The organism is Streptomyces sp. NPDC046716 (assembly GCF_040645755.1).
GTDB lineage: Bacteria > Actinomycetota > Actinomycetes > Streptomycetales > Streptomycetaceae > Streptomyces.
This window is the reverse complement of the sequence record NZ_JBEYYU010000019.1, coordinates 57,672-115,342: the sequence shown is the minus strand read 5'-3', so window position 1 is coordinate 115,342 and position 57,671 is coordinate 57,672. Positions and strand designations below refer to the sequence as shown.

Below are 57,671 nucleotides of genomic sequence, written 5' to 3'. Positions count from 1 at the left end.
CCGATGGTCGCGCCGCCGATGAGTCCGCCGAGCGCGCCCGCTCCGCCGTACGCCGCGGCGTCGGCGCCGCTGAGGTACACCGTGTTGCCGTTGGCGTCCTTCACGCCGAAGACGGCGGCGGTCGCGGCGCCGCTCGCGAAGGCGCCGACCGCGCCGCTGATCGAGCTGTTGGCGAAGTCGTAGACGCCGGCGCGCCAGCGCATCACCTTCTCGTTGCCGGCCCATTCGGAGCCCCAGCTGTCGTCGTTGGGGCGGAGGCCGTAGGGCTTGCCGGCGTCGACGTTGGAGAGGCCGTTCTTCCAGGCGCCGCCGCGCCCGGCGATCAGGTGTCCGGTGGTGAACACGCCCTTGCTGCCGGCGGCGATGGTCGCGCCGAACGCCGCCTTCGCCACGTCCATCGGCGTGAACGGCTGCCCGGTGGCGGCCGAGGCGATGCCGTAGACGGCGAGGTTGAGGACGAAGTCGACGATCCACTCCTGGCCCATCTCGACGGCCAGTTGCTGGAACGCCTTGCTGACGAACGGCGCGTAGGTGGACTCACCGGCGACCGCGGGGCCGAACTTCCACCGGTTGGGCTCGCGCAGCATGCGGCTGAAGCCCCGGTACTCGTTGGCGAGTCCGGTGAAGTTCGTCTCGCGGCCGACCGGTGTGTGGGCCCAGTCGGGTGTGACGCGGTCCAGCAGCGTCGTCCGGCCGAAGGCGTCGGTGTTCCAGACGTAGCCCGACAGGGAGCGCTCGTTGATGAGGGTGGTGCCGTCGGGGGCGTACTGGCGCCAGTGCTTGCCCCACTCCTCGCTCTCCAGGAAAGTGTTGTTGGTCAGCAGCTTCTTCTCGCGGACCACCACACCGGTGTCGAACTCCTTCCAGACGTGCGCGTTGAAGGCGTCGCCGGGGTTCGCGGTGTACTCGCGTACGCGGAAGGGCTGGTCGGTGAAGAAGGAGCGGACCGCGCCGGTGGTCTGCTTGACCGGGATCACCTGGATGTTCTGTCCCAGGCTGGGGACGCTGTCCTCCCAGCGGGCCCCCGGCTTCCACGAGGTCAGGGCCGTGTTGCCGTCGAACCAGGTGCGGACCCGGTCGCCCTGCCCGGTGCCGAACTCCTTGATGTTGCCGTGCCGGTCGATCTTGTTCCAGTTCCACACCTCGACGCCGTTCGCGTCCCGCGAGACGCGCCAGGCGTCCACGACGTCGCCGTCGGAGAGCATGCGGTGCTCGCGCACCAGCAGGTCGCCGTCGAAGTCCTGGTACGACTCCTTGTCCCAGCCCCAGCGGTCCACGTCCCGGCTCTGCGCGGTGTAGCGGGTGCCGGTGTTGCCGTTGCCGTCGCGCCAGGTGAAGTGGGTGCCGTCGGCGTGGCCCGTCGACGTGACCTGGACGGTCCCGCCGCCGTTCGGCGTCGGCCAGGTGTCGGACCGGGACAGGACGAAGCCCTGGTGGTCGAAGCGCGTCCAGTCGCCGGTGCCGGAGTGCACCTGCACGCGGAAGTCCCGGTCGCCGCTCCCGGCGGCGCCGTCGGGCCGCACCGCCGGACGGGGACGGAACTCCACCATCGAGCCGTCGTCCAGGCCGGTGCGCGCCACGTGCCAGCCACCGCCGCCCGAGGTGTACCAGTCGCCGTCCTGCCGGCCGGGGTGGAACTGGTCCTGCCACAGCGTGGTGCGGCCGCCGTTGCCCGGCGTCACCTGGAACTCGCCGTTGACGTAGGTGCGGGTGCCCTGGAGCTTGCCGTCGCCCTCCGACCACGGCAGGTGGTTCGGCTGCGCTGGGACGCCGCCCGCGTGGGCGGCGGTGGTGGGCAGCGCGACGTCGCCGGTCTTCAGGTCGTTGCCGCTGCCCAGCTTGCGCGTCTCGCGCACGACCTCGCCCACGCGGGCCGCGCCCGGCGTGGTGACGATGTCGGTGACGGTGTTGTCCATCGAGGTGAAGCGGATGCCGCTGAGGGGCGCTCCGCCGCCGGCCGGGGTCTGCGTCCACCGGGCGACCTGCAGCCTGCTGTCCCCGGCGAGCCAGGACGCGCCGTGCTCCAGCTGGCTCGTGCGGTAGTCGAAGGTCATGAAGCGGCGGAAGTTGACCGGCGGGCGCTGCTCGGCGAGGCGCTGCACCTCCAGCGTGGAGCCGTCCGCGAGGTCCTTGCCCGCGCCGGTCTCCTTGGCCTGCGGCGAGTGCGAGACCCAGCTGGTCTTCGGTGTGCCGTCGGCGTTCATCTCCAGCTGGAAGTAGCGGCGCACGTCGTGCGGGCTTGCCTGGAAGCGGCCGAACTTCTCGTGCACGACGATGGTCTGTCCCGCGTGGTTCGGGTCGGGCATCCGGTCGGTGAAGCCGCGGCCCGCGCCCCACTCGCGGGTGCCCTGCGCGAGGTGCTGGAAGTCCGCGTCGTAGCGGTGCCAGGTGCCGGTGGCCAGCGACTGGGTGGCGGGGCTGTTGTCGAGGGTGCCGAGGACGTGGCCGCCGTCGGGGTTGAGCTGGAAGTGCCGCACCCGGATGTCGAGTCCGTTGACGGTGCGCACGTCGAACCAGCTGCGGCCGCTCTCGCCCCAGTGCCGGGTGCCGTGCCGGACGACGGTGCCGCCCGCGTCGACCTCGGCCCAGGTGCCGCGCTGGCTGGTCCGCGCGAAGTCGCCGGCCCCGCCGGTTCCGTGGAAGGCGTACAGGGTGTTTCCGCCGTGCAGGGGCCGACGTTCGTACACGTCGTTGCCGGAGTGGCTGACGAGGCTGACGCGGCCGTTGTCCAGGCCCTTGGCGCCGATGGTGCCGCTCTCGAACCACGCGCGGTCGTTGTGGGGCAGGGCCGCGCCGCCCGGGCCCTGCTTGACCAGCTGCCAGGTGCCGGTCGTGCCGTCCGCGGGATAGGTGAGGTCGTAGTGCCGGGTCGGCTGCGCCGCGCCCTTGTGGATCGACACGATCCGCTCGCCGGAGAGGCGACCCCCTGCCTCGTAGGACCTGAACTCGCCGCCGCGCGCGCCGGGTCCGTCGGTGACGCGGAACTCGGTGCCGTGCGCGACGACCTGGACGCCGGGCACCTGCCGGAGGTTGCCGTCCACGACGCGCGGAGGTCCGTCGGTGGTGACCAGGTACCGGGAGGCGTTCGGGGTGCCGATGCGGACGTCGGAGAGCTGTGCGAGGTCGTAGGTGGTGCCGCGGACGCCGTCGGTGACGTGCGCTCCGAGGCCGGTGCCGTCCGCCGGGCGGATCGTGGCACGCAGGTCGCCGCCCGCGCCGAAGAGCCGTACGTCCCCGGCGGTCGCGGTGACGCGGAAGTCCCCGTTGGCCAGCGTCTGCACCGTGTGGCCGCCGAGCGGCCGGAGGTCGGCGTCGAGGAGGCGCGGCGCGGGGGTGCCGACGGTCTGGAGGTGCTCCGCGCCGCGGACGCCGGCTCCGTCGGCGAGCCGTACGGCGCTCAGGTTGGCGGTGCCGTCGGCGGCGTGGACGGTCACCGTGGTGGCGTCCGTGACGCGCAGTTCGCCGCCCGGGAGCGGGGCCAGCGTGGTGCCCGGCACAGGGGCGCCGTCGGGACCGCGCAGCACGTGGGGGCCTCCGGCGACGGTCGGGACCATCGCGAGCCGGTCGTCGCGGCCGAGGCGCACCACCTGGTGCGTCAGGTCGCCCGCCCCGTCGACGAGCACGTGGTGTCCGCCGTCCTGCACGCGGAAGCCGCCCGCCGGGTTCCCGGTCTGCGGCACCACCCGGCCGCCGGCGACGGGGACGAGCGCCCCGTCGAGCAGCTGCGGCCCGGCCGCGCCCGGCACCGTACCGACGAACCTGCCGCCGAGGCCGGGCGCGTGGAGCGCGGTGGCGTCGAAGGAGTACGCGCCGTTCGCGCCGTGGACGCGTATGTCGCCGCGGGCGTCGGCGACGTGGAAGGAGCCGTTGGGCGTGCGGACGACGCCGTGACCCATCAGGTCCGCTCCGAGCCCGGTCCTGGGGTGCGCCTCGAGCGTCCCGTCGGTCCGGACGAAGGCGAAGGTGTCGGCTCCCGCGCCGTGCGGGGCCCGGAGGGTGACCACCTGGTGGGTGACGTCGCCCCGGAGGCCGACCGCGAGGTGGGCCGCGCCGTCCTCGATGCGGAAGCCGCCGCCGGTCAGCGCGGTGACGCCCGCGCCGGGCACCGGGGTGCCGTCGGGGCGTACCAGGCCGGTGGGCAGGCCGTCGTCGCCGAACCGCACCAGGGCGGCGCCGAGTCCGCCGTCGCGCACCGGGAGGCCGGTGAAGAGCGGGGCGCCGCTGCGGACGTCGTGCACCGCGACCGTGGCGTCCGGCCGCGAGAGGTGCAGGGTGTCGCCGTGCCGGACGACGGTCGTGGCGGGCACGGGGGTGCCCGCGGCGGTGAACGGGTGCGCCACCGGGTTGTGCCCGCCGACCGGGATGTGGGCGAAGACCTGCTGTCCGTCCGCGCCGGTGAGCCGTACCGCGTCGTGGGTGTGGACGCCGCCCGCGTCGACGACGAGGTGCTGCCCGCCGTGCTCGAGGCGGAAGCCGCCGCCGTCGAGCGCGGTCACCGAGGCGCCGTCGAACGGCGTGCCGTCGGAGCGCACGAGCGTCGGCGCGGGCTGCGGCCCGCCGGCGGGCCGGACGAACGCGCCGCCGGTGACCCCGGGCACGGGCAGCGCCTGGTGGGAGAAGCCGCCGTCGGGGCGGTGGACGTCGACCAGGTTCCCGTGGCCGGTGCGGTTGACGTGGTAGACGCCGCCGCCGTCGGCCGGCGCGGTGACCGTGCCGGGGGCGGGCGCGCCCAGTTCGTCGGTCAGGGCCAGCGGGCCGGCGCCACCGTGCGGGCCGACGACGTGGAGGTCGGTGCCCATGGCGCCGGTGCCGTGCAGCCGCAGGCCGTCGTGGGTGGGCAGGCCGGTGACGGGGCTGTGCGTCTGGAAGCCGTTCGGTGTGGGCACGTTGAAGCCGTCCCGGCCGAGGTGGACGGGGCCGCCGCCGAGCGGCACGCCGCCGGCGTCGAGGTGCTGGACGGTCACCGGCGCGTTGTGCGCGTCGAGCCGCAGCACCACCGTCGAGTCGCCGTAGTGGCCGCCGCGCAGCGCGAACGTCTCCTCCCCGCCGGTGAAGTGGTAGCCGCTCCCGTCGAAGCCGAAGTCCGACCGGACGGTGCGCACCCCCTGAGTCCACTCGGCGTGCAGCCGGACGAGGCCACCTGTGCCGGTGTCCGTCCAGGCCCTGACGGGCGGTGCGCCGGCCGCGCCCGTCACGGTGACCGTGGGCTGGGCGGCGCCGCCCGCGTGGACCTGGAGCTGGACGCCCGTGAGGCCCGGCACGTGCACCGCGACGGGGGCGGTCGTGGCCACCACCGGGACGGCGACGCTCGCCGGGCTTCCCGTGCCGCCGGGCACCGTGGAACCGCCCGGCACCATCTCCATGGAGACCGTGGTCGAGCCGCCGGTCACGTGGACGTCGATGATCTCCTCGTTCACGAGGGGGTGGCCCGCAGCCGCGTCGAGCTGGTAGTCGAGCCGCCGGATGCCGGCGCCGTTCGGAAGGTCGTACTCCAGGCGCAGGGTCCGCTGGTCCCCGACGGTGAAGGACGAGGTCCGCACGTCGGTGGAGCCATTGCCGCGGACCGTTACGTCGACCAGGCGGCCGTCTCCCGAAGCGGAGGGCACGACGTCCACCCGTACGCCGGGCAGGTGCGGGATGTTGGTGAAGGTGTGCTGGAGGTCGTAGGAGACGTGGACCATGTTCACCCGGATGTCCTGGGTGAAGAACGACTTCGACGCGCCGTACCCGGCAAGGGAGTCGAGCGGCCCCATGGCCTTGTCCGTGAGACCGCCGGTCGGGACCACGCCGCCCGTGCCGGGGAGGTCGTCGCCGCGGAAGAGGGCGTTGAGGCCCGCGATGGAGACGCTGCTGCCCTCGAAGGCCGGCGGCGCCGCGTTGACGGAAGCGGTGCCGTTGCCCGGCGCGGGGACGGCGGGCGTCTCCACGGACGCGGCCGACGGGGTGGTGAGGGCGTTGGAGGCGGGGGCGGGAACCGGCGCCTGGGGCACGGACTGCGCGGTGACGGCCGGGAGCCCGGTGGGCTGCGGCAGGGCGGTCGGCGCGACGTTCGGCAGGGCGGCGGCCCCGGTCGGCGCCGCGCCCGCGAGCGGCGGAGTGTCGAGACTGCCCGTGACGGCGTTCACGCCGCTCGCACCGGGCGTGTCCACTCCGTTGGGCGGAGGGACGGACACGGCCGAGGAGTTGACGGTGGGCGCGGTGACTCCGCCCACCGAAGGCACGGACACAGCGGAGGCGTTGACGGTCGGAGCGGTGAGGCCGTTCGTCGGGGGAACGGAGACAGCCGAGGAGTTGACGGCCGGCGTGGTGACGGCCGGTGCGGTCACCCCGCTCGCCGGAGGCACCGACACCGTCGAGGCATTGACGGTCGGTACGTTGACACCCGCCCCGGACACCCCGCTCGCCGGAGGCACCGACACCGCCGACGCGTTGACCGTCGGCACGTTCACGGCCGCCCCGGACACCCCGCCCACCGAAGGCACCGACACCGCCGAGGAGTTGACGCCCGGCGCGGTGACGGCCGGTGCGGTCACCCCGCTCGCCGGAGGCACCGACACCGCCGACGCGTTGACCGTCGGCACGGTGACGGCCGCGCCAGTCACCCCGCTCGGCGGAGGTACCGACACCGCCGAAGCATTCACGGTCGGCACGTTCACGGCCGCCCCGGACACCCCGCCCACCGAAGGCACCGACACCGCCGAAGCATTCACGGTCGGCACATTCGATGCGCCGAGGGCCGTCGGCGGGGTCAGGCCGACGGTGTTCACCACGGGCGCCGCCGTCGGGGGCGCGAGGTTGACCGACGGCGCGCCGCCGAGGCCGCCCGTGGTGACGGCGGTGACCGGCGGCACGCTCAACTGGGCCGTGCCCGGGTTGAGATGGGAGAGCGCGGGCATGGTGATCGGGGTCGTGGCGGCGTTGAGGCCCCCGGTCGGCACGGTCAGGCTCTCCCGTCCCACGAGGCCCGTCGCGCCCGGCAGGTCCGTGATCTGCGCCCCCAGCGAGGGCAGGTTCACCTGGATCGCGTTCGGCGAACTCACCTGAAGCGCGGGGGCGTCCAGCGACGTGACCGCGGGCGCCACGTTCGGCACGTTCACCGAGAGGCCGCCGGGGACCACGCCGCCGCCGAACGCGACCGAGGGCGCCGTGACGGCGCCGAGCGCGGGCATCTGCACGCCGCCGGCCACGGCCCCGACGTGCGGGACCCCGCCGAGCTGCGGCATCGACACCCCCGGCACGCTCACCGCGCCGACACCCGGAGTCGCCGCCGAGCCGAGACCCGGCACGGACACGGCAGGCACACCCACCGCGCCGACGCCCGGAGACGCCACCGACCCCAAGCCCGGCATGGACACCGCGGGCGCACCCACCGCACCGACACCCGGAGTCGCCACCGACCCCAGCCCCGGCATCGAGACCGCGGGCACGCTCACCGCGCCGACACCCGGCGCCGTGGCCCCCGAGAGGCCGGAGACGTCCGGGGCGGCGCTGATGCTCTGCACCGGGCCGAGGGTCGGCATCGGCATGTTCAGCGCGCCGCCGGAGACGCCGAGCGCGCCCATCGAGGGGATGTCGACGATCTTCGTACCGACGGAGGGCGGAGCCAGGTCGAAGGAGACGCCGAACTCGGGCAGCGAACCGAAGTTGACCGCCACCGGCATCGACATGCCCGCGCCGCCGCCGAAGCCCGGCAGGCCCCCGCTCGGCACCAGGTTCATCGACGGCAGGTTCACGTTGCCCAGGCCGACGTTGCCGACGTTCACGCCGATGTCGGCCGCGGCGTGGGTGGGCGGGGTGCGCATGCCGCCCAGCCCGATGTGCGGGAGGTTGGTGAGCGCGGTGCCGGGCGTGAAGAGCGTGAACCCGGACGCCACGCCGCCGGAGACCTTGCTGGCCGCGCCGATGAACTCGCCGTTGACGAAGGCCCCGTAGCGGTACATGCCGAAGACACCGCGGTCGATGAAGCCGATCTTCATCGCCAGTGCCAGGCCGCCGCCCATCTCGTCCGCGGCCACCGGCAGGAAGAGCCGCAGGCCCTTCAGCCCGCTCAGCCCGTTGGCCATGCTGCTGCCGAAGCCCTTGATGCCGTTGATCCCGGTGGCCAGGGCCCGCAGTCCGAAGAAGGACTTGGCGCCCGCCATGTTGATGACCATCAGGTCCACGGCGGCGGGGAAGAACCCGATGCTCTTGCCGAGCGTCGCCGGGTCGAAGCGGATCCCGTTCAGCCCCTTGAGGCCGTTCAGTCCGAGGTTGGACGTGAAGTGCAGGTTGTTGAAGCTCTTGAACCCCTTGAGGCCGTTCAGCCAGACGCTGGTGGCCTTGAAGGAGTCGTCGAGGCCGAGGGTGAGCCGGCCGAAGAGACCGAGCGCGTTCGGCCCGCCGGTCAGGAGGTTCTTGCCGCCGGCGAAGCCCTTGGTGCCGAGGCCCTTCAGGCCGCTCCAGAGCGTGCCGATCTTCAGGCCCTTGGTGGTGGGCGCGATGACACCGAGGATCGACATGATCAGGTCGGTGACGCTGGCGTCGCCGTTGGCGAAGTCGACCGCCGTCTTGATCAGCAGCGCCACGTTGAGGGCGATGGCGAAGAGCGCGACCGGGCCGCCCACGAGGATCGCCGGGATCACCAGGATCAGCGCCAGCCAGCCGAGCGCCTTCCAGATCTCCTCGCACTCGTCGATGGGCGAGGCGATCGACTCCGCCGCCGTCTCCAGCGCGGACGCCGCCGTCTGCGCGGCCTGCTCCAGGATGTCCTTCGCGTCGTCCGCGGTGGCCTTGTGCGCGTTGCGGCCGTCTTCGTCGTCCTCGTCGAGCGCCGCCGCCTGCGACAGCGCGTCGTCGGCCCTGCGCTGCTGCTCGCGCATCACGCCCGCGTAGGTGCGCAGCGCGCTCCTGGCGTCCTCCTGGGCCTGCCGGAACGACGTGACGTACTTGCGCAGGTCGTCGTCGATGATCTTCCGCAGCGCGTCACCGGTCTTGCCGACGAACGCGCCGCCGGTGGTGTCGCGGACCTCGGTGAGTCCCTTGTCGATGACGTCGGCGAGCGTGACCAGTTCGCCTTGGGACGCGATCACCGCGTCGATGCTCTCCGCATCGCCGGGGGTCGGATCGGAGTCCATGCGGAGGGCGTTCCAGTCTCCGGGGCGGGGCATCGGCCGCTTCCTCCTGGGTCTCACCGGCACAGTCGCTTCAGTTCGCTGTCCCGTCCACGCACCACAAGGCCCGGCGGTTCACTCCCGACACCCGGAATTTTGCGGAGGCCACGAAATCCGTCGTGCCGGGAGGTGAACCGGTGGGGCCCGTGGTGCGTGGACGGGGCGGCACCAACCGGTGAGGCTCCGCGAGGGGAAGGCGAAAAGGTGGCGGACTTCTCGATCGACTACTCGCTTCTGCAGCAGGTCCAGCAGAAGATGCACTCCCTGGCCGACCAGGCCGACTCGGGCGGCGCCACGGGCGCGTTCAAGGAGATGGGCGAGGCGAGCGCCTCGGACCGGCGTGCCTCGCTCGGTCACGCCGGGCTCTCCACCTCCTTCAATCTCTTCTACCGCCGTTCCTCCAGTCGCACCAAGGACGCCAAGGACGGTCTGAACCAGCTGGCCGACATGTTCGCCTCGGTCGCGAACACCTTCTTCGACGCCGACGCGCAACTCGCCGGCTCGGCCGGGCTCATGGGCCAGAGCATCGGGCTCAGCGACTGGCGCAACGAGAAGGCGGCCCACGACGAGTGGGTGTCGGACAAGTCCGAGTGGGATTCCTACCTGGAGAAGATCGGCGCGACCGACTACTTCGCGGAACACCCCGACGACTCGATCCGCATGGTGTGCACCAGCCCGGACGCTCCCGACTTCTGCTCCGCGTGGAAGGCGGACGACGCGGCCGGTACGGCGCCCATCAATCCCGGGGCCGAGCCGACCAAGCCCTCGGAGACCCCGCCCACCTCGTACTCGTACGAGGACAGCAAGGGCAAGGTCGACGTGACGGTCGAACTCGATGACGACAACAACGTCATGAAGGAGACCCAGAAGATCACCAGCACGGACGGCCAGTCCTACACCTCGACCACCGTGTACGACAGCGCGCCGAAGATGGTCGGTCCCGAGGACGACCAGTTCGACGCCCGTGACTACACCATCACCACGGACTACGCCGACGGCTCCACGACCACCACCAAGGTCGTCATCGACGACGACGGCTCCGGAACGATGACGGAGACCGACGACGACGGGAAAACCACCGTCTCCACCCGCAGCGGCCCCGACGCCGACTGGGTGGAAGAGGACGGGGACGACGACTGACCATCCCCCGCACCCCGCTTCACCCACAGGAGAGGAAAACCCATGGCCGGCAACATCGCCCTGAGCTACCCCGAGATCGAGCGGGTCTCCGGCGTGCTCGACACCAGCGTCGACTCCACGCTGGTGCCGCGCATGGCCGAGGCCAAGCAGGAGGTGGAGACCCTCCTCACCAACGGCCTGGTGCTGAGCAAGTCCAGCCCCCAGCTCACCGACCAGTACAACGACTTCAACACCAAGCTCACCGAAGCGATGAACGCGATCAAGTCCTTCGCCGACCAGTTCCGTCAGATCAAGACTAGCTTCGAGTCGATGGACGCCGACATCGCGGAGAAGGTCGCCAGCAGCGGCAAGTAGGTCACGGCCGGCACCACCCACCCACCCACATCAGGACGGAGACCGAGCACGATGGCTAACACCGACATCTACGCCGATTACGACCAGGTGGCGACGACCGCCTCCACGATGAGCCACAAGCTCGCCGACATCTCGCACGAGCTGGCCAACCTGGAGACGACCGTGTCCGGTCTCCTCCAGGACGGCCTGGTCCTGGAGAAGGCCAGCAAGGCGCTCCAGGACTCCTACGACGACTTCAGCCGCCAGCTGAAGGAGTCCTCGCAGGGCATCCAGTCCTTCGCCGACACCTTCTCCAAGATCGCCGAAGGCCTCGCGCAGGCGGACTCCGACATCACGACCTCGGTGCAGAACGCCGGCAAGTGACCGCGAGCGGGAGGGCCGGCACCCCTGGGCGGGGTGCCGGCCCTCTCGTGCGGTCGGGCGCCGGGGTCCGCCCGTCAGTCGCTCAGCGTCGTGAGCGGCACCTGGACCGCGACGGCGCCGCCGGACTCGCCGGCCGTCCAGCCCCGGCCCACCGGCAGCGCCATCCGGACCTGTTCCGCGGAGAGCCGGGTGCCGATCAGATCGCCCTCGCCGATGCTCTTCGGGCCGAGCAGCACACCCTGTCGCGCCCGGCGTGCCACGCCGACCCAGCCCAGCGTCGACATCGACTCGGGCAGACCGGCCAGCAGCAGGCCGAGGCCGCGGTCGCGGCCCGAACTGGCCACGTCCCGCAGCACCTTGTCGGCCGCGCAGCTGAGCATCAGGTCGGCGTCGTCCACCACGACCACCGCGGGCCGGTCCCTGACCTCCTTCAGCGCGGCGCTCACCGCGTCCGCCGACGGGTCGGCGTCGGGCATCAGCTGGACCAGGTCGTGGTCGGCGAGCCCGCGCAGCGGTGAGGACCGCGGCGTGAGGATGATCAGCGCCGTGCCGGACAGCAGCAGCGACACGCTCATCGCGAGCAGCGTCGTGGAGCGCCCGGTCCGCGGCGGACCCGCCACCACGAACGAGCCGCCGCCCTCGGCGAAGTCCACGACCAGCGGCTCCGCCTCGTCGCCGCCCACGCCGAGCAGCGCGCGCAGCGGCTTGCGGCGTGCTTCCGGCACCCTGGCCATCGCTTCCTGGAAGGTGACGCCGCCGGGCAGTGCCGCCACCTGGAACGGGCGCCGGGCGGTGGCCACGGCCCGGTCCCGGTCGGTCGTCGCCTTGCCGATCGCCCGCAGCGCGGCGGCCTGGTCGGGGTCGGCCGACGTCCCGTCCTCGCCGGCCGCGCCGAGCAGCGCCACCTGGGTCTCGACGCCGCTGGGAGCGTGCCAGCCACGGCCCGGCGGCACATGGGTGGGCGCCTGGTTGCGGGGCATGCCCGCCATGTTGTAGTCGCTCGGGTCGGCCTGGCGGAGCAGCAGGCGCCGGTCGTTGTGCGCCGCGAGCCGGCCGCCGAGCAGCAGCCGCTCGGAGGTGGCGATCACGTGCATGCCGGCGGCGGCGCCCTCCCGGAGCAGCCGCACCACCTCGTCGTGGAGGCGGCCGCCGTCGTAGTCGTCGAGCATGCCGCTGAGGGCGTCCCAGCCGTCGATCATCAGCAGCAGGTGCGCGGGCCGCCGGTCGGCCGGTACCCGCTGCCGCACCTCGGTGATGTTCGCGCACCCCTCCTGGGCGATGAGGCGCTGCCGGGCGGTCAGTTGGGCGCCGAGACGCCCGATGAGACGTTCCAGGCGCTCCGCGTCGTGCCGGGAGACCACCGCGCCGCAGTGCGGGAGCGCCTCCAGCGCGGAGAGCCCGCCGCCGGCCGCGTCGATGCCGTAGAGGTGCAGGTCGGCGCTGGAGAGCACGGTCGCCGCGGAACCGGCGATGGTGCGCAGCACCTGGGTGCGGCCCGAGCGCGGCGAACCGATGACGTAGAGGTGTCCGAACGTGGCGAAGTCGATGGCGCCCAGGCGCCGTTCCTGTGAGGCCGGCAGGTCCAGCAGGCCGTAGGGCACCTGCGGCAGGTCACCGGCCTGTTCCCGGGAGGGCGGCAGGTCGTCGAGCCGCAGCCGGTCCTCCAGCGACGGCAGCCACGGGCTGGGCTGCTGCGCGAAGTCCTCGAGGCGGCCGGTCGCCTCGACGACGGCGTCGACCAGCGCCCGCAGGTCGGTGGGGCGTTCCTCGGCGACGAACAGCTCCTCGCCCTCGCCCTCCTCCTCCGCGCGCGGCGGACGTCCGAGGCGTCCCCAGCTCAACTCGGTGCCGCGCACCGTGCGGGAGCGTTCCTCGTCGGCCTCGCCGTCCTCCGAGCCGGGGCGCTCGGCGCCCACGAACGCGGTCTGGAACGGGGTCGGCGCGCCCGCTCCCCTGCGCACCAGGGCGCGGCCCGGGGTGTGGGCCGAGATGCCGGCGGCGTCGGGGGCGTTGATGATGTCCTGGCTCTCCGAGCGGTCGGTGACCCGCAGGGCGATCCGGAGGTTGGTGTTGGCCCTGATCTCGTTCGACACCGATCCGCTGGGCCGCTGGGTGGCGAGCACCAGGTGGATGCCGAGCGAGCGGCCGCGCTGGGCGAGGCTCACCAGACCGGGGATGAAGTCGGGCAGCTCCCGCACCAGCGTCGCGAACTCGTCGATGACCAGCAGCAGCCGGGGCAGCGGGGCGAGTTGCGGGTCGCGGGCGCGCTTGGCCCGGTACTCCGGGTGGTCCTTCGCCCCGACCTCCGCGAGGAGCCGCTCGCGGCGCTTGAGTTCGGCGTCCAGTGACGAGAGAGCGCGGCGGACCAGGTGGCCGTCCAGGTCGGTGATCATGCCGAGGGCGTGCGGCAGTTCCGCGCATTCCCTGAAGGCGCTGCCGCCCTTGTAGTCGACGAGGACGAAGGCCAGTTCGTCGGGGCGGTTGGCCGCGGCCAGCGAGGCGATCATCGTCTGGAGCAGTTCGGACTTGCCGGAGCCGGTGGTCCCGCCGATCAGCACGTGCGGGCCGTCGCGGACCAGGTCGACGCGGAGCGCCCCCTCGTAGCCGCTGCCCAGCGTGAACGTGGTCGACGCGGGGTGGCGGGCCCAGGCGCGCACCAGGCGGGGGGCCTCCGGCGGCTCCAGGTCGATCAGCGGCAGCAGGTTCACGCCGTCGGGGAGCCCGGAGTCGCTGTCGAGGGTCACGTCGCGGACCGGGGACAGCGCGCGGGCCACCTCCTCGCACCAGTCGGTGTCCACCAGGTCGGCGCGGACGTCGGTGACCGAGGGCACCCCGGAGGCGCGGACGCCGAGGCGGCTGCCGGAGGTGGTGACGACGACGTCGCACTCCTCGGGCAGCAGCCGCTCCCGCTCGTCGAGGCAGAGGCTGAAGATCCGCACCTGCGGCCCCTGGGTGAGGACCTGCACCACGCCGGGCACGTCGCGCAGCCGGCGGGCGCCGTCCATCACGACCAGGACGTCGGGTTCGCGGGAGAGCGCGCCGGCGAGCGGCGACGCGGCCGCGGCGAGCCGTGCCTGGATGTCGCCGACCAGTTCGCTGACGCGGTGGGCGGTGGACTCCGGGTCGCTGCCGAGCGCGATGACGGCCGCCTCGGTGCGCGCGGGGCGCAGATGGGGCAGCCAGCGGACCCAGTCCCAGTCCGCCGCGTGCGCGTCCGTGGTGAGCACGACGATGCGCAGGTCGCGCGGGCTGTGCAGGGTGGCCGCCTGGGCGACGGCCCAGCGCGCCACGGTGCGCGGGGTGCCCGAGCCGCCGCTGACGCCGACCACGCCGAAGTCGGCGAGTTCGACGCCGAAGGGCACGTCGGCCAGGCGCCAGTGCACCTCGCGATGGTTGGTGTCCCGTGCCTGGTCGTGGATGCGCTTGAGCGAGGGCCGGGTGACGGTGCCGAGGCGCAGCGTCAGCCAGTCGGGGTCGCGCCGCCTGCGCTGCCAGAGGCGGTGGCCCGGGCCGACGGCCGTCAGGAGCAGTCCGGCGGGGTCGGGGAAGGTCTCCCCGCGCACTTCGCGCTCGTCGACGGTGGAGCGCCGCATCTCCCGTTCGAGCGCGGCCCGGCGGAAGCGGAACACCCGCAGCGCGTCGGCCTGTTGGCGGCGTCCGGTGCGGCGGCCGATGACCCAGTTGCCGACCGCCATGACCGGGGTGAAGAGGATGAAGATCACGAAGTAGAAGGACCGGAACAGGCTCATCATGACGAGGCCCATCACCAGCGGCATCATCATCATGAGGAGCGGGAACGGCCGCGGTCCCTGTTTGCCGGGCGGGCCCGGCATCGTCAGCGACTCCTGGTCCAGGTGGGGCGCGATGCGCGGCGGCCGGTTGTACTCGACGCCCACGCCGTCCGGTGCCGGGTTGACGGCGGCGTCCGGCTCGAACGGCGTTCCCAGGCGCAGCAGGTGGTCGCCGAGGGAGAGGTCGGCGTACGCGGGCCAGGGCGCCGACTCGTCCTTCGGCGGCGGCAGTTGGGAGACCGGCGGGAGCGGCGGCTCCTTCGGGAGTCCGTCGGGTCCCGCGGGCTCCGGGTCGTCGGTGTGGCCGCCGGGGCCGCCGTCCTGTCGGCCCGCGGGCTCCTCCGCGGTCAGCGGCGTGCCCGTCTCGGGGTCCACGGGCGGGGGCGGGGTGAGGCTGCGCAGTCCGCAGGTGTCGGTGTCGGCGTCCTTCGGGAGCCGGAAGGTGGCGGTGCCGTCGGTGGCGACGGTGATCCACACGCCGTTCTCGGGGGCGTCACCGCCGAAGAGCCGCAGCGCGCAGCCGCGGTCGGTGCCGACCTCGTGGCTGCCGGGGCCGAGCCGCCACACCCGGCCGGCGCCGGGGCCGCCGACGTGGCGGATCTCGGCGATGACCGGTTCGGCGTCCGGCGGCTCCCAGGACCGGGTGGCGCTGGGCACGGGCACGGGCGCGCCGGCGCCCAGTACGGAGCCGTCGCGGACACCGCTGCCCGCGAGGGGCGTCTCGCGGGTCAGGCGCCGCCCGTCGAGGTACAGGTGGGGGGCGCCGAGCGCCTCACCGAGGTCGCCGACGGTGGCGCCGTCGGGCACGTCGAGCATGTGGTCCGCGCGTCTGCCGCTCGGGTCGGCGGTGGTGACTATGAGTTTCACATCGGTCCAACGGGGTCGCGGTTCGGATGGGAGAGCTCTGCGGGGTCAGGACACGGATTCTCAGCGGCCGGGGCTGTGGCGCGGCGGCGGAGGCGCGTTCAGCGGCGCGGACGCCGGCAGCGGGGAGTGCTGTGCGGCGCCCGCCTCCTGGGGCGCGGGGACGCCCGCGGGCGCCTCCCAGGGCAGGGGCGCGGCCGTGCCGGGCTCCGCCGTCCAGGCCGCCGTGGGCTCCTCCTCGAAGAGGTCGGTGCTCTGCCGCTCGGGCGAGCGCGAGCCCATCGGCGCGGGCGGCAGGACGGCCGGGAGCCGCCACAGCACCTTCGGCAGCGCCCGTCCCAGCGCCTTCGCCCGCACCAGCAGCGGCGTGCCGGTGAGCAGGACCTGGCCGTGCCGGTCGGTCAGCAGCGTCCGGGTGTGGCCGCGCCCGGCGCCCAGCAGCACGACACGGCACGGCGGGCGGGGTGAGGCGAGGCCGGCGGGCAGCGGATCGGGCAGTTCGGGGGCGATCAGGAACGGCGGGATGTTGAGCCGGGGCAGCGCCTCCTCGGCCGTGCGGTAGGCCTCCCGCACCGGCGGGCCGTCGAAGTCGCGATGGACGCCCTCGGCGACGACCACGAGCGAGGCGGGCAGGCGCGCGTCGAGCTGCGCCGCGATGGCCTGCATCAGCGGCGCCGCGGCCTGCGGATGGCCCTCGACGCAGAGGGTGGCCGGGCCGGCCGCCGCGTCCAGGAACGCCGCCTGCGTGTCGGTGGCGCCCAGCGCGATCAGCACCGGTGGCACGGCGTCGGCCTCCGGTGTCACCAGGGGCAGTTCGTCGCGGCTCGCCCGCCACTCCCCCGTCGTGTCCGGGGCCTCGTGCCAGCAGCCCGTGGGGTCCGGTGTCCGGCGTCCCGCGAGCAGCACCCTGACCGAGTCCGCCCCGACCAGGACGGCGTAGGGGCGGGCGGGCGCGGCGGCGAGGCGGGCCGCGGTCAGGGCGCGTTCCGCGTCCCGCCACGTCACCGGGTCGCCCAGCAGGCGGCGCAGCAGTTTGCGGTCCTTGTGGTGGACGTACCAGGTCCGCATCGGTGCCACGAAGGCGTAGGCGGTCACGGCGATCTCGCGCCGGGCCCGGCGCCCCGCGCGTCGCCAGCCGCCCAGGCGCCTCGCGACGATCCGCAGCAGCAGGAAGATCAGCAGCAGCACCCCGGCCACGCCGAGCCAGCGGAAGATCGTGTCCTGGTGCGCACGGAAGAACGCGAAGGGGTCGACGTTCCTCACGCGGCCAGGACCTCCCGCCGCAGGGCCCGCAGCGCGTAGTGGGTACGGGACTTGACGGTGCCCTTCGGCACGCCGAGCGCCCGCGCGGTGTCCTCGCCCGACTCGTCGACCAGATGCACCCGCGCCAGCACCTCGCGGTGTTCGAGCGAGAGCCGCGCCATGGCCTGGGCGATGAAGCGGCGGTTGACTACGTTGTCAGCCATGTCCGTGCCGCCGGGGCGGGTCAGCAGCGGTTCGGGCACGGCCCCGACCGGTATGCAGCGCTCGCGGCGGTGGGCGTCGACGGCGAGGTTGCGCGCGACGGTGAACAGCCAGGCCTGGCGGTGCTCGTCGTCCTGCTGGACGCCGCGGTCCCAGGACAGCCAGGCCCGCAGCATGGTCTCCTGCACGATGTCCTCGGCCCGGTGGGCGTCGCCCGACGTGAGCCGCAGCACGTACCGCAGCAGCCTGGCGCGGTGGGGCTCGGCGGGCGGCATGCCGCCGTCGGACGGGGCGGGCCCGGCGTGCGGGTGCGTCGACGTTCTTCGCGGGGTGGTGGTGGCCTCGCGCAGAGGTGAGGAGGTCCGAGCGGTGCGCATGCTTGCTCCTGAACTGCTCATGGGTGGGGGATGCATGCTTCGTGCAGACCAGGCCGTGCAGGGAGAAGGCCTGCCGAGAGCACGGGGCCATCCTAGGAATAGCAGACCGCGGGAAACCTCAGATGATGCGCAGATTTTACAAGTCGGCTTCAGGAAGACCTCTTTGAGCGCCCGGACCCCGCTTCCTACCAGGTCGGAGCGGTCCGTAAAAGCCCGGAATTCATCAGCAGTTCGCTTTGGACAGGGGCGGCCGACGGCTTAGGAATTCGGACGGGCGGGTGGGAGGGCAGGGCGATGTTCCGTGCCCGATATCGGGAGTTGGCGAAGCGCGCATGCCCGTTCGGGCATGCGCGCTTCGGCCGGGAAATTGCCTCATCCGTCCCGCTCGACGTCGACCGTGGTCAGTGACGCGTACCGCTCGGGCTCGCGGCGCCTGATGCGCAGCGCCACCGCGAATCCGGCGATCAGCACCACCGGGAGGGGCAGCAGCAGTACGGCGTTCACGGCGCCGGTGCGCCCGGTCAGCAGGTCGAAGTGGACGACGGCGAGGACCGTGAGGACGGCGAGTCCCGCGCACGCGAGCAGCGGTGACCAGACGACACGGGCGGCGCTCATGCCGCGCCGGTCCCGGCGGAAGTACGCCCAGACGGCGAGCGCGGCGAGGGCCTGCATGGCCATGATGCCGAGGACGCCGATGCCGTTGGTCCACAGGAACACCTCGCCGTACGGGTCGGCGGCGAGCAGGGCGCCGACGGCGATGAGCAGCAGGTTGAAGCCGCTCTGGGCGACGACGGCACCGCCCGGCGAGCCGTGCCGTGCGCTGACGGTGCCGAGGCGGCGCGGCAGCAGGCCCTCGCGGCCGAGGGCGTAGAGGTAGCGGGCGGCGGCGTTGTGGAAGGCGAGGGTCGCGGCGAACGCGCTGACGATGATCAGGCCGTGCATGGCGTCGGCGAGCCAGGCCCCGACGTGGAGTTCGGCGGCGCTGAAGGTCAGGTCGGGTCCGGCCGCGGCACCCGCGAGGTCGACGGCGCGCTCGGTGCCGAAGGCGCCCATGATGAGCCAGCAGCCCACCGCGTAGAACACGGCGAGGAATCCGATGGCGATGAACGTGGCGCGGGAGACGGTGCGGCGCGGGTCGCGGGCCTCCTCCGCGTAGATCGCCGTCGCCTCGAAGCCGGTGAAGGCGCCGATGATGAGGACGAACATGCCGGCGACGCCGCCGGTGGCGAGGGTGGACGGGTCGAAGGAGGCCGGGTCGAGGGCGGCGGTGCCGCGGTCGCCGAGGATGCCCGCGTCCATGACGAGGAGCGAGACCACTTCGAGGACGAGCGCGACGCCGAGCACCTTCGCGCTGAGCGTGACCTTCAGCCAGCCGAGGACGCCGACGGCGGCCACGCACACCCCGGACAGCGCCCACCACGGTATGTCCGTGCCGGTGGCGTCGTGCACCGAGTCGGCCGCGAAGTAGCCGAAGGCGGCGGCGACTCCGGGGGTGATGAGGTTGTAGGAGACGACGGCGACGTAGGCGGTGCCGACGCCGAGGACCCGGCCGAGGCCGTGGGCCACGTAGGCGTAGAAGGCGCCCGCGTTGCGCACGTACAGGCTCATCGCGGTGAACCCGGCGGCGAACAGGACGAGCAGGACGCCGGAGACGAGGTAGGCGAGCGGGGCGCCCGCGCCGCCGATGCCGATCGCGAACGGGGCGACACCGGCGAGCACGGTCAGCGGCGCGGCGGCCGCGACGACGAAGAAGACCAGGTCGGACGTGCCGATCCGGCCCGCGGCGAGACGTCCGCCGCCGGACCGCGGTTCCGGGGGCGTGACGCCCGCGCCGCTGCGCGGAGTTCTGGGATCGGTGGTCGTCATGGGTGCACTCCGTTGGGCAGGTGACGGGCAGGTCTGGCAGGCGGGGAGGGCGAGCGGTTCGGGCAGGCGCGGGCAGGGGTGACCGGGGCCGGGCGTCGCTCGGCCCGGCCCCCTTCACCGGCGGTGCCGGTGCGGTGGCGCCTCAGCTCCGGGGCGAGGGCTCCGTCGCGAAGGACGGGTAGGCCGCGTCCACGTCGGTGGGGCCCACGACCCGGCCCGCGTGCAGGACGAGGACGCGGCGGGGGTGGGCGGCGACGGCCTCGGGGACGCCGCCCGCGGCGACGGCGACGAGGTCCGCCCGGGCGCCCTCGCGCAGCCCGTAATCGGTCAGTCCGAGCGCGGCGGCGGCCTCGTCGGTGACGAGGGAGGCGGCGGCGCGCAGTTCCCCGTCGGTGCCGAATCCGCTCTGCAGACCGATGATGGTGGCGCGTTCGAGCATGTCGGCGGTGCCGAACGGCCACCAGGTGTCGCGGATGTTGTCCGAACCGGCGAAGACCCGCACGCCGTGCTCGCGCAGCCGCAGCACGGGCGGGATCGAGTGGCGCGGCCCGTTCGTCATGATGGCGACGCCGGCGGCGCTCAACACCGTTGCGGTGCGGTCGAGTTCGCCGTCGTCGACGTCGCCGAGGCAGTACGCGTGACTGACGGCGACCCGACCGGACAGGCCGAGCGCGGCGGTGCGGTCGGCGATCGCGCGCAGCTGCGCCGTGCCGACGGTGCCGCCGTCGTGGAGGTGGATGTCGACACCTGCGCCGTGGCGTTCGGCGAGGCGGAAGACGACGTCGAGCTGGCCGTCGACATCGCCGTCGAAGCCCGCCGGGTCGAGGCCGCCGATCAGGTCGGCGCCCTCGGCGAGGGCCGCGTCCAGCAGGTCGGCGACGCCGGGCGCGGTGACGACGCCGCTCTGCGGGAAGGCCACCAGCTGGATGCCGAGCCGGTCGGCGAACTGCTCGCGCACGGCGAGGAGTTGGTGCAGTCCGTCCAGCTTGACGTCGGGGTCGACGTCGACGTGGGAGCGGACGTGTCCGGTGCCGAGCGCGACCATCCGGTCGGCGAGGGCCGTGGCCCGTTCGGCGACCGGGACGGCGGGCTCGCGGCGGGCGGCGCGTTCGCTCGCGATCTGCTCGCGCAGATCGGCCGTGGCCCGGTGCGGCACCCACGGACCGCCGAGGAGGGTCTTGTCGAGGTGGGCGTGGCCGTCCACGAGGGCGGGCAGCAGCAGCGCCCCGCCCAGATCCACGGCGTCGGCCGGGAGCGGGGCGCCGCCCCGGTGGTCGCGGATCGCGTGCACGCGCCCGTCCCGCAGCTCGACGTCGGCGCGCCGGCCGTCGGGCAGCGTGACGTCGGCGAGGACGGCCGGGGCCTGGGGGGCGGTGGGTGTGCGCATGGTGCTCCTTCGTGCGTTGGTGCTGTGCTCCCGGGGGCAGGCATGGGGGAAGTGCCCTGTTCAGCGGGGTGCCGCGCCAAGCTAACTGGTATACCAAATACCAGGCAATGGCCTGGGGAAGATTTTTCGGCCGCGTCCCGGGTCTGCGAGGATGCCGGGTGCACCGCCCCGCCCCTCGACCCCGACCGGAGTCCCCTGTGCCGACCGTGCCGACCTCGCGCCCCACCGGGCCCCGCACCTCCGCCATCGGAGACACACACCTGTCCCTGCGCGACCGGGTCTACGTGGAGTTGCGCGAGCGGATCATCGAGGGCCGGTACCCGGCGGGCCTGCGCCTGGTGGAGCGCGAACTCGCCGAGGAGCTGGGGGTCTCGCGCGTCCCCGTGCGCGAGGCGATGCAGCGCCTGGAGGCGGAGCGGTTCCTCACGGTGCAGGCCCGGCGCGGGGCCGTGGTCACGGGCTTCGGACCCGACGACGCGGAGCATCTCTTCGACGTACGGGAGAACCTGGAGGAACTGGCGGCGGGGCTGGCCGCGCGCCGTCGCGACGCGGCGGGGCTGCGCACCCTGGCGCAGTTGCTCAAGCGCACCCGCAGGGCTTCCGGGGCGGGCCGGCTGCGTGACGTGGTGAACCTCAACGCGGACTTCCACCAGGCCGTCGCCGAGGCGTCGGGGAACCCGGTGCTCATCGATCTGATGGCACCGCTGGACTCCCGGCTCCGCCGCCTCTTCCACCTGACGTCGGCGCCGGACGACGCCGGGCCGATGTGCGGCGAGCACGAGCGCCTGTACGAGGCGATCGGCGCGGGGGACGAGGAGGCGGCCCGGGCCCTGGCGCGGGCCCATGTGGCCGGGACGCGCGCGGCGGCCCTCGCGCTGCTGGCCGCGCACGCTCGGGCGAACACCCAGGACGCCGCTTTTCAGTGACAGAGAGTCACGGAATGAATGCGTAAAGATTTGTGCGCGTGGCGCGGATGAACGGCATCAATTCCGCGTGTAAGGCCTCGTAGGATCTCGCCAACGCAAAAGGGAGTTCACCATCCGGAACTCGAACCCAACGGAGATGCCGTTTTGCAACAGCTTAGCAACACCCGACCGTCCGGTCCGGGACGAATGGTCCGTGCAGCGCGCCATTTTCGCGAATGGCGGCTGAAGAACGGACGGTCGGTCATCGACGAAATGGTGCGCGGCGCCGCCTACAGCGCCGGTTCCGCGGCGATGGGTTTGTTGGTCGTCTGGCTGCAGCACCACATCTGACGGTGCCGGGCGGCGGTCGGCGGTGCCGTCACCACGCGCCCGGGGCGGGCGGGGCGACGACGGCGGGACGGTCGTCGCAGGTGATGGTGTTGGGCAGTTCCCAGGGGGCGAGCCAGGGGCCGGTGGTGCCGCCGCCGTCGTTGCCTCCGAGGTCCTGGACGGAGAACTCCGATCCTGTCGAGGGGAAATTGAAGGAACCGCAGTTGTTGATCCCGACGGCGCCGACATTGCGGGCGTCGACGTTCTCGAAAGAGGCCGAACCGGCCGAGCGGGCGCTGAGCACCGAAGTGCCGGTGCCGTCCACGCGGATGTCCTTGAAATGGACGCCCTTGATCTTGTATTTGTCCTTCACCGGGAAGTCGGACACGAACATGATCGCGTTGTAGGTGTTGTCCAGGAAATGGTCGCCGCTCACCTGGATGTCCGCGTCGATGTCCTTCTCCAGCGCGTAGACCCAGAGGGCGCCGAGACCGATCCGCCAGTTCAGCTCGAACGTGCCGGCCCGCACGGTGGTGTTGTCGGTGATGTCGAGCCGGCCGGTGAACGGCTCGGCGCCGAAGCGTGAGCCGACCTGGATGGCGCTGCCCTCCCGGATCGGGTCGGCGACGAGGTTGCCGGTGACGGTGTTGTCCGTGCCGCCGTAGATCGCGATGCCGTTGGCGAGGACGGGGGTCTGGACGGTGTTGTGGGCGAAGACGTTGCGCGCGTTGCCGGTCTTCTCGGACCACATGGCGAGCGCGTCGTCGCCCGTGTTGCGGACGAAGTTCCCGGAGACCGTCGAATCGGTCACGCCCGTGTGGAAGTTGAGGCCGTCGGCGATCTGGTCGGCGATGACGTTGCCGGTGACGCGGAGCCCGCGCATCGGGCCGTCGAACCACAGGCCGACCTTGGTGTGGTGCAGGTAGAGCCCGGAGACGGTGGAGTCGTTGAGCGCGCCGCCGACGGCGTTCACCTGGTCGGTGTCGATCCGTGTCCGTACGTCGCCCTCGACGGCGAAGCCCGACAGGTGGACGTCGCTGCTACCGCCGTCCGCCGCGTCCTTGCCGTAGAAGCCGACGCCGGTGTGGACCGAGCCGTCCGGCGCCGGGGTGCTCAGGGCGACTTCGCGGCCCTTGAAGACCGTGTACCAGCTGCCCGCGCCGACGATCGTCACGTCGTCGACGACGATGTGCCGGTCGACCTTGTACGTGCCCGGCGGGACGTACACCTTCAGATGCTTGCGCTGGGCGAAGGCGATGACCTTGTCCAGGGCGCCGGCGGAGTCGCGGCGGCCCGAGGGATCGGCGCCGAAGGCCAGCACGTTCGCGGCGACGGGCGCCACGCGCGGCGGGGCCACCAGCTCGGAGTCGAGGAGGTCGATCACGGTCCAGGCGGCCGGGGTGCGGGCGGGCACGCTCAGGCGCACCGTGTCACCCGCGTGGTAGGTCCTGCCGAGCTTGAGGCGCTGCTCGTCGTAGAAGTGGCTCGGCCGGAACGGCTTGTCGACGGCCGGAGCGGGCGTGGTCGCGCTCGGCACGCACTGGCACTCGGTGATCCACCAGTCCGGGTGGAGCAGGTCCGCCCGCGGGTCGTCGCTGAACGGGTACTGGTTGTAGAGCCACGAGTACTGCGAGGTGAGCGTCATCGAGGCGCGGCGCGCACCGTTCACCGCGACGTCCAGCGGTGCGGTGATGCCGCCGCCGTGCGCGGAGTCGGGGATGCTGTAGCGCACCGTGATCGCGTTGGCCGTGCGCGGCAGGGTGAAGTCGACGTACTGGCCCGGCCGGAGCTTGACGGCGCTGCGTCCCGACGCCTCGGACGGGAGGGTGTAGGCGGTGCGGTCGGGGCCGATGACCGTGCCGTTCGTCGAGGCGTTCTCCGCCTCCTGTTCGGCGAAGGGCACGTCGGCGCCGCGGCCCGCGACGAGTGCCGGGTCGAGGCCCGCGCGCGTCACGGCGGGCCGGCCGCCGTCGCCCGGCCGGGCGACGGCGTCGGTGCCGACCAGCGTGAGGCCGAGGGCTGCCGACACCGCGACGAGCGCGGTGGCGATCCTGGCGGGTCTTCGGTGCGGGACGTCGAGCCGTCCCGCGGCCGCGCGGGTGCTGTACCACGACATCAGTTCCTCGTTTCTCTCACGGGTGCGGTGACAGTAGGGCGGCCGCGGCCGCTCCCACAAGAGAAGAGCGAGGAGTTTTCGTCGCTGAATCAGCAATCTACGTAGTTCTGTTGAGATTTTGCGTCGGCGGGAGCTCCACGGTGGAGACGACACGGGTCAGCGACGGCGCGCGCGGCGCGGAGCCGAATCCGAAGCGGACGGGGGGATGCACGGCGCGCAGCGGCCCGAGGTCCGTGCCGTCCCACGTGGCGTCGACGGCGGTGACCAGGTGGTGGTCGAGCGCCGCGTACCACTCGCGCCGTCCGCCCCCGGCGCTGCCGCGGGTCCGCACGCCCGGCATCAGCCAGCGGGCGGGCAGGTCGCACACGGCCGCCCAGGCCGGCTGGACCGCCACCCGGCGCGGGACGGCGCGCAGCACTCGGCCGAGCAGGTCCCGGCGCCCCGGCGTGACGCTCATCCGCAGGGGCCCGGCGGTCACCCGCCAGGCGGCGGCCCCCGGTACGACGGTCACGGGGCAGTGCGTGACGGCGTCGAAGGAGTAGGTCGCCGCCACGAAGTCGGCGACCTCGGGGGTGGGGGCGAGCAACTCGCGGTGTCCGTCGGGGTGTTCGACCATCACATCGGCGAAGGGGCCCCAGGGCGAGCCGGGCCAGTACCCGACGACCAGGCGGGTCCCGGAGGCCGTGCCGACGCCCGCGATCCAGCCGTCGAAGCGCAGCCTGCGGCCCCGCTGGTGACGCGCTCTCACACGCGGGGGCGCTTCACGGCGACGGCGATCTCCACGGCCTGGCCCGCGCCGAAGCTGGGAGCGATCGTGCTGAACGCCTCCCAGCCCTCTCCTCCGAGCTCATTGAGATCCTTCTCGATCTGCTCGTAGTCGAAGCCCTTCATCCTCAGCTTGTACTTCAGCACCTTGTACTCCCAGGCGGCCATCTGTCCCAGCTCCTTTCACGACGTGACTCATCTCCCCTACCCGGCGACGGCCCCTCGACGGCACGGAGGCCGTCCCGTTCACCCGGACACCTCCGGCCCGGATCCGGCTCAGAGCGCCCGCGCGGTGAAGGGCCCGACGGTGAAGGTGTCTCCGCACACCTCGAGCGCGCGGGGAGCGGCCGCGGTCAGCGACGCGGTGTTGTTCGGCGGATAGACCTTGATGCGCGAGGGCTTGGCCCAGCACTTGCCGTCCGTCACGCCCCGGTCGGGGGTCTGCACCACCGCGTGGGCGGCCTGCCCCGCCGTGAGCACCACCTTCGCCACGCTGCCGTTGTTCGATCGCGTGGCGGGCTTGCCGATCCGGTCGCCGGAGCCGTCGGTCAGCGAGAGGCCGGGGTAGCCCTTGAGCGCGCACGTACCGTCCGTGGTGTTGGTCAGGGTCAGGTCGAAGTACTTGCTGTTCATCTCCTGCCCCGTCGGCTTCAGCGCGGCCTTCAGGTCGCGGGTGGTGCAGTCGCTGCCCATCCTGGGCTGCGCCGCCACGGGCGTCGTCCGGCTCTGCGCACTCACGTGCGCCTGCTTCCCGCCGACCTCGGCACCGCACGCGGTCATGGCGGCCACACCGACGACGGTCATCAGCGCCGCCGCGCATTGGCCCGTTTTCCTGTTCGTCCTTGTCGCGTCCATAGGTATCGGCTGTCCGCCGGAGCCGGGTGCATGCGCGGGCGTCACGCATTCGGCCCGCATTCCCACGCCTTGCCCGCCCGCCTCACACGGTTCTCCCACCCTGGTGCGGCACGGTCGGAGCCCGGAGGAGTTGTTCCGTCACAGCGTCCAGGAGGCGAACCGTTGACCGTAAAAGACGTCCGCAGGAAACGCGGGAGGATGACGTTGTGGCTGGCCACCGCCGCTCTCGCGGCGGGCCTGGTCGCGTGCGACAGCAGCGCGCCGAGCAGTACGTCGAGCAGTGCGTCGAGCAGTACTTCGCCCCAGCGTCCCAACATCGTGTGGGTGCTGACCGACGACCTCTCCTCGGACCTGGTGAACCACATGCCGCACGTGAAGGACATGCAGAAGAACGGCCTGTCCTTCTCCGACTACACGGTGACGGACTCCCTGTGCTGCCCGTCGCGCTCGTCCATCTTCACGGGCAAATTCCCGCACAACACCGGAGTGTTCACCAACACGCCGCCGGACGGCGGATTCCAGACCTTCCACGGGAAGGGCAACGAGTCCGGGACGTTCGCCACCGGCCTTCAGCGGCAGGGCTATCGCACGGCGATGATGGGCAAGTACCTCAACGGATACGAGCCGGACATGACCGTGGACGGCGAGAAGAACTACGTACCGCCGGGCTGGGACGAGTGGGACGTGGCCGGAAACGGCTACAAGGAATACGACTACACCCTCAACGAGAACGGCAGGACCGTCGAGTACGGGCACGACCCGAAGGACTACCTGACCGATGTCGTGAGCGGAAAGGGCCAGGACTTCATCGAGAAATCCGTCCAGGACAAGAAGCCCTTCGTCCTCGACATCTCCACGTTCGCCCCGCACGGTCCGGCCACCCCGGCGCCGCAGGACGAGCACAGGTTCGGCGACCTGAAGCTGCCGCGGCCGGCCGCCTTCGACACGACGCCGACGGACGCCCCGCAGTGGCTGAAGGACAAGAAGTACTTTCACGCCCCAGCAGGTCAAGAAGATCACCAAGACGTACCGCAAGCGCGTGCGCTCCGTGCAGGCCGTCGACCGCATGATCGGTGACCTCCGGGAGAAGCTGAAGAAGGAGGGCGTCTACGAGAACACGGTCTTCGCGTTCGCCTCCGACAACGGCTTCCACATGGGCCAGTACCGCCTGATGCCGGGCAAGCAGACCGCCTTCGACACGGACGTGAACGTGCCCCTGGTCGTCACCGGCCCGGGTGTCGAGCGCGGCGCGACCACCGACGCCGTCGCGTCCAACATCGACATCTGCCCCACGTTCACGGAGCTGGGCGGCGGCGAGCCCGACCCGCGGGCCGACGGGCGCAGCCTGGTGCCACTGCTGAAGGGCGACACCCCGAAGGACTGGCCGCGAACCGCCCTGGTGGAGCACCACGGCCCCGACCACGCGGCCGGGGATCCCGACAAACCCCGTAAGGGCAGCGGCAATCCGCCCTCGTACGAGGCGCTGCGCACCGACCGGTACACGTACGTCCAGTACCGGAACGGGTCCCACGAGTACTACGACCGCGACAAGGACCCGGACATGCTGCACAACGTCTACGCGCGGCTGTCGTCGGAGACGAAGGCGCGGCTCACGTCGACGCTTCTGAAGATGCGGGACTGCGAGGGGTCGAAGGAGTGCGGGGCCGCTGCCGCCGGCTGAGACGCGCGCTTCAGTGCGCCTCCGGGAGCCGGACGGTGACCGTCGTCCCCTCCCCCGGCGCACCGGCGATGTCCACGGTGCCGTCGTGCGCGTGGGCCACCGCGGCGACGATGGCCAGGCCCAGGCCGCTGCCGTCGCCGCTGTGCGCGGGGTCGCCGCGGTAGAAGCGGTCGAAGACGCGCGGCAGCAACGCGTCCGGGATGCCCGGGCCGTCGTCGGCGACGGTGAGCGTCACCGGCGCCGCGGCCGGACCGTCGGCGCGCACGGACACCCGCGCGGGGGTTCCGGGCGATGTGTGGTTGCGTACGTTGGCCAGCAGATTGTCCACGACGCGGCGCAGATGCTCGGCGTCGCCGTGCACCGTCGTGCCGTCCTCGGTGTGCAGGGAGACGGAGCCGTGCGGGTCCACGACGCGGGCCGCCGAGACCGCGTCGCGCGCGATGGTGGGCAGGTCCACGGCGGACCGTCCGCGGGCCGGTGCGCCGTCGAGCCGGGCGAGCAGCAGCAGGTCGTCCACGAGGCGTTGCATGCGCAGCGCCTCGGTGGTGATGCCGTGCATCACGCGCTCCCGCTGTTCGGGCGTGCCGACGGCTCCCTGGTGGTGCAGATCGGCGTAACCGAGCACCGCGGTGACCGGGGTGCGCAGTTCGTGCGAGGCGTCCGCGACGAAGCGGCGCAGCCGGTCCTGCGTGGTGCGTTCGACGGCCAGCATCGTGTTGAGGGCCAGGCCGAGCCGCCCGACCTCGGTGTCGTCGTCGGCCGGGGCGACCTGCCCGGCGCGGTCGCCGGAGGCGATGGCGTCCGCGTCCCGCGCCATCGCCTCCAGGGGGCGCAGGCCTCGGCGCAGCACCCACAGGCCCGCCGCCCCGAGCAGCACCAGCACCCCGCCGGTCGCCGTCGCCTCGACGATCAGCACCTGGCGCAGGGTGCCCTGGACCTGGTCGAGCGGGGTGGCCGCGATCAGCGTGCCGCGCCCCGGCACCCGGTCCACCAGCAGTCGGTAGTCGGGGCCGCCGGCCGCCGCCGGGCCCACCGTGAGCACACCGGTGCCGCGGACCCGGGACAGCGGTGCCGGCATGCGCGGCGCGGCGTCGTCGGGGTCCCGCAGCTGGGGCACCAGATCCCGCACGGTGCCGTCGGTCCTGCGCAGTTGGAGATAGAACTCGGAGGCGCCGAGCAGCCGGACGTCGTTGCCGAGCCTGCCGTCCGGCGCCGCCTGCCGCAGTTGCTGCGTCACCCGCTGCCGCACCGCGCGCAGGGTGACGTCGGTGCGGTGCATGAGATCGCTGCTCAGGGCCGTGTACACGACGGCGTCCAGGGCGAGCAGGGCCACGGCGACCAGGGCGAGCAGCGCGATCAGGAGGCGGCCGCGCAGGGACCGGGGCCGGACCGGGCGGCGGCGGGGCGCGGGCGGTGTCACGCGGCGCCCCGGTCGCGCAGGATGTAGCCGACACCGCGCCGGGTCTCGATCAGGCCGGGGCCCGGCGCGTCGAGCTTGCGGCGCAGGTAGGAGATGTAGGTCTTCAGCACTCCGTGGTCGCCGTCGCCGAAGTCCCAGACGTGTTCCAGGAGTTGCTCGTGGGTCAGGACGCGGTTCCGGTTGAGCAGCAGGTGCCGCAGGAGCTTGTACTCGGTGGGCGAGAGGTCCACCGGCGTCCCGGCCCTGCGCACCTCGTACGTCTCCGTGTCCATCTCCACGTCCCCGCAGACGAGCAGCCGGTTCTCGGCGCGGCTCTCGCCGCGGCGCAGGACGGCGCGGACCCGGGCGGCGACCTCGGCGAGCCGGAACGGCTTGGTGATGTAGTCGTCGGCGCCCAGATCGAGCCCGCCCACGATGTCGCGTCCGCTCTCGCGCGCGGTCAGGAAGATCACCGGGGTCGCCGAGCCGGCCCGCCGCAGCCTTCGTACGACCTCGAAGCCGTCGATGTCGGGCAGCATCACGTCGAGCAGCACGAGGTGCGGGGCGTGGTCGCGGACCGCGGTGAGGGCGGCCAGGCCGGTCGCCGCCTGATCCACCTCGTAGCCGAGGAACTCCAGCGAGGTGACCAGGACGTCGAGGATGGCCGGTTCGTCGTCGACGACGAGGAGCCGGGTGCCGGGCGGGACCTCTGATGCGCTCATCCCGGCATCCTGACATCGCCCTCCGGGGAGGGGGAGGGCGCCCGGGCCTGCCGGTCGGCGGTGCGGCCTGCTCATGGCTCAACAGGCCGGGGGCAGTACGGCGAGCAGCGTCAGCACGCTCAGCAACGGGCCCGTGATCGTGAGGCCGGTGGCCATGCCCTGGCGTGCGGACTCCCAGGAGTTGTCGCCGGCGCGACGGCTCAACCAGCCCACCACGAGCCCGATGAGCACGCCGATCACCACGATCAACCACAGGTAGGGCACAAGAGCGAGCAACCGGTCGCCCGGAGAGAGCCGCATGCAGGCGGAGTCGGTACGACCGGCGGCGACCGCCGCTGTCGGGGAGTGGACCATGAGGACGACGAGAGTCGTCCAGAACGCGGTGCGGCGCGGCACGGTGGACATGACGGAGCTCCTTGAGGGAATCGACGGCGGGCGCCCTTCGGCGTCCGGGCCCTCATTGCGCGCAATCCGGTGGCATCCGGTGTCGGCTGATCCTCTGGGCGGCCCAACAGCCCAGCTCAGAGGGGTTTTACGGGCTTTCCGGCCGGATCCGGCACAGCGGAAGGGGCGACTGCGGTAGAAGGGATCCGCGAGCAACACGAACGAAGTGGAGCGATGGATGGCCGACGAGTTCGCCTCGGCGCTGACCAGACTGTGGGAACTCGCGGGCAGCCCGACGCTGGAGACGATCAGAGGAACCAGCCGGACCTCCTTCGGCGACTGGAAGAACGGCCGCGTCGTCCCCGACAGGAGCGACAAGCTGGAGGCGGTCGTACGGGACCTCCACATCAGGGCCAGGAACCGGGCGGGAGCGGGCAGGTCCACCGCCCGGGAAGCGGCCCTGCTCGACTCGTTGAGCGTCACCCACATGGAGACCCTGCGGACACAGGCACGGAAGAAGCTCCTGGCGACCCCCGGGGCCGGTGAACTGGCGAAGGTGCGCCGGCTCAGCGCCCAGGCCGTCGAGGACGCCGGGCTGCTGATGACGCCCAACAGCCGCTTTCCGCGCGGGATCTCGCTGAGCGACCTGCACGTGCCCCGCGGGCTGGAGGCCGTCGTCCTCGGCAGAGTGCCCGACCGGTGCGCCCAGTTGGTGGTCGCGGAGCCCGGATACGGCAAGACCACCGTGCTGTGGAGCCTGTTCCACCGGCTCGTGGAGCAGGAAGGCACGGAGCCCCTGTTCGTCAAGGCGTCGTTCCTGCTCGACGCGCTGCGTCCCGAAGACGAACGGTCCGCCACGGCGCTGACCGTCGCGGAGATCACCGAGGCCCTCAACCGCTGCGCCACGGAGGCGACTCCGGTACTGCTGGTCGACACACTGGACCTGCTCATGCACAGCCCGGAGGGAGCCGCGCTGGTCGCCCGGCTCATCGACGCCGCCCGCCACCACGCGGTGTCGGTGGTCATGTGCTGCCGTCCCGGCGAAGCCGAACTCCTCCCCTTCGCGGACACCGACGAGACCGAGGTGGACGCCCGGGACCTGTTCCTGCGGCCACCCCTGCGCCTCGGCACCTACAGCTCCGACGAACGGGCGACGGCGGTGGCCAGCCACAGCCGGATCTACTGCCCACGGGCCGTCCACGGACCGGACGCGGCACGGCAGTTGGAGCTCCGGATCATGGGAGCCGTCTACCAGGATCTGCCGCTGCGCGAGGTGTGCGACAACCCGCTGACCCTGCGCATGCTCTTCGACGTCTACGCACCCGACCCACCGGTCCGGGACATCGACGTCGCCTCCCTCTACGACCAGGTGCGCCGACAGCGCGTCGAGCAGGACAACAGAGCCGGGCACGGTGACGCGTCCCGGCCGGAACGAGCCGCCCGCAATCTGCGCGGCATCGCCCAGGCGCTGGCCCGCTACATGCTGGCCACCAACGAGCTGGAGATCGACCTGCCGGTCGCGGGGCATCACCTGGAGGAACTGCTCCCCGGCCGCACGTGGGACGACATCACGGACGAACTCGACGAGCTGGAACGCCGCGGAGTCGTCTCGACGATCGCGGGAACCACCCGCGTCCGGTTCTTCCACCAGACGTTCTTCGAGTACATGGCCGCCGACTGGCTGCGCACGGCGGGACGGGCGCAGGAACTCGTCGACCGTGTTCTGGAGCATCCCACCGACCTGGTCCTGGCCGCCGTAGCCGGTCAACTCGTGCCCCGGGAAGCACCGGGCAGGGCCGACCGCCTCCTGCTGCCTCTGCTGAACGACGACCGGACCGCATCGCTGGCGCTGGAGCTCTACGCCCAGCTGCGCACTCTCGGAGAGGCGGCCCCGACCGCCCGGGACCGCCTGCGGAACCTGCCCGCCGACCCAGTGAAGCGCTTCCTCACCGTGCTTCCCGGAATCCGCCACTCGCGCCCCGACCGATGGGTGGCCGATCTCACCGCGGTGTGGGAGCGGGGCGAGCAGCCGGACGCCGACGGCCGGGCCGTGCGCATCCAGCTGCTGGAGTCGCTGTGCCGCCTGCTGCGCCAGCACCCGGCCGCCGCAGTGGAACTGCTGGACAGCCTGAGCTGCATCCCGTGGCTGCTGACCTGGAACTCACGCACGCTGCGTTCTCACGACCACCTGTACCTGAGACTTCTTCGCGCGGCCTTCCGGGACGACCTCGACTGGACCCTCGAGCAGATGAAGAGCTTCTGGCTGCTCTTCTGCGGGGACAGAACCCCTTCCGGTCTGGCCGATCTCATGCGTGCGGCCGCCGAGGAAGCAGCCCGCATCGAGGAAGCCGCCCTGGCCACACGCGCGCGGCGCCTCGCGGCCACGCACTTCGAGGATCTCCTCGACGGCAGCGCCGAAGATCTGCTCGGCCTGGAACTCGACGCGGTGGAGGCGGCGTTGGGAGCACTGTGGGCCGTTTCGAAGACCACTGCGCCCGCCTCCGACCGGCTGCGCCTGGCGCTCGAAGCCGTCTCCGGCGGGCTCAGCCGTCCGACGGACCGCGCGAAGCTCTACGGCTCGGGGCTTCTCGCGACGCACCTCGACGAGCCTGCTGCCGAGCAGGTCGTACGAGCACTCTTCGCCCTGGACGAGCCGGGGGCCCAGACCGCGGCGCTGGACATGGTGGTCGTTCCCACGCTGGTCGACGTCGGCAGGGGGGAGCACGGTGACCGGCCCCGTGACTCCCCGTTCGTGCGGCTCATCGAGACCAGCTGCGCCGAGGCTCTCCGTCTGCTGCCCGCTCCGGCCTATCGCGACCGGCGGCGGACGCGTCCCCGGCTGTTCCTGGAGGCCGTATGGCGGGCCCGTCCGGCGCCGGGCACGTTGCTGCGGATCCTTCCCGACGCGCCTCGGGAAGTATGGCTGGACGCGGACGGGCTCGCGAAGCTCGCCGTGCCCGGGGCCGCGGCCGGACACCCGCAGGCGGAGGGTGCGCTGCACGCCTGGGCGACCGATCGTGCCGCCCACGACGCCTGCGCCACCCAACGACAGGCGCCCGCGACCTTCGCGACGGACTTCGTCGAACATGTCGGCGCGCATCCCGGACTCCTGGTCCATCCGGTCGAGGAGGCCCTGCTCACCAGCAGCACGAATCTGCTCGTCACCGTGCTGGACTCCGCGACGTCACCCGAAGCGGCCGCTGTACTCGCTCCCTATGAGAAACGGCTCCGCGTCCTGGCCCGCACCCTGACCACGAGCCACCCCAACCACCGTCGGCAGGGGTACCGCCTCCTCAGGGCCATGACGGAGACCGCCGGCTGGCAGCCGCCGGACAGTGGCGTCCTGGCCGACGAACTGCGCACCGGGGCCGCCCCTCTGCGGATCGCGGTCCTGGAACTCATCCGTACAGCCGTCCTCTCCGGCCGCTGGGACCACCCGGATCTGGCCCCCCTGCTGCCCGTGCTGATCGACCGGGCCGCCCCCGCCGCCGACCACACGCCACCCGCGCCGGCCGACAGGAACGTCGCCGCGATGGCACGGCACGTCTGGACCACCGCGGTGTGCCGCCTCACCCCGGTCGAGGACCACCGCCGGGTCGAGGCCGCCTACACGGCGCTGCTGCCGTCGATCCTGCCGTCGAGCCCGGCCGACGGGCCGCTGGTCACCGAGGACATTCGCGAACTGGGCCGGCTGATCGAGCGGATGGCTCCCCACGATCCCGGCGCGGCCGCCCGGCTGTTGCTCACCGTCTCCGAGGCGCTGCACGCGTACGATCCGCGCGCCCTCAAGCCGAAGCGGGAGATCGCCAATCGCTGGAGTGTGCCACTGAGAGTCCTCCTTGCGCATCTGGGCGGCACCGGCCGCAAGGACCTCGTCCTGGGGCTGGTCACTCAGGACGTCGCTCTCGCCCGCCGGACGGTGGAGGTGTTCGCGCAACTGCAGGAATCCTCTGTCGCGGAGCCGCCCGCCTGGTTCCGTGAGCTGGCTCACCTGCCCGGCCTCTCCCCCACCTTGCGGCAGTCGGTGGGCAACCGGCTCCGCATGCACGCGCGCACACGCTGCGGAGGCCCGTGGCCCGAGCTGTTGCCCGAGGAGGCGTCGGAGTTCGTGCCGTAGCGGGCTCGCTCCACCCGTAAGTCTACAGCCGTATACTTGTCTCCGGGGAAACACTTTCCCCTCCCGCCACAGCGCGGGAAGCCCAGGAGAGGCACACAGGACATGGATCTGAATCTGACCGGAAAGCGCGCGCTCGTCACCGGGTCGAACCTCGGGCTCGGCGAGGCCACCGTGCGGATGCTGGCGGCCGAGGGGGCCGCCGTCGTGGTGCACGGGCGGGACAAGGAGCGCACGGAGCGGGTCGCGCGGGAGATCCGGGAGGCGGGCGGCGACGCGACCGCCGTGCTGGGCGATCTGGCCGACGACACGGCGGCCGCCGAGGTCGCGCGGGCGGCCACCGAGGACGGGCCCGTCGACATCCTCGTCAACAACGCCGGGTTCTACCGGCACCTGTCGTGGGCCGAGGCGACGCCCGACGAGTGGCGCGACACCTACAACGTCAACGTCGTCTCGGGCGTCCGGATGATCCAGCAGTTGGTCCCGGCGATGCGGGAGCGCGGCTGGGGACGCGTGATCACCATCGGCGGCGGGCTCGCCTCCCAGCCGATGAACACGCACCCGCAGTACAACGCCACCCTCGCCGCCCGGCACAACCTGGCCGTGTCGCTGGCCCGTGACCTCAAGGGCACCGGCGTCACCTCGAACGTGGTCTCCCCCGGAGCGATCCTCGTCGAGGCCACCAAGGAACTCGTCACCGGGATCGGGCCCGCCCGCGGCTGGGGCGAGACCTGGGAGGAGATCCGGCCCAACGCGGTCGACGCCCTGATCCCCAACGACCAGGGGCGCTTCGGCGAGCCCGGGGAGATCGCGGCGGCGGTGGCGTACCTGTGCAGCGAGTACGCGGCCTACATCAGCGGTGCCACGCTACGCGTCGACGGCGGGCTCATCCGTTCCGCCTTCTGAGCCGGTGCGCCCGGCGGCCCGCGGCCGGCCGCCGGTTACCCGGGTCCGGTCTCGCCGGTCACCTGGTCGAGCATGCCCGTCAGAAGGTCCGTCAGGGCGTCGGTGTCGGCCTGGGCCAGGGCCGACGTACCGACGACCCTGCGCAGCAACCAGGTCCCGGCCACCAGCGCGAGCCCGAGCTGGGCCCGGACCTCCGCCTCGGGGCCCTCCAGGAGGCCCGCGAGGCGGGACCCCACATGCGTCTCGATGCCGCGGCGCAGGGCGTCCGCCGCCTCGGGATCCTGGACCGAGCGCAGCAGCAGCAGGAACGGATCGAGGTCTCCGGCGCCGGGCGCGGTGCGTTCGGCGAGGGTGTGCGCGATCGCCCGCGACAGGCCCGTACGGTCGCCGCCGACCACCGTCGGCGGCCCGAAGGCCCGGTCCACCGCCTGGGCGAACAGGCCCTCCTTGGAACCGAAGTAGCGGTTGATCATCATGGCGGTGACGCCGGCCCGCTCGGCGATCTGCCGGACCCCGGCCCGCGCGTAACCGTGCTCGGTGAACTCCACCACCGCCGCCTCGAGGATCGCCTCGCGCGTCGCGGCCCCGTCACGCTTGCGCGCAGGTCGGACAGCATTCATGCCCAGGAGCATACGGGTGAGCCGGAATTAACCCGGCAACCCCTTGCGCATCCCCGGATCGCTACCTAGGGTCCCGGCGTCTCTCAGAGAAAGACGGTGTCATGAATACTGTGACAGACGCAGGGACGCCGAAGCCGCCCGGCCCGAGCACCCCTCCGCTGACCACTGTCCTCAAGATCCTGGCCCTGCTCGACGTCCTCGCCGACGCGCCGGAGCCCGTGCGGGTGTCGGCCCTGGCCCGCGCGATGGGCACGTCGCGGGCCGAGACGCACCGCCAGCTGATCACCCTGGAGGCGGCGGGCTGGATGGAGCAACTCCCGGACGGCGCCTACCGGTTGACGCTGCGCCCCGCACACCTGGGGCACGCGGCGCTGCGCCAGGCGGGCATCGGCGAACGCACCGCTCCGCTGCTCGAACGGGCCGCCCGGCAGGCGGGCGAGGTCGTCAGCATCGCGGTCCTCGACACCGACACGGCCCGCGTCGTGCAGCGCGCCGAACCCGGCCGGTCCCTGCACGCCACACTGCTCCTGGGCGACCGGCTCAGCCTGACCACCAGCGCCTCCGGCCGGCTGCTCGCGGCCCTGTGCTCGCCGGAGATCGTCCGCCCCCTGCGCGAGCGCGGCGTCGCCCTGCCGGACGCCGACGCGCTCGCCGTGATCACCGGCACCCGCTGGGCCACCTCGACCGACGACGACGAGGACGGCATCACCGCACTCGCCGTCCCCCTGCGCCGGCAGGACGACGAGGTCGTCGCGGCGCTCAGCGTGCACGGCCCCCGCGACCGCGTCACGACGGCCGAGGCGCTCGCCGTGCTCCGCCCCGCCGCGCGCGAGATCGAGGCGCTGCTCCGTCTCGACACCGGCGGCGCCTTCGGCCTGCACGGCTGACCGGCCGCGGGCCGGGGGCCCGCGGCCGCTCCTCCTTCACTCTTCACTCCCGGTCCGCCGGGCAGTTCACCCACCATCACCAGGACTGCGCATGAACATGCCTTCTTCCGTCGCCGAACCCGTCGGCCGCACCCCCGCGGACCTGCTGCGCCCCGAGCGCCTCGCCCAGCTCCCGCCCACCCGGCTCAGCGCGAGCCGGGCCCTCGTCCACCGCATGACGGCGCGGCACTGGACGGTCGAACCGCTCGAATTCGCCGTGGACGACCAGGCCCGGGGACGGGCCCGGTACCGGGTCCGGACACCGGACGGGCCGTTCGACTTCGTCGCCTTCTCCTTCCGGCCCCGGCTGGAAGGCCGTACCAGCCGCATCGTCGGCACCGACTGGGACATGACCGGCGCGCTGTTCGACGGCGTCGCCGACGAGGACGACCTCGCACACACCGAGCGGGAGCTGCCCAAGCTGTACGAGGGCCGGGCCACCGGCCACACCCTGATCTGGTGCCGCTCGAACCGCAGCCTGCGTCTGTTCGAGCACGTCGTGGACAGCCTCGCCGCCGGGCGGCAGCCGGACGCGGCACGCCTGTGGGACGTCGGCTATCTGATGCGCAACACGGGCCTCGACGGCAACGGCACCTTCGGCACCCGCTCCTTCGCCGCGCTGCCCGGGAGCCATCCGCTGGCCGCCCCGCTGCACGCCCAGATGCTCGCCGCGTACCTGATGCGGGAGTTCGCCGCGGACCTGGCCGAGCACCTGGCCCGGCAGCGCAGCGCGCAGGCGCACCGGCTCGACCCGGAACTGCGGCGCTGCCTGGGCCTCGGCAACGCCTCCGCGCTCGGCCTGGTCTTCTTCGCCAACAACCACCCCCGCCTCGTCGACCGCTGGCTGACCCTGCGCGAACAGGCCCTCGCCCAGGCACTCGGCGCACGGCGCGGCGCGCCGCACCTGGCCGCCGTACGGACGGCCGTCGAACGGACGGCGCGCTTCCACGAGGAGGACCCGACGGTCTACGACGTCTTCGCCCCGGCCCCTCCGCTGGCGCGGTCCCTGCGGCAGGCGCTCACCCTGCTCGACGGGCTGGAGCGACCGGGCGACGCGGACGGGCTGCCGCGCCTGTGGGCGCTGTGGAACGCGGAGCTGGACGAGCGGACCGTCGAGGTGCTCGCGGGCGCGCTCATCGACAGCGTGCCCGACCTCACCGATCCGCTCGTGGACCGGCAGCGGGTGGACGAGACGCTCACCGCCCGCCCCGCGCAGACCGTCGGGGAGCTCCTCGCCCACCTCGACGACGCCTACCGGTGGGCGCTCGACATCGATCTGAGCGCGCCGGACGCCCTGCGGCACGTCTGGTACAAGTCGCGGGCCGCCGAGGAACCCCGGCGCGGGCCGCGCACCGAGGTCGCCGAGGGGCTCGACTGGCAGCTCAACGTGCCCCGGTCGGTCCAGGCCCTGCACCGGGAGCTGCGCGCCGCGGACCCGGGCGGCAGCACCGGCGTGTTCTGCGTACGGCACCCGGAGCACCGGGACACGGTCGCGCGGGTGCAGGGGCTCGCGGACACCGCGCTGCACAGCCCGCACATGAACATCGCCGACGACGCCTTCGTGCCCGCGTACATCGTGCGGTTCCTCAACTCCGCGGTGCACGGCCTCGACAAGACCGCCGACTCCGCCGGCCGCAACGTCCTCGGCCTGCTCTTCCACGGCGCGCCCACCCGCCACGACCTCGACCTCGATCCTTCCTCCCCCTCCCGTCACGACTGGACGCTGCCGGCCCGCCCGGCCGCCGCGGCCACCGAGGAGAACGCGTGAACCACCTGCACTCCCTCCCCGCTCCCCCGGCACGGCGCGTGTCGGTGCGCGAACTGCGCCTGATGACCGGACGCGCGCTGCTGACCACGGCGATCCCGTTCGGTTCCGTCGCCGCGACCCGCGAGGTCGTCGTCGGCGCCGAGACGCACGGGCTGAACGGCGTGGCCCGGCTGCTCGACGCCCTGCCCGCGCTGCGCTCCCGGCACCTGCGGCCCGAACTGCGCGACGGCGGGGCGCGGTTCCCCGATCCGGCGGCGCAGCCACCGCTCGCGACCGCCCCCGACCTGCTCGACCTGGCGGTCGCCTGCGCCCTCACCGACGGGCCGGTCACCCTCGCCGCCCCGGGGCACGACTGGGCGGTGCGGTCCCTGCTCCCCCTCGCCGAACGGCACGGCGTGGAACTGTCGTTCACCGCCGACTCCGTCACCGCCCGGCGCGCGCCCGGCGGCCCGCGCACCGGTCCCGACGCCGCCGGTCTGCGCGCGCTCACCCACGGGCTCCCGGTGGACGCCGCGCTGTGGCGGCGCCTCGTCGCGGAGGCGGAGACCGCTCTGACCCCGGACAGCCCGCTCTCCCGCACCCACGCCGGCGACTCCCTGTACGGCCCGGACGGGCAGATCCTCGCCGAGGCCGGCGAGGACGAGCCGGTGGAGCGGGCCTCGTGACCGGCTCCGGGGCGCCCGTCGTCGACGGCCTCCAGTGCGGCCCCTACGACCGTGAGGTGTTCCGCCAGCTCCGCGCGGGCGGGGTGGCCTGCGCCACCGCCACCGTCGCCTTCTGGGAGGACGCGGTCGAGACCATGGACGCGCTGGCCGCCTGGCACGACCTGCTGGCCGCCAACGCCGACCTGGTCGTGCCCGTGCGGACCGCCGCCGACATCGACCGGGCGCGGGCCGAGGGACGTACCGGGATCCTGCTGGGCGCGCAGAACGCGAGCCCGCTGCAGGGACGGCTCGGATTCGTGCGGCACTTCCACGCGATGGGGCTGCGGGTGATGCAGCTGACGTACAACAACACCAACGAGTTCGGCGGCTCCTGCTACGAGACGACCGATCCCGGGCTGACCCGCTTCGGACACGAGGTGGTGCGGGAGATGAACACCGTCGGCATGCTCGTCGACCTGTCCCACTCCGGCGACCGCACCCGGCGCGAGGCGATCGAGCACTCCGCGCGGCCGGTGGCGCTCACCCACGCCAACCCCCGCTCCCTGTACGACCATCCGCGCAACGCCGACGACGCCACGCTCAAGGCGCTGGCCGCGCGGGACGGTGTCGTCGGGCTTGCCACGTACCGGTCCATCTGCGGCCGCTACGCGGGCGGTCTGGCGGACTGGTGCACGATGGTGGCGCGCACCGTCGACCTCGTCGGCGTGCGCCATGTGGCCATCGGGACCGATCTGAGCCCGAAGGCCGGGCCGGCCGAGTTCGCCTGGATGCGCAAGGGCCGCTGGACCCGCGGCGAACAGCGCGGCGCCGACCTCGGCTCCCCCTCGGCCGCGCCGGACGACACCCACGAGTGGCTCGCCGACGCCTCCGGGCTCGCCCGTGTCACCGACGGCCTCCGCGCGACCGGTTTCAGCGCCGACGAGGCGGCCGCCGTCGTCGGCGGCAACTGGCTGCGCCTCTATGCGGACGTCCTCACCGCGGACGCCGGGAGCTGAGCCGGGTCGGGCGGCCCGTAGCAGCGTGCCGCCCGACCGGTAACCCGCCCATCAGGGGCGGCCCTTGCTCCACGGCAACGGACCGGGCCGTCCTCCAACCGAAAGCCGACGGGTCATGACATCTGAACAGACCGAGGACAGGGCACGCAAACCGGCGCCGACGGCCCCCGGGCCCGCGGACCGCGGGGAACGCGCCGCCCGTCTCACCGCACGCATCGACCGGCTCCCCATGACGTGGGTGCAGGGCCGGATCCTCACCCAGGGCGGCCTGAGCACCACGCTCGACGGCCTCGATCTCGGCATCATGTCGTTCCTGCTGCCGCTGATCACCACGGCGTTCGCGCTCACCGGCACCGAGCAGGGCATGATCGCCGGCGCCACCCTGGCCGGCGCCTTCGTCGGCGACCTCTCCCTGGCCCTGCTGGGCAACCGTCTCGGCCGCAAGCCGCTGCTGCTGTGGTCGCTCGTCCTGTACAGCGGCTGCACCCTGCTGTCCGCGGCCTCCCCCGACTACGGCGTCCTGCTCGCCCTGCGCTTCCTCGCGGGCGTGGGGGTCGGCGTCAACGTCAACATCGTCATCCCGTACCTGGCCGAGTTCGCCCCGCTCAAGACCCGTGCCACGTACGTCGGTTCACTCGCGGGCTTCTTCGGTCTCGGGTACGTGCTGGCCGCGCTGGTGGGTACGTTCGTCGTCGCCCGGGTCGACCACGGCTGGCGGTGGGGTCTCGTCCTCGTCGGGCTGCCGGTGGCGCTCGCCCTGTGGTGGCGGCGCAACCTGCCGGAGTCGCCCCGCTATCTGCTGCTCAAGGGCCGCGACGACGAGGCCGAGGCCGTCGTCGCGGAGTTGGAGCAGGCCGTACGGCTGCGCACCGGCGCGCCGCTGCCCGAACCCGCGGCCGACGCGCCGGCCCCGCCGCAGGCGGACCCGGGCGCCGCCGCGCAGTTCGCGGGGCTGTGGCGCGGCCCGTTCCTGCGGCAGACCGTCGTGGTGTGGAGCATGTTCTTCGTCGCCAGCTTCGCCTACTACGGCTTCCTGACGTTCCTGCCGAGCATGCTGCTCGACCGCGGGATGAGCATCACCGACAGCTTCACCTACGCGCTCCTGGTCGAGGTGGCGCAGGTACTCGGCTACTACCCGGCGGCCCGGCTCGCCGACCGGACCGACCGCAAGTGGTCCATCGTGACCTGCCTCGCGGCGTCGGCGCTCTGCGCGTTCCTGCTGTCGCAGGCCACGACCGATCTGTGGGTCCTCGTCCTGAGCCTGTTCCTCGGCTTCTTCCTCAACGGCCTGTACGCGCCGCTGTACACGTATCTGCCCGAGGTGTACCCCACCGAGTTGCGGTCCATGGCGGCGGCGGCCTCGGACGCGTTCAGCCGGGTCGGCGGCATCGTCGCGCCGATGCTGATCGGCACGATGTACGCGTCCTTGCGCTTCAGCGGGGTCTTCACGCTCATCTGCGCCGTCCTCGCGGCAGGTTGCGCGATCACCCTCACGCTGTCCACCGCCACCAAGGGGCGCTCGCTGGAGGCCCTGACGCCGTAGCGGCCGCCGGTTTCGTCACCGTTCCGCAACAGGCGTGAACCAGCTGACCAGGCGCACCGTAGACCCCGGTGTGCGCGGTTCAGTGGCCGCGGGCGACCCGAGACGAGAGAAGGAACCGAGATGGCCGGCGGCAACATCCAGATCAGCCCGGACGAGATGCGGGAGGCCTCGACCTGGCTGCAGAACCAGAAGGAACTGATGCAGCAGAGCCTGCACGAGGCCAACACCAAGATGGACGAGATGGTCGAGGCGGCCTACGCGACGCCGGGCTCCGAGAGCAAGTTCCGTCCGTTCTGGGAGGAGTACAAGAACGGCACCGAGAAGGCCATCGAGGGTCTGCAGGGCGTCAGTGAGTTCATCAAGCAGGTCGCCGACGCGTTCGTCGACACCGATGACCAGACGGCCGGCTCCATCGGCTGAAGCGTCCCGCACCGTCCGGCCCCGCCCTCCCCGTGAGGGCGGGGCCGGACTGCCGGGACAGGAGAGAGGACACCGATGGGCCGCATCAGCGTTCCCGTGCAGGATCTGAAGGACACCGCCAGGGAGCTCCAGAACATCGCGGACCTGATCGGGAACTCCGCGACGCTCTACCACGCCTCCGGCGACCGGTCCGACTTCAAGAGCTTCGTCGGCGACAGCCGGCTCGCGCAGGCCCTCGACTCGTTCGACAAGGCGTGGGTGGCGGGTCACGAGCGGGTGCACGACAACGTGAAGACGTTCTCCGAGAACACGGACACGATCTCCGAGAACTTCACGCAGACGGACGAGGACACCGTCGACTCGCTGGACGAATCGCAGCAGGACGCGTGACGGAGCACGTCACGCGGAAAGGAAAGGCGCCATGACCGAACCGGTCACGGAGCGGCCCGACGCCGCGCCCGCGGGATACACGCTGAGGTTCCCCGACTCCTGGTGGCAGCTCGACCTCGACCCGAACACCCGGGACGCGTCGATCCGCCGCCGGGTCGAGTCACAGCTGGAGAAGGGCCCGCGGCTCACCCGCGAGCAGGTGGACGGGCTGATCCGCAGCACCCGGCGCATCGCCCGCGACGCGTACGCGAAGGGCGCGCTGCGGGCCGCGGGAATGCTCAGGATCCTCCCCGCGGGCAGCGGTCCCCTGGTGCTCAGCGCCACGACGGTGGTGCTCCGGATCTCCGTTCCCGAGGATCAGGCGGAGGACCTGGCGGACCTCGTCGTCGCGGCCGGACTCCAGCTCGGCACCGACGCGGAAGGCACCGGACTGCCGCCCGGCGAGGTGGAGTTGGTCGAACTCCCGGGCGTCGGACCGGCCGGGCGGATCACCAGGATCGAGGAGGTGGAGCACCGCGGGACGCGGGTGCCCACCGCCGTGCGGCACACCCTGGTCCCGGTGCCGAACAGCCAGGACTATCTGGTGCTCGCCTGCTCCACTCCCAACGTGGACCTGGCGGAACAGTTCCACGACGTCTTCGACGCGATCGCGGAGTCGCTCCGCTTCGAGGACCCGGCCGCGCGGACCGCCGGCGAAAGCCCCCTGGGCGAAACAGACAACGGAAAGTGAGGTCGCGCACGTGGCGCGTCCAGCAGTGTCCGAGTGGGAATCTGTCTTCGGGTTCTCGGACGATCCGACTCCGGGTGATGCGGAGCTGCTCGGTGAGCTAGCGCGCAGCTACCGCTCCGTGGCCGACAACGCGGGCGACGCCCTGCCCCTGGTCTCCGGTCTGGAGGACCAGCAGGTCGGCGAGGGCAAGTCCATGGACAAGCTCCGGGACAAGCTGGGCGACCTGGCCGAGCAGGTGCGCAAGCTGCACAGTTCCTACGACCAGGCGGCCGGCGCCCTGGACACCTATGTCCACTCGCTGCTCGATCAGCAGCGCAACGCGGACCAGGCGCTGGAGAAGGGCCGCGAGGCCAAGGAGCGGCTGGATTCGGCCACCGATGTGGTGCGCGCGGCCGGTGCCGACATCGGCCGGCTGGACGGGAACCCTCCCCCGCCGGACGACAAGGAGGCGCGGGCGAGCACCCGGCGCGCGCTCGACGAGGCGCACAGCAAGCAGTCCTCGGCGCAGTCGCAGGCCGACGACGCCCAGGCGGATCTCGACGCGGCCCGGCTGCTCGCGGAGGACGCGCGCCAGGTGCGCGAGGAGGACGCCGCCGTCGCGGCCCAGAAGCTGGACGACGCGCGGGACGAGTCGGTCGCGGGCTACAGCCTCTGGGACAAGATCAAGAAGGCGTTCAGCCAGGCGCTGGGCATCATCAGCGCGATCCTCGGCGTCATCGCCCTGCTCGTCCCCGGACTGCAGGGGCTGGGCATCGCGCTCACGATCGGCGCCGTCGTGGCCGGTGCGGCGTCGCTGGGCATCAACATGTCGATCATGGCGGAGACCGGCGACTGGGACATAGGCGAGATCGTCCTCGGCATCGTCGGCCTCGTCGCGGGCGGCGGCGCGCTGTTCAAGGGGCTCGGGAGCATCGGCGCGGCGCTCAAGGGGATCAAGCCCGGCTCGATCAAGGTGCCGAACGTCCGGGCCAGCAGCCGGGGCCTGAACAGCCGTACCTGCAAGACCGACCCGGTGGACGTGGCCAGCGGCGAGATGGTGCTGCCGCAGACCGATCTGGAACTGCCCGGCGTGCTGCCGCTGTCGGTCTCCCGTACGCATCTGTCGAGCTACCGCTACGGCCAGTTCTTCGGCCCGTCCTGGGCCTCGGTCTTCGACGAGCGTCTGGAGGCGGACGAGCGGGGCCGGGTGTCGTGGGCGCGCGAGGACGGTTCGGTCCTGACCTACCCGGCCCTGCCCGCCGCCGACGCGGACGGGCCGGTGTGGCCCGAGGAGGGCCCCCGGCTGCCGCTGGCCCGGGCCGGAACGGGCGACGCGGGCGAGGCCGTCTACCGCGTCGAGGACCCGCACACGGGAGTCGTCCGCACGTTCGCGGACCTGCCCGACGACGACAGCGGGCTGTTCTGGCTGGCCCGCTGGCACGACCGCAACGACAACGGGGTCACGGTCGAACGGCGGCCGGACGGCGCCCCGACGGCGCTGGTCCACACCGGTGGCTACCGCGTCGACGTCGAGTGCGTCGTGGGCCTCGTGACCCGGCTCGCGGTCGGCACGCCGCGGGGCCCGGTCGAGGTGCTGTCCTACCGCTACGACGCCGAGGGGAACCTCTCGCAGGTCGTCAACTCGTCGGGCAGGCCGCTGGTGTTCGGCTACGACGACCGGTCCCGCGTCACCTCCTGGACGGACCGCAACCACTCCACGTACCGCTACGTGTACGACGACCACGACCGCGTCACCGAGACCGTCGGCCCCGACGGATGCCTCTCCTCGCGCTGGTCCTACGATCCCCTGCTGCGCCGCACGCACTTCACCGACGCCTGCGGCGCCACGACCGTCTACCAGCTCAACGAGCTGTACCAGGTCGTCACCGAGACCGACCCCCTGGGCCACGTCACGGCCTCCGAGTGGGACCGCTACGACCACCTCCTGTCCGAGACCGACGCCCTCGGCCACACCGTCCGGTACACGTACGACCGGGCCGACAACCCGACCTGCATCGAGCTGCCGGACGGCAGCCGGTCCACGTCGGCGTACAACGCCCTGAACCTGCCCGTCACGCTGACCGGCCACGACGGCGCGACGTGGCGGCAGGAGTTCGACGAGCGGGGCAACCTGACGGCCGTCACCGCGCCCGACGGCACCGTCAACCGCTTCACCCACCACCGCAACGGCGCGGTCGCCTCGGCCACGGACCCGGCCGGCGCGGAGGTCTCCTACGAGGTCGACGGCGCGGGCCTCCCGGTGGTCCTCGGCAACCCGGCGGGGCAGCGGGCCACGATCGAGCGCGACGCGTTCGGCCGGCCCGTCCGCGTCACCGACCCGACGGGCGCGGTCACCCTGGCCGAGTGGACCGTGGAGGGACTGCTCGCGGCCCGCACCGCGCCCGACGGCCGCACCGAGCGGCTGACCTGGGACGGCGAGGGCAACTGCCTCACCAGCACCGACGCCTCCGGCGCCACCACCGTCCACGAGTACGGCCACTTCGACCAGACGACGGCACGGATCACGCCGGACGGGGTCCGCCACGCCTTCGTCCACGACGCCGAGCTGCGCCGCACCCGGGTCGTCGGCCCCCAGGGGCTCACCTGGGACTACACGTACGACAGCGCGGGCAACATCACGGCGGAGTCCGACTTCGACGACCGTGTGACCACCTACGAACTGGACGGCCTCGGCCGGATCGTCTCCCACACCACGCCGCTGGGCGAGGTGATCGCCTTCCGCTACAACTCCGTCGGTGAGCTGGTGGAGAAGGACGCCGCCGGGGCGGTCACGTCGTACGCCTACGACGCGGCCGGCGCGCTCGTCCGGGCCGCGTCCGGCACGTCGACGGTGGAGTTCGAACGGGACCTCCTGGGACGGATCGTGGCCGAGACCGTCGACGGCCGCACCACCCGCTTCACGTACGACCTGCTCGGCCGCCGCACCTCCCGCACCACCCCCACGGGCGTCGTCACCGAGTTCAGCTACGACGGCAGCGGGGCGCGGGACGCCCTCGTCGCCGACGGGCACCGGGTGGAGTTCACGCACGACACGGTCGGACGCGAACTGGAGCGCGTGTGGGGCCCGGTGGCCTCCCCGGTGCGCACGACGACCACCTGGGACCCGGCCGGGCGTACCGTCGCGCACGCGCTCGTCGCACCGGGCCGCACTCTGCGCGACCGGTCCTACACCTACCGGGCCGACAACCACCTGACCGGCGTCGCGGACCGCGCGACGGGCAGGCGCCAGGAGTTCGCCCTCGACCCGGCCGGCCGGCCGCTGGCCGTGACCGGCGACGGCTGGAGCGAGGCGTACGCGTACGACCCCGCGGGCAACCAGACCGAGGCGGCCTGGCCCGACCGGGCCCCCCGGGCCGAGGCCCGCGGTTCGCGCAGCTACCGGGGCACCCGCGTCCAGGAGGCCGGTGCGGTCCGCTACGAGTACGACGACGCGGGCCGCCTGGTGCTGCGCCGCAAGCAGCGGCTGTCGAGGAAGCCCGACACCTGGCGGTACGAGTGGGACGCCGAGGACCGGCTGACCGCCTGCACGACGCCCGACGGAACCCGCTGGCAGTACACGTACGACCCGATGGGGCGCCGCACCGCGAAGCACCGGATGGCGCAGGACGGCCGGACCGTCGCCGAGAGCACGGTGTTCACCTGGGACGACTCCTCCCTCGCGGAGCAGACCGACTCCGTCACGGGCGTCACCCTCACCTGGGAGCACGACGGCCACCGCCCCCTCACCCAGCTCGAACGCAGGCCGCGGAGCCAGGGCGGGTACGACTCGCGGTTCTTCGCCGTCGTGACGGACCTGATCGGCGCTCCCACCGAACTCGTCGACGAGCAGGGCCACATCGCCTGGCACTCCCGTTCCACCGTGTGGGGCGGCACGGCACACCACCGCGACGCGACCGCGCTGACGCCCTTCCGCTTCCCCGGGCAGTACGAGGACCGCGAGACCGGCCTGTACTACAACTACTTCCGGCACTACGACCCGGAGACCGGCCGGTACACGGCGCCGGACCCCCTGGGCCTCGCGCCCGCGCCCAACCCGGTGGCGTACGTCGACAATCCGCAGGCGTTCAGCGACCCGCTGGGGCTCGCGCCGTGCAACGAGGCGGACATCGTCTGGGGCGGCCGGGTCAAGTACGCGGGGCTCGACCGGATGAAGCGTCCGAAGGGCGTGTTCGCCAAGCTCGACTCGGGCATGACGGGCGGCAAGACCAGGCCCAAGCCGCCGTCCGAGCCGCCGGGCTGGCAGTCGGGCAAGAACCTCAACCGCGGCCATCTGCTCGGCGCCCAGATCGGCGGCTCGAACAAGAGCGTGCTGAACTTCGTCACCCTGCACCGCCACGCGAACGCGCCGGTCCACGTGCACTACGAGAACGCGATCCGCAAGGCCGTCGACGCGGGCGAGAAGATCGAGTACAAGGTGACGCCCATCTACAAGGGCGGCAACCCCGTCCCGTCGGACATGAGGCTGAACGTCCGCGGTGACCGGGGATTCCAGTTCACCCACCACAAGACGGGGGCCCTGGTGAACCAGGTGGTCTTCCCCAACAAGCCCAAGTAGCCGGGCACACAGGAGGGCTCCCGCACCGGCCGTCGCCGGTGCGGGAGCCCTCTGTCGTACGGACGTCAGCCGCGCGCCGCCGGGAGCACCGTCTCCGGCACCTGGACCGTGCGCAGCACCCCGTCGCCCAGGTGCAGGATCGCGCGTCCCGGGCGGGTCGCGCCCAGGCGGCTGCGCGGCACCTTGACGCCGATCAGTTCGCCGTCGCTCATGTTCTGCGGCTTGAGCAGCAGCCCGCAGCGGTTGCGGCGGGCCTCGGCGTGCCAGCCGGAGAAGCCCGAGGAGAGCCGGTCGGTCTGTCCGGCGATGACCAGACCCCGGCGGTGCTCCGCGCCGGACTTGGCGATCTTCGTGAGGACGGGCTCCGCCTTCGTCTTGAGCAGCAGGTCCGCGTCGTCGAGGATCACCACGACGCTGCGGGGCGCGGCCGCAAGCGCCTCCTCCAGCGCGGTGGGGTCGAGGTCGGCGTCGTCGAGGACCGCGAGCACCCCGGGCCGTCCGACGAGCTGGCGCAGCGGCGACCGGGCGGGCGCGCCGACGACCACGGACGTCCCGACCGACAGCAGCGACATGGCCAGCGTCGCGAGGACGGTGCTGCGGCCGGAGCGGGCGGGCCCGGCGACCAGGAACGTCGGCGTGACGGAGAAGTCGGGCCCCACGGCGGTGAGTTCGTCGCCGCCGACGCCGGCCAGCGCCCACCGGTGGGACGGCAGCGGCCGCGGCGCGAAGCGGATCGCCTGCTCCAGGGTGAGCCGGTCCGGCAGGGTGTCGACGCGGAACGGGCGGGTGCCCTCGGGCAGCCCGGCCGCCTGCTCACGGCAGTGCGCGGCGATCTCCTGGAGCGCCCCGGCCTGTGCCTGCCCTTCCGGGTTCTCGGTGAGGAGCGCGATCTGCACCTCGGCCTTGTCGGCGGCCCGGAAGGCGCGGCCCGGCGGGATCTCGTCGGGCACGTTGCGCTGGGTGATGCCGATCTGGCCGTACTCGGACTTCTCGTTCAGCTTGAGTACGAGCTTGTCCTCGGTGGAGCCGTTGACCCGGCTGGAGAACAGCGCGCGGTCGCCGGTCATCACCAGGTGGATGCCGACGCTCGCGCCGTCGCGGAGCAGGTTGAGCACGGAGCTGAGGAGGTTGCCGGAGTCGTACTCGCCGAGCTGCTTGTCGAAGACCTCCCACCGGTCGATGAACAGCACGATGTGCGGCGGGCGTTCGGCCTCCGGCAGGGCGCGGCGCAGTTCCGGCAGGTCGGCGCTGCCGCGGGCGGCCAGCATCTCCTGACGCCGACTCAGTTCGGTGGTCAGCCGGGCGAGCAGCCGGGCCACCCGGTCGGGCTGGCTGCGCTGGGTGATGGCCCCGCAGTGCGGCAGTCCCTCGATGGGCAGCAGGGCGCCGTTGCCGCAGTCGATGCCGTACAGGTGCAGCTTGTCGGCGCCGTGGGCGGCGGCCAGCCGGCCGGCGATGGTGCGCAGCGTCTGCGACCTGCCCTGCCGGGGCGAGCCGATGATGTGCAGGTGGCCGAGGGTCGCCAGGTCGATGACCAGCGGCTGCCGGGCCTGCTGGGCGGGCAGGTCCACGACCCCGTACGCGACGGGCGCCAGGTCGTACTGCGAGGGCGGGGGCGCCGGGAGTTCACCGGCGACCAGGACCTCGGGCAGCGGCGGGAGCCAGGGGCTGTGCTGGGCGGGGATGCCCATCTCGCGGTCCGCCGCGCGGATCGCCGTGACGAGCCCGGTGAGGTCGGTCTCCACCTCGTCGGGCACGGCGGCGGCGCGGGGCCGTGCCGGGAGCGGTTCGCCGAGCCGCTCCCAGCCGACCGCCACCGCCCAGGGCGCGGGCAGGGACGTGGTCGAGGCACCGGGCCTGCGGCCGCCGACGCGGCCGGACTGGAACGGCACCAGGGAGTTCTGTCCCAGGCGCACATAGGCGCGGCCCGGGTTGCTCTGCGAGATCCCGGCGGCCTCACCGGAGTTGAGGACGTCCTGGCTCTCGCCGGAGTCCGTCACCCGCAGCGCGATGCGCAGGTTGGTGTTGGCGCGGATCTCGGAGGAGACGACGCCGCTGGGGCGCTGGGTCGCGAGGATCAGGTGGATGCCGAGGCTGCGGCCCCGCTGGGCGATGTTGACGAGGCCCTTCACGAAGTCCGGCAGGTCGCGCACCATCGAGGCGAACTCGTCGATGACGATGAGGAGTCGGGGCATCGGCTCGCGCCCGGCCGGGTTGCGCTCCAGGAGGTCGACGTAGTCCTCGATGTCCTTGGCGCCGGCGGCGGCGAGGATGTGCTCGCGCCGGGTGAGTTCGGCGGTCAGCGACACCAGGGCCCGCTCGACGAGATGGGCGTCGAGGTCGGTGACCATGCCGACGGTGTGCGGCAGGTCCACGCAGTCCTTGAACGCGGAGCCGCCCTTGTAGTCGACGAGGACGAACGTCATGGCGTCGGGCCGGTTGGCCACGGCGAGCGAGGCGACCAGGGTCTGCAGGAGTTCGGACTTGCCGGAGCCGGTGGTGCCGGCGACCAGACCGTGCGGGCCGTCGCGCTTCAGGTCGAGGTGGAAGGGGCCGTCCAGGGAGACGCCGACGGCGGCCCGGGTCGAGCGGCCGCCCGCCGCCCAGCGGGCCCGGATCGCCGAGGCCTGCGGCGGGTCGAGGGAGAGGACGTCGAGCAGGCGCGCGGAGTTCGGCAGCACCGCGGCCTCCTCGTCACCGCCGCCCGGGTCGCGCAGCGGGCCCATCGCGCGGGCCAGTGAACGGGCCCAGTCCGCGGAGACGACGTCGGGGCGGACCCCGCCGACGACGCCCCGGCCGGAGCGGCCGACGCGGACGGTGCCGCCGGGCTCCTCGGCGACGACGGCCTGGCACTCCTCGGGCAGCAGCCGCTCCTCGGCGTCCAGGCAGACCGCGCGGACGCCGACGGACGGGCCGTCGCGCAGGATCTGGGTCACGCCGGGCAGCGAGCGCAGCCGGCGGGCGCCGTCGAGGACGACGAGGACGTCGGGTCCCGCGGGCCGGCCGCGGCGCTCGGCGGCCGTCTGCTCGGCGCGCTCGGCGATCAGCGCGGTGAGTTCGGCGACCCGGCGGGCGCAGGTCTCGGTGCCGTAGCCGATGCTGGCCGGGGTGTCGCCGGACTTCTTGCGCACGTGCGGCAGCCAGCGCAGCCAGGACCAGCCGTCGCGGCCCTTCTCGCCGGTCGTCAGCAGATGGATCTGGAGGTCGCGCGGGCTGTGCAGGACGGCGGCCTGGGCGACCACCCAGCGGGCCACGGAGCGGGCGGCCTCGCCCTGCCCGGCGATGCCGAGCACGTCGTGCTCGCGCAGCGGCACGGTCACCGGGACGTCGTACGCGGTCCAGGGGTCCTGGCGGCGGTGCTCGTCCTTCGTCGGGTCGTGGAGGACCACGTCGGAGTCCATGTCGGCGGTGCCGACGCGCAGTTCGAGGAAGTCGGCGTCGGTGGTGCGGCGCTCCCAGAGCCGGCGGCGCGGGCCGACGGCGGTCAGCACGACCTCGGCGGGGTCGGGGAATCCCCGGCGCCGGGCGGTGCGCTCGGCCGTCAGCGCCTGGGTCGCGTCGCCCTCGATCCGGGCCTTCTTCTCCTCGAAGGCGGCGACGCTGTCGGAGTGCGACTGGCGGCCGGAGCGCCGGCTCATGATGTAGTTGCCGACGATCGCGACCGGCGAGAGCAGGCCGAACAGCAGCATGGACATCCGGCCGAAGATCAGCGCACCGGCGCCGGCCATCACCAGGGGCGCCAGCGCGGTGATCCAGGGGAGCGGCCGGGCGGCGGGCGGGGCCGGCGGCGAGGGCAGCGTGAAGCGGGTCTCGGTCCCGGGCGGCCGCAGCCGCGGCGGCCGGTTGTAGTCCCAGCCGGTGCCGTCCTCCGACGGCTGCAGGGCCGCGTCCGGCTTCTGCGGCAGGGCGAGTTCGAGCAGGCTGTCGCCGACGAGGAGCTGGGCGCCGGGCGGCCAGGCGGCCGGCTCGGTGAGTTCCTCGCGGTCCAGCTGCACGGTGCCGGCCGGTACGGCGGCGTCGGGCACGATCCGGCAGCGGCCGCCGGGGCTCACCGCGACGACGGCGAGCGGCCGGGCCGGGTCGGCGCGCAGCACCTGGGCGGTGCCGTCGTGGGCGAGGCCGATGCGGTACTCGCCCATGTCGAGCCGGTGCACGGCGCCCGCGCCGGGCCCGCCGACGGCCCGGATCTCGACGAGTCCGTCCGGTTCGCCGGCCGTGCCGCCCGCCGGGCGGCCGAGTCCGACGACGGCCGCGTGGTGGAGCGGGGCGTCCCCGAGCCGCATGTCGGCGGGGAGCTGCCGGCCGTCGGCGTACAGGGCGCGGCCGGGCGCGGGCACGCCGCCCGCTTCGGCGAGCGCCCGGGCGACAGCGCTCACGGGCGTGTCGGGATCGGCGTCGAGGTGGACGTCGAACGCGTCACCGCCCTCCTCGACCACGGTCAACATCAACGACACGAAAACGTCCTCCAGCCGGCCCGGAACAGGAATCGGGGGAGCCGCCTCCCGCGGCTCCCCCACCACTGTTGGCGACTACGGACCGCGTCGGCGGATGGTTCATCCCGCCCCTGGTGAACCATCCGTGGCCGCGCCCCGTAGTGGCCATCGGGTGCACGGCGCGGCGGCTGCGCGGTGCCGCTTGACGAGGAGTCGGAAGATGATCTGGTACGTCCTGGCCGTGGTGCTGGGGCTGGCGTTGGCCGGCGCGGTGACGGCGCTGGTCGTCACCGAGCGGCGGCGGCCGCGCAAGCCGAAGCCCGTGGCCCCGTCGGCGGCCGTCGTGGGCCGCGGGGCGCTGGACGTGGTCAACGCGGGCCTGCGCCGTCTGACCGGCGAGTGCCTGCGCTCCGGCCGGTCGCTGCCGGACCTGTACGCGGTCGTCTACTCCGAGCGGCGGCTCGGGCTGCTGCTGGCCGCCCCCGAGGAGCAGGCTCCCGCGCCGTGGACCGCCGAGCAGGACGGCGAGCGCTGGGTGATCTCGACCGACGATCTGCACCGCCCGGGTCCCGAGGGCGAGCCGGCCCTGCCGTTCGCGCTGACGGTGACGGTGGGCCTGGACGGCCCCGACCGGGTCCTGGTCGATCTGTCCCGGGCGACGGGCGCCGTGTCGCTGACGGGCCCGCCGGACGAGGTGCGGCGGCTGGTGCGGACCCTCGTCGTCGAGGCGCTGGCCGGACCGGTGGGGGCGCTCGCGCAGGTCACTCTGGTGGGCTCGCTGTCCGACGGCACGCTGCTGCACGGCGACGAGCACCGCAGCTCGCGGCTGCACGGCGCGGCCAGCCTGGAGGAGGCGTTCGCCGGTGCGGCGTCGTCGGGCGCGGGGGCGCAGGATCCCGGCTCGCCCGAGGTGACCCAGATCTTCCGGCTGATCGAGGGCAGCAGCCGGATCGCCGTCCAGGGCGAGGCGCCCCATCTGTTCGTCGTGGACGCCTCGCAGCTCCCGCGACGCGAGGGGGCGCTGGCCGGGCTGCGGCGCGGGGACGCCCTGCTGGTGCTCGGCGAGGCTCCCACGGGCTGGCGCTGGCGCGTCGGGGCGGACGGCACGCTGGACACCGGCCCGCTCGGGCTGCGGATCACCCGGCACGCGGGACGGATGCCGTGACGGTCAGCCGGGCGCTCGGTCGTTGCCGCCCGCGTACATCCCGCGGTTGTGCAGTGCCTCACGCATGGCGCGCGCGGCGTAGTACGTACGGGACTTGACCGTGCCCGGGGGAACGCCGAGGACCTTGGCGGTCTGGTTCACGCTGCGTCCCAGATAGTGGACGTGCAGCAGGACCTCGCGCTGGGCGGGCCGCAGGTCGCCCAGCGCCTCGATGAGCACCTGGGAGGTGAGCATGTGGTCCACTCCGTCGGACACCGGCAGGTGGGCGAGTTCCGGGTCACCGGTCTCCGGTGGTCTGGCCTGGCGGGCGCGGTGGTTGTCGATGACCAGGTTGCGCAGCGCGGTGAACAGCCAGGGGCGGACCGAGTCCGAGGTCGGGTCGAGTTCGGAGGCGTGCCGCCAGGCGCGGATCGCGACTTCCTGGAGGACGTCCTCGGCCCGGTGCCAGTCGCCCTCGAGGCGCCGGGCGGCGAACTGGAGCAGGGCGTTGCCGTGCAGGTGGTACAGCGTTCTGAGGAATTCTTCGGGGCGGGGTTCCGGGGGGCCGGGTATGGGGTCTTCGGTGGGGACGCTGGCCGACAAGGCCTTTCCTCTCCGGTCGTCTGTGGGGGAAGACGGGTGCGGCCGCCTGCGGGAGAACCGACAGGCGCCGCCGCGGGCCGGCGGACGCGCAACGGCGTCCGCCGGCCCGCGGCGGCGGTGAACTCGCTTCGCCGGTCAGCCCGGTTCGTTCGAGGAGAGCGAGCCCACCTCGCGCGCGGTCAGTTCCCGGTCGTAAACGTGGACGTCCGCGATGTCACCGTTCCAGTGGTCGGCCGCCTTGCCGTTGAACTTGCCGCGGCCGATCACCACGGTGCCGGTCGGCTTCACACCGTTGGAGGCCTCTCTGGTCCCCGCGAGCCGGCCGTCCACGTAGATCCGCATCCGGTGGTCCTTCTGACTGTACGTGCCGGTCAGGTGGTACCAGTGATCGGGCTGAGGCTTTTCGGCCGTCTCCGCGACGGTCCGGGCGCCGAGGAAACTGAACGCGAAATTTCCGTCCGGTCCGGAGTACTGGAGGAAGAACGTGCTGGTCCGGTCGCCGTCCTGGGAGACGGCGGTGTGGATGCCGGTCATGTTCGCCGAGGTGGCGCGCACCCGCGCGGCGACGCTGTAGTCCTTGCCCGCGGTGTCCGGACGGGTGTTGGTGTCGGCCTGTCCGGTGCTGCCGTCGAGACGGAGGGCGCCGCCGTGCGGGCCCTCCGTCCACCGGGTCCCGCCGCTCACCGTGGCGTCGTGGCCGCCGGCCCGCGCGGTGCCGGACCGGTGCAGGGGCCACCACCCGAGCCCCTGCAACGGGTCGGTCCCGTCCTCGGGACCGGAAGCGGCCGGTTTCGCCTCGTCCGCGCTCTTCCCGGAGTCCTGGCCGCGAACCAGTTGGACCACGACGAACGCCAGGGCGACGGTCAATACGGCGATCGTGGTGATGAGTGGCCATCTGCGCGTCATGTACGTCCCCAGGAGTTACGGCATAGCTGTGTCACTGGTGATCACGAGTGCAACGGCCAAACGGTTCAGCACACATGGGGCCTGCGACGGCACTGTGAGACATCACACGTGTGCACTGGAGGGAACATGTGACCCTGGGGTGAGGGGTGTGTGAAAGCCGGTCAGTCGGCCGTGCGGCTCGCCACGTACGCGCGGTATTCCGTCAGGCTTTCGCCGCTGAGCGGGTAGTAGTCGGAGAGCCGTGCGCCCTGGTCGAGGCGGAGGCGGGCGAACGCCTCCCGGTCCTGGTGCAGCAGGGAGTCCTCGGCGAGCGGCACCGCCTTGTCCTGCGGGACGACGACCGCGCCGTCCTCGTCGGCGACGATCAGGTCACCGGGCGTCACGAGTGAACCGCCCACGCCCACCGGCACGTTGAACGCGGAGGGGAACAGCTCGGTCTGCGAGGCGTAGTGCGGGGTGACACCGGTGCACCAGACGGGCACGCCGAGCTCCCGGATCCGGGCCGCGTCCCGCACCCGTCCGTCGACGACGATGCCGGCGCCGCCGCGCAGCTTGAAGTAGCGCACCAGCATGTCGCCGAGGCAGCCGGTGAAGTGGCTGCCGTGTGCCGAGACGACCAGGACGTCACCGGGCCGCACCGACTCCAGGACGCCCCACAGCGGGGTCTTGCGCTCGATGTCCTCCTGCTCCGCGCCGTTGAAGACGTCCTCGCGCTGCGGCAGGAACTGCAGGGTCACGGCGCCGCCGGTGACCTTGACGTCCGGCTCCCGGTGCAGCGGCACGGGGCCGTCGATGAACGTCCGGGTGATGCCCATCTGGTGCAGCTTCGCGCACGCGGTCGCCGCGCTCACGTCCCGCAGCGCCTCCACCATCCGCGCGGTGGGCCGTGTGTAGGACGCCGTGTGGACCGGCGCTCGCATCGACTCGTAGCCGCCGTGGTTCTCCCCAGTCGGGTGCATGCACGTGCCTCTCCGCGCGCTCGTCGCACGCAACGCCAGTGACATCATCGCCTATCGATGGTAGATAACAGCCAATCGATTAGTGCTGTCAATGCTGTTCACACCGCCCATGTGCCAGGAGCCCGCCGTGCCCGATGCCCCCGCCGACTCGCCCCAACTCGCTTCCCGCACCGCGTGGTTCGAGGAGGCACGGTTCGGTCTGTTCGTTCATTTCGGCCTGTACAGCATGGCGGCGCGGCACGAATGGGTGCGCAGCCGGGAGGCCATGTCGCAGGAGGCGTACGACCGTTACCTGGACCGCTTCGACCCGGATCTCTTCGACGCCCGTGAACTGGCCCGTGCGGCCCGGGAGTCCGGCATGCGGTACGCGGTGCTGACCACCAAGCACCACGACGGTTTCTGCCTGTTCGACTCGGCGCTCACGGACTACACCTCGGTCCGGGCCACCGGCCGTGACCTGGTCCGGGAGTTCGTGGACGCGATGCGCGCCGAGGGGCTGCGGGTGGGCCTGTACTACTCGTTGCTCGACTGGCACCACCCGGACTTCACGGTCGACGAGCACCACCCGCTGCGCGGTACGGACGCCGAGCGGGAGCCGCGCGACATGGCGCGATATCGCGCCTACATGGAAGGTCAGATACGCGAACTGCTCACCCGATATGGCGACATCGACCTGCTGTTCTTCGACTTCACCTACCCGGAGAAGGGCCCGGAGGAGTGGGGCGCCGAACAACTGATGTCGCTCGTGCGGGAGTTGCAGCCGAACATTCTCGTCAACGACCGGCTCGGCGTTCCCGGTGACTACGTGACGCCCGAGCAGTACCAGCCGGACCGCCCCCTGGAGCGCGACGGCGAGCGGGTGCTGTGGGAGGCCTGCCACACCCTGAACGGTTCGTGGGGGTACGACCGCGACAACCACGACTACAAGGACCCGGCGCTGCTGGTGCGGATGCTGGTGGAGTCCGTGGCGTGCGGCGGCAATCTGCTGCTGAACGTCGGCCCGACCGGCCGGGGCGCCCTGGACCCGCGGGCCCGGGAGACCCTGCGGGCCATCGCCGAGTGGAGCACGCTGAACGCTCGGTCGGTGCGGGGCGCCGGGCCGAGCGCGTATCCGCCGCCGCCGGGGACGCTGTACACGCGGCGCGGCCGGTACCTGTATCTGCACCTGCTCGCCTGGCCGCTCAAGCACCTCCATCTGCCGGGGCTGGCCGGGCGGGTGCGGTACGCCCAGTTCCTGCACGACGGCTCGGAGATCCGCTTCGAGGAGATCGACCAGGCGCCGCCCGAGCACAACAACCTGGCGCCGCGCAGCCAGCCGCCGGGCACGCTGACGCTGACCCTGCCGATCGCCCGGCCCGACGTGCCGCTGCCGGTGATCGAGCTGGAGCTGGACGCCGAGCGCGCCGAAGGCGAGGTGTGACCCGGTGCCGGGCCCGTTGAGCGCGCGCCTGCTCCCCCTTGCCGAGCGGGCGCTCGCCGCGCCGGCCGACCGGCTCACGGTGCCCGACGTCACCCGCCGCGCGGTGTGGGACGCCGTGCCGGGGCCGCTGCGGACGCGCGTACTGGACGACGCGGCCGAGGAGTTGGGGCGCCCGGCGCCCCGGCTGACGGCCGGCGCGTGGGCCCGCGCGCTGCGCGACGGGAACCGGAGCGCGTACGAGGACGCGGCCTGGCGGCTTCAGGAGCGGGTCTCCCTGCTGTGCCTGGCCGCCGTCCTGACCGGCGAGTCGGCGGACGCGACCGATCCCGCGCCCGGCGCCTGCCCGCACCTGGACGCGGCGGTCGACGGACTCGTGGCGTTCGCCGAGGCGAGCACCTGGTGCTGGGCGCCGCACGAGCGGTTCGCGGCGGCGCGCGGCGAGGTGGTGCCGGATCCCGACGACCCGTACCCGGACCTGGGCACGGCCGAGGTCGCCGCGCTGTTCGCCTGGGCGGACCACGCGCTCGGCCCGCATCTCGACCGCCGCGCGCCGGGCCTGCGGAGGCGGCTGCGGCGGGAGGTGGACCAGCGGCTGCTCGGGCCGTTCGAGCGCCGCCGGGACTGGCCGTGGATCGGGGCGGACGGCGGCGCCAACAACTGGA

Annotated in this window: 39 protein-coding genes (2 of these 39 cut by a window edge); 21 read left to right on the top strand and 18 right to left on the bottom strand. The window is 72.9% G+C overall.

From position 1 onward, the window contains the following. On the bottom strand, positions 1 to 9,146 hold the 5' portion of the coding sequence (locus ABZ930_RS16935; protein WP_361548210.1) for a hypothetical protein. Its footprint begins 211 nt before the window's first position; 9,146 of the gene's 9,357 nt are visible here — the first part of the coding sequence; it begins with the start codon at positions 9,144 to 9,146; its stop codon lies beyond the left edge, outside the window. Positions 9,147 to 9,353: 207 nt separating this feature from the next. Here ABZ930_RS16935 and ABZ930_RS16930 point away from each other — a divergent pair, with 207 nt between their 5' ends. From ABZ930_RS16930 to ABZ930_RS16920, 3 genes are read left to right on the top strand one after another with little or no spacing between them, the layout of a single operon-like run. Next, positions 9,354 to 10,289 carry a serine/arginine repetitive matrix protein 2 gene (locus ABZ930_RS16930; RefSeq protein ID WP_361548207.1) on the top strand — a complete coding sequence of 312 codons (936 nt, stop codon included), beginning with the start codon at positions 9,354 to 9,356 and terminating at the stop codon, positions 10,287 to 10,289. A gap of 42 nt (positions 10,290 to 10,331) precedes the next feature. Further along, complete coding sequence (locus ABZ930_RS16925; protein ID WP_361548204.1) at positions 10,332 to 10,643, top strand: hypothetical protein; 312 nt, start codon at positions 10,332 to 10,334, stop codon at positions 10,641 to 10,643. Positions 10,644 to 10,694: 51 nt separating this feature from the next. Next, the gene (locus ABZ930_RS16920; protein WP_361548201.1) at positions 10,695 to 11,006 is read left to right on the top strand and encodes a WXG100 family type VII secretion target; all 312 of its coding nucleotides are present in this window, start codon (positions 10,695 to 10,697) and stop codon (positions 11,004 to 11,006) included. Between the two features lie 74 nt (positions 11,007 to 11,080). On the opposite strand, the gene ABZ930_RS16915 is transcribed toward ABZ930_RS16920, so the two are convergent. The 5 genes from ABZ930_RS16915 to ABZ930_RS16895 form a co-directional block, all read right to left on the bottom strand. Then, entirely contained in the window at positions 11,081 to 15,664 is a 4,584-nt protein-coding gene (locus tag ABZ930_RS16915) for an FtsK/SpoIIIE domain-containing protein (RefSeq protein ID WP_361548198.1), read from the bottom strand. Between the two features lie 60 nt (positions 15,665 to 15,724). Next, positions 15,725 to 16,924 (bottom strand): hypothetical protein, encoded by a 1,200-nt coding sequence (locus ABZ930_RS16910; protein ID WP_361548195.1) that lies wholly within the window; start codon positions 16,922 to 16,924, stop codon positions 15,725 to 15,727. Next, positions 16,921 to 17,502: a sigma-70 family RNA polymerase sigma factor gene (locus tag ABZ930_RS16905; RefSeq protein ID WP_361548192.1), complete on the bottom strand. Its 582-nt coding sequence runs from the start codon at positions 17,500 to 17,502 to the stop codon at positions 16,921 to 16,923. Before ABZ930_RS16905 ends, ABZ930_RS16910 begins: the two co-directional genes overlap by 4 nt. Positions 17,503 to 17,874: 372 nt before the next feature. Continuing rightward, entirely contained in the window at positions 17,875 to 19,368 is a 1,494-nt protein-coding gene (locus ABZ930_RS16900; protein ID WP_361548189.1) for an APC family permease, read from the bottom strand. 142 nt (positions 19,369 to 19,510) lie between these two features. Continuing rightward, the gene (locus ABZ930_RS16895; RefSeq protein ID WP_361548186.1) at positions 19,511 to 20,755 is read right to left on the bottom strand and encodes an amidohydrolase family protein; all 1,245 of its coding nucleotides are present in this window, start codon (positions 20,753 to 20,755) and stop codon (positions 19,511 to 19,513) included. A 197-nt stretch (positions 20,756 to 20,952) separates the two neighbouring features. Here ABZ930_RS16895 and ABZ930_RS16890 point away from each other — a divergent pair, with 197 nt between their 5' ends. Further along, entirely contained in the window at positions 20,953 to 21,681 is a 729-nt protein-coding gene (locus tag ABZ930_RS16890; protein ID WP_361548183.1) for a GntR family transcriptional regulator, read from the top strand. Between the two features lie 186 nt (positions 21,682 to 21,867). Further along, positions 21,868 to 22,011 (top strand): hypothetical protein, encoded by a 144-nt coding sequence (locus tag ABZ930_RS16885; RefSeq protein WP_361548180.1) that lies wholly within the window; start codon positions 21,868 to 21,870, stop codon positions 22,009 to 22,011. 28 nt (positions 22,012 to 22,039) lie between these two features. Here ABZ930_RS16885 and ABZ930_RS16880 read toward each other — a convergent pair whose 3' ends face one another. The 4 genes from ABZ930_RS16880 to ABZ930_RS16865 all read right to left on the bottom strand — a co-directional run bounded on the left by ABZ930_RS16880 (position 22,040) and on the right by ABZ930_RS16865 (position 25,675). Beyond that, the gene (locus tag ABZ930_RS16880; RefSeq protein ID WP_361548177.1) at positions 22,040 to 24,106 is read right to left on the bottom strand and encodes a glycosyl hydrolase family 28-related protein; all 2,067 of its coding nucleotides are present in this window, start codon (positions 24,104 to 24,106) and stop codon (positions 22,040 to 22,042) included. Positions 24,107 to 24,203: 97 nt separating this feature from the next. Continuing rightward, positions 24,204 to 24,854: a hypothetical protein gene (locus ABZ930_RS16875; protein WP_361548174.1), complete on the bottom strand. Its 651-nt coding sequence runs from the start codon at positions 24,852 to 24,854 to the stop codon at positions 24,204 to 24,206. Then, positions 24,851 to 25,039: a DUF4177 domain-containing protein gene (locus ABZ930_RS16870; protein WP_361548171.1), complete on the bottom strand. Its 189-nt coding sequence runs from the start codon at positions 25,037 to 25,039 to the stop codon at positions 24,851 to 24,853. The genes ABZ930_RS16875 and ABZ930_RS16870 overlap by 4 nt, the downstream gene beginning before the upstream one ends. Before the next feature lie 108 nt (positions 25,040 to 25,147). Then, on the bottom strand, positions 25,148 to 25,675 hold the full coding sequence (locus ABZ930_RS16865; RefSeq protein WP_361548168.1) for a DUF4232 domain-containing protein: 528 nt from the start codon (positions 25,673 to 25,675) through the stop codon (positions 25,148 to 25,150). A 249-nt stretch (positions 25,676 to 25,924) separates the two neighbouring features. Here ABZ930_RS16865 and ABZ930_RS16860 point away from each other — a divergent pair, with 249 nt between their 5' ends. Continuing rightward, entirely contained in the window at positions 25,925 to 26,803 is an 879-nt protein-coding gene (locus ABZ930_RS16860) for a sulfatase-like hydrolase/transferase (protein WP_361548165.1), read from the top strand. Then, positions 26,766 to 27,407: a sulfatase-like hydrolase/transferase gene (locus ABZ930_RS16855; protein WP_361548162.1), complete on the top strand. Its 642-nt coding sequence runs from the start codon at positions 26,766 to 26,768 to the stop codon at positions 27,405 to 27,407. Before ABZ930_RS16860 ends, ABZ930_RS16855 begins: the two co-directional genes overlap by 38 nt. Before the next feature lie 10 nt (positions 27,408 to 27,417). On the opposite strand, the gene ABZ930_RS16850 is transcribed toward ABZ930_RS16855, so the two are convergent. The 3 genes from ABZ930_RS16850 to ABZ930_RS16840 form a co-directional block, all read right to left on the bottom strand. Further along, on the bottom strand, positions 27,418 to 28,827 hold the full coding sequence (locus tag ABZ930_RS16850; protein WP_361548159.1) for a HAMP domain-containing sensor histidine kinase: 1,410 nt from the start codon (positions 28,825 to 28,827) through the stop codon (positions 27,418 to 27,420). Beyond that, a complete protein-coding gene (locus tag ABZ930_RS16845) occupies positions 28,824 to 29,528 on the bottom strand; it encodes a response regulator transcription factor (RefSeq protein ID WP_361548156.1) in 705 nt (234 codons plus the stop codon). Before ABZ930_RS16845 ends, ABZ930_RS16850 begins: the two co-directional genes overlap by 4 nt. Positions 29,529 to 29,606: 78 nt before the next feature. Beyond that, complete coding sequence (locus ABZ930_RS16840) at positions 29,607 to 29,933, bottom strand: hypothetical protein (RefSeq protein ID WP_361548153.1); 327 nt, start codon at positions 29,931 to 29,933, stop codon at positions 29,607 to 29,609. A gap of 217 nt (positions 29,934 to 30,150) precedes the next feature. Here ABZ930_RS16840 and ABZ930_RS16835 point away from each other — a divergent pair, with 217 nt between their 5' ends. Beyond that, positions 30,151 to 34,029 (top strand): hypothetical protein, encoded by a 3,879-nt coding sequence (locus ABZ930_RS16835; protein WP_361548150.1) that lies wholly within the window; start codon positions 30,151 to 30,153, stop codon positions 34,027 to 34,029. A gap of 102 nt (positions 34,030 to 34,131) precedes the next feature. Further along, positions 34,132 to 34,932, top strand: a complete 801-nt coding sequence (locus ABZ930_RS16830; RefSeq protein WP_361548147.1) for an SDR family NAD(P)-dependent oxidoreductase — start codon at positions 34,132 to 34,134, stop codon at positions 34,930 to 34,932. A gap of 35 nt (positions 34,933 to 34,967) precedes the next feature. Here ABZ930_RS16830 and ABZ930_RS16825 read toward each other — a convergent pair whose 3' ends face one another. Next, positions 34,968 to 35,552 (bottom strand): TetR family transcriptional regulator, encoded by a 585-nt coding sequence (locus ABZ930_RS16825; RefSeq protein ID WP_361548144.1) that lies wholly within the window; start codon positions 35,550 to 35,552, stop codon positions 34,968 to 34,970. Between the two features lie 110 nt (positions 35,553 to 35,662). Between ABZ930_RS16825 and ABZ930_RS16820 the strand changes: the two genes are divergently transcribed. From ABZ930_RS16820 to ABZ930_RS16780, 9 genes are all read left to right on the top strand, one after another. Beyond that, a complete protein-coding gene (locus tag ABZ930_RS16820) occupies positions 35,663 to 36,439 on the top strand; it encodes an IclR family transcriptional regulator (RefSeq protein WP_361548141.1) in 777 nt (258 codons plus the stop codon). 91 nt (positions 36,440 to 36,530) lie between these two features. Continuing rightward, positions 36,531 to 38,246 carry a hypothetical protein gene (locus ABZ930_RS16815; protein WP_361548138.1) on the top strand — a complete coding sequence of 572 codons (1,716 nt, stop codon included), beginning with the start codon at positions 36,531 to 36,533 and terminating at the stop codon, positions 38,244 to 38,246. After that, positions 38,243 to 38,911: a hypothetical protein gene (locus ABZ930_RS16810; RefSeq protein ID WP_361548135.1), complete on the top strand. Its 669-nt coding sequence runs from the start codon at positions 38,243 to 38,245 to the stop codon at positions 38,909 to 38,911. The genes ABZ930_RS16815 and ABZ930_RS16810 overlap by 4 nt, the downstream gene beginning before the upstream one ends. Next, positions 38,908 to 39,906 (top strand): membrane dipeptidase, encoded by a 999-nt coding sequence (locus ABZ930_RS16805; RefSeq protein ID WP_361548132.1) that lies wholly within the window; start codon positions 38,908 to 38,910, stop codon positions 39,904 to 39,906. Before ABZ930_RS16810 ends, ABZ930_RS16805 begins: the two co-directional genes overlap by 4 nt. Before the next feature lie 115 nt (positions 39,907 to 40,021). Continuing rightward, entirely contained in the window at positions 40,022 to 41,449 is a 1,428-nt protein-coding gene (locus ABZ930_RS16800; protein ID WP_361548129.1) for an MFS transporter, read from the top strand. A 120-nt stretch (positions 41,450 to 41,569) separates the two neighbouring features. Further along, positions 41,570 to 41,869, top strand: coding sequence for a WXG100 family type VII secretion target (locus ABZ930_RS16795; protein WP_361548127.1), 300 nt, complete (start codon positions 41,570 to 41,572; stop codon positions 41,867 to 41,869). Between the two features lie 75 nt (positions 41,870 to 41,944). After that, the gene (locus ABZ930_RS16790; RefSeq protein WP_361548124.1) at positions 41,945 to 42,259 is read left to right on the top strand and encodes a hypothetical protein; all 315 of its coding nucleotides are present in this window, start codon (positions 41,945 to 41,947) and stop codon (positions 42,257 to 42,259) included. A 31-nt stretch (positions 42,260 to 42,290) separates the two neighbouring features. Continuing rightward, positions 42,291 to 42,989 carry a hypothetical protein gene (locus ABZ930_RS16785; protein ID WP_361548121.1) on the top strand — a complete coding sequence of 233 codons (699 nt, stop codon included), beginning with the start codon at positions 42,291 to 42,293 and terminating at the stop codon, positions 42,987 to 42,989. 118 nt (positions 42,990 to 43,107) lie between these two features. Further along, complete coding sequence (locus ABZ930_RS16780; RefSeq protein ID WP_361548118.1) at positions 43,108 to 47,544, top strand: DUF6531 domain-containing protein; 4,437 nt, start codon at positions 43,108 to 43,110, stop codon at positions 47,542 to 47,544. A 65-nt stretch (positions 47,545 to 47,609) separates the two neighbouring features. Here ABZ930_RS16780 and ABZ930_RS16775 read toward each other — a convergent pair whose 3' ends face one another. Then, positions 47,610 to 51,989 carry an FtsK/SpoIIIE domain-containing protein gene (locus ABZ930_RS16775; RefSeq protein WP_361548245.1) on the bottom strand — a complete coding sequence of 1,460 codons (4,380 nt, stop codon included), beginning with the start codon at positions 51,987 to 51,989 and terminating at the stop codon, positions 47,610 to 47,612. Positions 51,990 to 52,197: 208 nt separating this feature from the next. Between ABZ930_RS16775 and ABZ930_RS16770 the strand changes: the two genes are divergently transcribed. Next, positions 52,198 to 53,142 carry a hypothetical protein gene (locus ABZ930_RS16770; RefSeq protein WP_361548115.1) on the top strand — a complete coding sequence of 315 codons (945 nt, stop codon included), beginning with the start codon at positions 52,198 to 52,200 and terminating at the stop codon, positions 53,140 to 53,142. A 3-nt stretch (positions 53,143 to 53,145) separates the two neighbouring features. On the opposite strand, the gene ABZ930_RS16765 is transcribed toward ABZ930_RS16770, so the two are convergent. From ABZ930_RS16765 to ABZ930_RS16755, 3 genes are all read right to left on the bottom strand, one after another. Next, entirely contained in the window at positions 53,146 to 53,724 is a 579-nt protein-coding gene (locus tag ABZ930_RS16765) for a sigma-70 family RNA polymerase sigma factor (RefSeq protein WP_361548112.1), read from the bottom strand. A gap of 135 nt (positions 53,725 to 53,859) precedes the next feature. Further along, entirely contained in the window at positions 53,860 to 54,630 is a 771-nt protein-coding gene (locus tag ABZ930_RS16760) for a LamG domain-containing protein (protein ID WP_361548109.1), read from the bottom strand. 161 nt (positions 54,631 to 54,791) lie between these two features. Then, complete coding sequence (locus tag ABZ930_RS16755) at positions 54,792 to 55,589, bottom strand: ribonuclease activity regulator RraA (protein ID WP_361548107.1); 798 nt, start codon at positions 55,587 to 55,589, stop codon at positions 54,792 to 54,794. Positions 55,590 to 55,716: 127 nt separating this feature from the next. Here ABZ930_RS16755 and ABZ930_RS16750 point away from each other — a divergent pair, with 127 nt between their 5' ends. Beyond that, positions 55,717 to 57,009 carry an alpha-L-fucosidase gene (locus ABZ930_RS16750; protein WP_361548104.1) on the top strand — a complete coding sequence of 431 codons (1,293 nt, stop codon included), beginning with the start codon at positions 55,717 to 55,719 and terminating at the stop codon, positions 57,007 to 57,009. A gap of 4 nt (positions 57,010 to 57,013) precedes the next feature. After that, positions 57,014 to 57,671, top strand: the 5' portion of a protein-coding gene (locus ABZ930_RS16745; RefSeq protein WP_361548101.1) for a heparinase II/III family protein. Its footprint extends 1,322 nt past the window's final position; only the first 658 of its 1,980 coding nucleotides appear in the window; the start codon lies at positions 57,014 to 57,016; the stop codon falls past the right edge of the window.

What these genes read in the sequence shown, in the direction of transcription:
- ABZ930_RS16925 (WP_361548204.1), top strand. Translation starts at nt 10,332, where the DNA reads ATGGCCGGCAACATCGCCCTGAGCTACCCCGAGATCGAGCGGGTCTCC.
- ABZ930_RS16920 (WP_361548201.1), top strand. Translation starts at nt 10,695, where the DNA reads ATGGCTAACACCGACATCTACGCCGATTACGACCAGGTGGCGACGACC.
- ABZ930_RS16905 (WP_361548192.1), bottom strand. Translation starts at nt 17,502, where the DNA reads ATGCGCACCGCTCGGACCTCCTCACCTCTGCGCGAGGCCACCACCACC.
- ABZ930_RS16900 (WP_361548189.1), bottom strand. Translation starts at nt 19,368, where the DNA reads ATGACGACCACCGATCCCAGAACTCCGCGCAGCGGCGCGGGCGTCACG.
- ABZ930_RS16895 (WP_361548186.1), bottom strand. Translation starts at nt 20,755, where the DNA reads ATGCGCACACCCACCGCCCCCCAGGCCCCGGCCGTCCTCGCCGACGTC.
- ABZ930_RS16885 (WP_361548180.1), top strand. Translation starts at nt 21,868, where the DNA reads ATGGTCCGTGCAGCGCGCCATTTTCGCGAATGGCGGCTGAAGAACGGA.
- ABZ930_RS16880 (WP_361548177.1), bottom strand. Translation starts at nt 24,106, where the DNA reads ATGTCGTGGTACAGCACCCGCGCGGCCGCGGGACGGCTCGACGTCCCG.
- ABZ930_RS16870 (WP_361548171.1), bottom strand. Translation starts at nt 25,039, where the DNA reads ATGGCCGCCTGGGAGTACAAGGTGCTGAAGTACAAGCTGAGGATGAAG.
- ABZ930_RS16865 (WP_361548168.1), bottom strand. Translation starts at nt 25,675, where the DNA reads ATGACCGTCGTCGGTGTGGCCGCCATGACCGCGTGCGGTGCCGAGGTC.
- ABZ930_RS16860 (WP_361548165.1), top strand. Translation starts at nt 25,925, where the DNA reads ATGACGTTGTGGCTGGCCACCGCCGCTCTCGCGGCGGGCCTGGTCGCG.
- ABZ930_RS16845 (WP_361548156.1), bottom strand. Translation starts at nt 29,528, where the DNA reads ATGAGCGCATCAGAGGTCCCGCCCGGCACCCGGCTCCTCGTCGTCGAC.
- ABZ930_RS16840 (WP_361548153.1), bottom strand. Translation starts at nt 29,933, where the DNA reads ATGTCCACCGTGCCGCGCCGCACCGCGTTCTGGACGACTCTCGTCGTC.
- ABZ930_RS16835 (WP_361548150.1), top strand. Translation starts at nt 30,151, where the DNA reads ATGGCCGACGAGTTCGCCTCGGCGCTGACCAGACTGTGGGAACTCGCG.
- ABZ930_RS16830 (WP_361548147.1), top strand. Translation starts at nt 34,132, where the DNA reads ATGGATCTGAATCTGACCGGAAAGCGCGCGCTCGTCACCGGGTCGAAC.
- ABZ930_RS16825 (WP_361548144.1), bottom strand. Translation starts at nt 35,552, where the DNA reads ATGAATGCTGTCCGACCTGCGCGCAAGCGTGACGGGGCCGCGACGCGC.
- ABZ930_RS16815 (WP_361548138.1), top strand. Translation starts at nt 36,531, where the DNA reads ATGAACATGCCTTCTTCCGTCGCCGAACCCGTCGGCCGCACCCCCGCG.
- ABZ930_RS16800 (WP_361548129.1), top strand. Translation starts at nt 40,022, where the DNA reads ATGACATCTGAACAGACCGAGGACAGGGCACGCAAACCGGCGCCGACG.
- ABZ930_RS16795 (WP_361548127.1), top strand. Translation starts at nt 41,570, where the DNA reads ATGGCCGGCGGCAACATCCAGATCAGCCCGGACGAGATGCGGGAGGCC.
- ABZ930_RS16790 (WP_361548124.1), top strand. Translation starts at nt 41,945, where the DNA reads ATGGGCCGCATCAGCGTTCCCGTGCAGGATCTGAAGGACACCGCCAGG.
- ABZ930_RS16785 (WP_361548121.1), top strand. Translation starts at nt 42,291, where the DNA reads ATGACCGAACCGGTCACGGAGCGGCCCGACGCCGCGCCCGCGGGATAC.
- ABZ930_RS16775 (WP_361548245.1), bottom strand. Translation starts at nt 51,989, where the DNA reads ATGTTGACCGTGGTCGAGGAGGGCGGTGACGCGTTCGACGTCCACCTC.
- ABZ930_RS16770 (WP_361548115.1), top strand. Translation starts at nt 52,198, where the DNA reads ATGATCTGGTACGTCCTGGCCGTGGTGCTGGGGCTGGCGTTGGCCGGC.
- ABZ930_RS16760 (WP_361548109.1), bottom strand. Translation starts at nt 54,630, where the DNA reads ATGACGCGCAGATGGCCACTCATCACCACGATCGCCGTATTGACCGTC.
- ABZ930_RS16755 (WP_361548107.1), bottom strand. Translation starts at nt 55,589, where the DNA reads ATGCACCCGACTGGGGAGAACCACGGCGGCTACGAGTCGATGCGAGCG.